At 52.6% G+C, this 57,267-nt stretch carries 55 protein-coding genes (1 of these 55 running past the window's edge); 21 read left to right on the forward strand and 34 right to left on the reverse strand.

Features of this window, described 5'->3' with window-relative positions; translation table 11 throughout:
- Both copD and yobA read right to left on the reverse strand, forming a co-directional pair.
- Nucleotides 1-315, reverse strand: partial view of a copper homeostasis membrane protein CopD gene (gene copD, locus PMPD1_RS12815; RefSeq protein WP_173634410.1) — the start only. 564 nt of this gene lie to the left of the window's left edge; the window shows 315 of its 879 coding nt (coding positions 1-315); it begins with the start codon at nt 313-315; its stop codon lies off the left edge, out of view.
- 1 nt (nt 316) lies between these two features.
- Complete coding sequence (yobA, locus tag PMPD1_RS12820; RefSeq protein ID WP_173634411.1) at nt 317-694, reverse strand: CopC domain-containing protein YobA; 378 nt, start codon at nt 692-694, stop codon at nt 317-319.
- 161 nt (nt 695-855) lie between these two features.
- Here yobA and PMPD1_RS12825 point away from each other — a divergent pair, with 161 nt between their 5' ends.
- Nucleotides 856-1,086, forward strand: a complete 231-nt coding sequence (locus tag PMPD1_RS12825) for a DNA polymerase III subunit theta (protein WP_173634412.1) — start codon at nt 856-858, stop codon at nt 1,084-1,086.
- 19 nt (nt 1,087-1,105) lie between these two features.
- Nucleotides 1,106-1,774 carry an exodeoxyribonuclease X gene (gene exoX / locus PMPD1_RS12830; protein WP_173634413.1) on the forward strand — a complete coding sequence of 223 codons (669 nt, stop codon included), beginning with the start codon at nt 1,106-1,108 and terminating at the stop codon, nt 1,772-1,774.
- On the opposite strand, the gene PMPD1_RS12835 is transcribed toward exoX, so the two are convergent.
- On the reverse strand, nt 1,771-3,834 hold the full coding sequence (locus tag PMPD1_RS12835) for a prolyl oligopeptidase family serine peptidase (protein WP_173634414.1): 2,064 nt from the start codon (nt 3,832-3,834) through the stop codon (nt 1,771-1,773). The two genes, exoX and PMPD1_RS12835, sit on opposite strands and share 4 nt — an antisense overlap.
- Nucleotides 3,835-3,936: 102 nt before the next feature.
- Entirely contained in the window at nt 3,937-4,260 is a 324-nt protein-coding gene (locus tag PMPD1_RS12840; RefSeq protein WP_173634415.1) for a YebG family protein, read from the reverse strand.
- Nucleotides 4,261-4,394: 134 nt separating this feature from the next.
- Here PMPD1_RS12840 and purT point away from each other — a divergent pair, with 134 nt between their 5' ends.
- On the forward strand, nt 4,395-5,573 hold the full coding sequence (gene purT, locus PMPD1_RS12845) for a formate-dependent phosphoribosylglycinamide formyltransferase (RefSeq protein ID WP_173634416.1): 1,179 nt from the start codon (nt 4,395-4,397) through the stop codon (nt 5,571-5,573).
- Nucleotides 5,574-5,609: 36 nt separating this feature from the next.
- Here the strand turns inward: purT and PMPD1_RS12850 are convergent, their stop codons facing one another.
- Both PMPD1_RS12850 and zwf read right to left on the reverse strand, forming a co-directional pair.
- Nucleotides 5,610-6,248, reverse strand: coding sequence for a bifunctional 4-hydroxy-2-oxoglutarate aldolase/2-dehydro-3-deoxy-phosphogluconate aldolase (locus PMPD1_RS12850; protein WP_173634417.1), 639 nt, complete (start codon nt 6,246-6,248; stop codon nt 5,610-5,612).
- Between the two features lie 221 nt (nt 6,249-6,469).
- Nucleotides 6,470-7,945 (reverse strand): glucose-6-phosphate dehydrogenase, encoded by a 1,476-nt coding sequence (gene zwf, locus PMPD1_RS12855; RefSeq protein WP_173634418.1) that lies wholly within the window; start codon nt 7,943-7,945, stop codon nt 6,470-6,472.
- A 377-nt stretch (nt 7,946-8,322) separates the two neighbouring features.
- Here zwf and PMPD1_RS12860 point away from each other — a divergent pair, with 377 nt between their 5' ends.
- The 6 genes from PMPD1_RS12860 (at nt 8,323) to PMPD1_RS12885 (ending at nt 17,729) form a co-directional block, all read left to right on the forward strand.
- Complete coding sequence (locus tag PMPD1_RS12860) at nt 8,323-9,192, forward strand: MurR/RpiR family transcriptional regulator (RefSeq protein ID WP_173636215.1); 870 nt, start codon at nt 8,323-8,325, stop codon at nt 9,190-9,192.
- A 127-nt stretch (nt 9,193-9,319) separates the two neighbouring features.
- Nucleotides 9,320-10,762 carry a pyruvate kinase gene (pyk, locus tag PMPD1_RS12865; protein ID WP_173634419.1) on the forward strand — a complete coding sequence of 481 codons (1,443 nt, stop codon included), beginning with the start codon at nt 9,320-9,322 and terminating at the stop codon, nt 10,760-10,762.
- 428 nt (nt 10,763-11,190) lie between these two features.
- Nucleotides 11,191-12,744: a pyridoxal phosphate-dependent decarboxylase family protein gene (locus PMPD1_RS12870; RefSeq protein WP_173634420.1), complete on the forward strand. Its 1,554-nt coding sequence runs from the start codon at nt 11,191-11,193 to the stop codon at nt 12,742-12,744.
- An 8-nt stretch (nt 12,745-12,752) separates the two neighbouring features.
- Complete coding sequence (locus PMPD1_RS12875) at nt 12,753-14,054, forward strand: lysine N(6)-hydroxylase/L-ornithine N(5)-oxygenase family protein (protein ID WP_173634421.1); 1,302 nt, start codon at nt 12,753-12,755, stop codon at nt 14,052-14,054.
- Nucleotides 14,047-16,407 (forward strand): GNAT family N-acetyltransferase, encoded by a 2,361-nt coding sequence (locus PMPD1_RS12880; RefSeq protein WP_173634422.1) that lies wholly within the window; start codon nt 14,047-14,049, stop codon nt 16,405-16,407. The genes PMPD1_RS12875 and PMPD1_RS12880 overlap by 8 nt, the downstream gene beginning before the upstream one ends.
- Before the next feature lie 83 nt (nt 16,408-16,490).
- Nucleotides 16,491-17,729, forward strand: coding sequence for an MFS transporter (locus PMPD1_RS12885; protein WP_173634423.1), 1,239 nt, complete (start codon nt 16,491-16,493; stop codon nt 17,727-17,729).
- 38 nt (nt 17,730-17,767) lie between these two features.
- Here the strand turns inward: PMPD1_RS12885 and lpxM are convergent, their stop codons facing one another.
- The 3 genes from lpxM to znuA form a co-directional block, all read right to left on the reverse strand.
- Nucleotides 17,768-18,742: a lauroyl-Kdo(2)-lipid IV(A) myristoyltransferase gene (lpxM, locus tag PMPD1_RS12890; RefSeq protein ID WP_173634424.1), complete on the reverse strand. Its 975-nt coding sequence runs from the start codon at nt 18,740-18,742 to the stop codon at nt 17,768-17,770.
- Nucleotides 18,743-18,893: 151 nt separating this feature from the next.
- Nucleotides 18,894-20,225 (reverse strand): murein DD-endopeptidase MepM, encoded by a 1,332-nt coding sequence (gene mepM / locus PMPD1_RS12895; RefSeq protein ID WP_173634425.1) that lies wholly within the window; start codon nt 20,223-20,225, stop codon nt 18,894-18,896.
- Between the two features lie 13 nt (nt 20,226-20,238).
- Nucleotides 20,239-21,186 carry a zinc ABC transporter substrate-binding protein ZnuA gene (gene znuA, locus PMPD1_RS12900; RefSeq protein WP_173634426.1) on the reverse strand — a complete coding sequence of 316 codons (948 nt, stop codon included), beginning with the start codon at nt 21,184-21,186 and terminating at the stop codon, nt 20,239-20,241.
- 77 nt (nt 21,187-21,263) lie between these two features.
- Here znuA and znuC point away from each other — a divergent pair, with 77 nt between their 5' ends.
- The gene (gene znuC / locus PMPD1_RS12905) at nt 21,264-22,016 is read left to right on the forward strand and encodes a zinc ABC transporter ATP-binding protein ZnuC (RefSeq protein ID WP_173634427.1); all 753 of its coding nucleotides are present in this window, start codon (nt 21,264-21,266) and stop codon (nt 22,014-22,016) included.
- On the forward strand, nt 22,016-22,801 hold the full coding sequence (znuB, locus tag PMPD1_RS12910) for a zinc ABC transporter permease subunit ZnuB (RefSeq protein ID WP_173634428.1): 786 nt from the start codon (nt 22,016-22,018) through the stop codon (nt 22,799-22,801). Before znuC ends, znuB begins: the two co-directional genes overlap by 1 nt.
- A 37-nt stretch (nt 22,802-22,838) precedes the next feature.
- Here the strand turns inward: znuB and ruvB are convergent, their stop codons facing one another.
- The 6 genes from ruvB to aspS all read right to left on the reverse strand — a co-directional run bounded on the left by ruvB (nt 22,839) and on the right by aspS (nt 28,322).
- A complete protein-coding gene (ruvB, locus tag PMPD1_RS12915) occupies nt 22,839-23,843 on the reverse strand; it encodes a Holliday junction branch migration DNA helicase RuvB (RefSeq protein WP_173636216.1) in 1,005 nt (334 codons plus the stop codon).
- An 8-nt stretch (nt 23,844-23,851) separates the two neighbouring features.
- Nucleotides 23,852-24,466, reverse strand: a complete 615-nt coding sequence (ruvA, locus tag PMPD1_RS12920) for a Holliday junction branch migration protein RuvA (protein ID WP_173634429.1) — start codon at nt 24,464-24,466, stop codon at nt 23,852-23,854.
- A 79-nt stretch (nt 24,467-24,545) separates the two neighbouring features.
- Entirely contained in the window at nt 24,546-25,070 is a 525-nt protein-coding gene (gene ruvC / locus PMPD1_RS12925; protein ID WP_173634430.1) for a crossover junction endodeoxyribonuclease RuvC, read from the reverse strand.
- A gap of 163 nt (nt 25,071-25,233) precedes the next feature.
- The gene (locus PMPD1_RS12930; RefSeq protein WP_173634431.1) at nt 25,234-25,977 is read right to left on the reverse strand and encodes a YebC/PmpR family DNA-binding transcriptional regulator; all 744 of its coding nucleotides are present in this window, start codon (nt 25,975-25,977) and stop codon (nt 25,234-25,236) included.
- Between the two features lie 130 nt (nt 25,978-26,107).
- Nucleotides 26,108-26,542, reverse strand: a complete 435-nt coding sequence (gene nudB, locus PMPD1_RS12935) for a dihydroneopterin triphosphate diphosphatase (protein ID WP_173634432.1) — start codon at nt 26,540-26,542, stop codon at nt 26,108-26,110.
- A 1-nt stretch (nt 26,543) separates the two neighbouring features.
- The gene (aspS, locus tag PMPD1_RS12940; protein WP_173634433.1) at nt 26,544-28,322 is read right to left on the reverse strand and encodes an aspartate--tRNA ligase; all 1,779 of its coding nucleotides are present in this window, start codon (nt 28,320-28,322) and stop codon (nt 26,544-26,546) included.
- A gap of 368 nt (nt 28,323-28,690) precedes the next feature.
- On the opposite strand from aspS, the gene PMPD1_RS12945 reads away from it, so the two are divergent.
- The 5 genes from PMPD1_RS12945 (at nt 28,691) to cmoB (ending at nt 32,411) form a co-directional block, all read left to right on the forward strand.
- Entirely contained in the window at nt 28,691-29,257 is a 567-nt protein-coding gene (locus PMPD1_RS12945) for a hydrolase (RefSeq protein ID WP_173636217.1), read from the forward strand.
- A 42-nt stretch (nt 29,258-29,299) separates the two neighbouring features.
- Entirely contained in the window at nt 29,300-30,124 is an 825-nt protein-coding gene (locus PMPD1_RS12950; protein ID WP_173634434.1) for a DUF72 domain-containing protein, read from the forward strand.
- A gap of 101 nt (nt 30,125-30,225) precedes the next feature.
- Nucleotides 30,226-30,621, forward strand: a complete 396-nt coding sequence (locus PMPD1_RS12955; protein ID WP_173634435.1) for an MAPEG family protein — start codon at nt 30,226-30,228, stop codon at nt 30,619-30,621.
- Between the two features lie 84 nt (nt 30,622-30,705).
- On the forward strand, nt 30,706-31,446 hold the full coding sequence (gene cmoA, locus PMPD1_RS12960) for a carboxy-S-adenosyl-L-methionine synthase CmoA (protein ID WP_173634436.1): 741 nt from the start codon (nt 30,706-30,708) through the stop codon (nt 31,444-31,446).
- The gene (cmoB, locus tag PMPD1_RS12965) at nt 31,443-32,411 is read left to right on the forward strand and encodes a tRNA 5-methoxyuridine(34)/uridine 5-oxyacetic acid(34) synthase CmoB (protein WP_173634437.1); all 969 of its coding nucleotides are present in this window, start codon (nt 31,443-31,445) and stop codon (nt 32,409-32,411) included. The genes cmoA and cmoB overlap by 4 nt, the downstream gene beginning before the upstream one ends.
- A 16-nt stretch (nt 32,412-32,427) precedes the next feature.
- Here the strand turns inward: cmoB and PMPD1_RS12970 are convergent, their stop codons facing one another.
- On the reverse strand, nt 32,428-33,288 hold the full coding sequence (locus PMPD1_RS12970; RefSeq protein WP_435529692.1) for a hypothetical protein: 861 nt from the start codon (nt 33,286-33,288) through the stop codon (nt 32,428-32,430).
- Nucleotides 33,289-33,454: 166 nt separating this feature from the next.
- Complete coding sequence (gene inaA, locus PMPD1_RS12975) at nt 33,455-34,105, reverse strand: lipopolysaccharide kinase InaA (protein WP_173634438.1); 651 nt, start codon at nt 34,103-34,105, stop codon at nt 33,455-33,457.
- A gap of 203 nt (nt 34,106-34,308) precedes the next feature.
- Here inaA and PMPD1_RS12980 point away from each other — a divergent pair, with 203 nt between their 5' ends.
- Together PMPD1_RS12980 and PMPD1_RS12985 are read left to right on the forward strand one after the other, a co-directional pair.
- Nucleotides 34,309-35,124: an RNase A-like domain-containing protein gene (locus tag PMPD1_RS12980; RefSeq protein WP_173634439.1), complete on the forward strand. Its 816-nt coding sequence runs from the start codon at nt 34,309-34,311 to the stop codon at nt 35,122-35,124.
- A 4-nt stretch (nt 35,125-35,128) separates the two neighbouring features.
- A complete protein-coding gene (locus PMPD1_RS12985) occupies nt 35,129-35,422 on the forward strand; it encodes a contact-dependent growth inhibition system immunity protein (RefSeq protein ID WP_173634440.1) in 294 nt (97 codons plus the stop codon).
- A gap of 203 nt (nt 35,423-35,625) precedes the next feature.
- Here the strand turns inward: PMPD1_RS12985 and cutC are convergent, their stop codons facing one another.
- Nucleotides 35,626-36,381, reverse strand: coding sequence for a copper homeostasis protein CutC (gene cutC, locus PMPD1_RS12990; RefSeq protein WP_173634441.1), 756 nt, complete (start codon nt 36,379-36,381; stop codon nt 35,626-35,628).
- Nucleotides 36,382-36,467: 86 nt separating this feature from the next.
- Here cutC and PMPD1_RS12995 point away from each other — a divergent pair, with 86 nt between their 5' ends.
- Entirely contained in the window at nt 36,468-37,613 is a 1,146-nt protein-coding gene (locus PMPD1_RS12995; RefSeq protein WP_173634442.1) for a MalY/PatB family protein, read from the forward strand.
- Nucleotides 37,614-37,657: 44 nt separating this feature from the next.
- Here the strand turns inward: PMPD1_RS12995 and PMPD1_RS13000 are convergent, their stop codons facing one another.
- On the reverse strand, nt 37,658-38,215 hold the full coding sequence (locus PMPD1_RS13000) for a VOC family protein (RefSeq protein ID WP_173634443.1): 558 nt from the start codon (nt 38,213-38,215) through the stop codon (nt 37,658-37,660).
- A 317-nt stretch (nt 38,216-38,532) separates the two neighbouring features.
- Between PMPD1_RS13000 and PMPD1_RS22745 the strand changes: the two genes are divergently transcribed.
- Nucleotides 38,533-38,655, forward strand: a complete 123-nt coding sequence (locus PMPD1_RS22745; RefSeq protein ID WP_354292610.1) for a hypothetical protein — start codon at nt 38,533-38,535, stop codon at nt 38,653-38,655.
- A 187-nt stretch (nt 38,656-38,842) separates the two neighbouring features.
- Nucleotides 38,843-40,573: an arginine--tRNA ligase gene (gene argS / locus PMPD1_RS13005; RefSeq protein ID WP_173634444.1), complete on the forward strand. Its 1,731-nt coding sequence runs from the start codon at nt 38,843-38,845 to the stop codon at nt 40,571-40,573.
- Nucleotides 40,574-40,628: 55 nt separating this feature from the next.
- Here the strand turns inward: argS and flhE are convergent, their stop codons facing one another.
- From flhE to flhD, 15 genes are all read right to left on the reverse strand, one after another.
- Nucleotides 40,629-41,024 (reverse strand): flagellar protein FlhE, encoded by a 396-nt coding sequence (gene flhE, locus PMPD1_RS13010; RefSeq protein WP_173634445.1) that lies wholly within the window; start codon nt 41,022-41,024, stop codon nt 40,629-40,631.
- The gene (gene flhA, locus PMPD1_RS13015; RefSeq protein ID WP_173634446.1) at nt 41,021-43,105 is read right to left on the reverse strand and encodes a flagellar biosynthesis protein FlhA; all 2,085 of its coding nucleotides are present in this window, start codon (nt 43,103-43,105) and stop codon (nt 41,021-41,023) included. Before flhA ends, flhE begins: the two co-directional genes overlap by 4 nt.
- Nucleotides 43,098-44,249, reverse strand: a complete 1,152-nt coding sequence (flhB, locus tag PMPD1_RS13020) for a flagellar biosynthesis protein FlhB (protein ID WP_173634447.1) — start codon at nt 44,247-44,249, stop codon at nt 43,098-43,100. The genes flhA and flhB overlap by 8 nt, the downstream gene beginning before the upstream one ends.
- 139 nt (nt 44,250-44,388) lie before the next feature.
- Entirely contained in the window at nt 44,389-45,033 is a 645-nt protein-coding gene (cheZ, locus tag PMPD1_RS13025) for a protein phosphatase CheZ (protein ID WP_173634448.1), read from the reverse strand.
- 9 nt (nt 45,034-45,042) lie between these two features.
- Nucleotides 45,043-45,432, reverse strand: a complete 390-nt coding sequence (gene cheY / locus PMPD1_RS13030; RefSeq protein ID WP_173634449.1) for a chemotaxis response regulator CheY — start codon at nt 45,430-45,432, stop codon at nt 45,043-45,045.
- A 43-nt stretch (nt 45,433-45,475) separates the two neighbouring features.
- Complete coding sequence (locus PMPD1_RS13035; protein WP_173634450.1) at nt 45,476-46,525, reverse strand: protein-glutamate methylesterase/protein-glutamine glutaminase; 1,050 nt, start codon at nt 46,523-46,525, stop codon at nt 45,476-45,478.
- Nucleotides 46,525-47,397 carry a protein-glutamate O-methyltransferase CheR gene (gene cheR, locus PMPD1_RS13040; protein WP_173634451.1) on the reverse strand — a complete coding sequence of 291 codons (873 nt, stop codon included), beginning with the start codon at nt 47,395-47,397 and terminating at the stop codon, nt 46,525-46,527. Before cheR ends, PMPD1_RS13035 begins: the two co-directional genes overlap by 1 nt.
- A gap of 25 nt (nt 47,398-47,422) precedes the next feature.
- Complete coding sequence (locus PMPD1_RS13045; RefSeq protein WP_173634452.1) at nt 47,423-49,039, reverse strand: methyl-accepting chemotaxis protein; 1,617 nt, start codon at nt 49,037-49,039, stop codon at nt 47,423-47,425.
- A 51-nt stretch (nt 49,040-49,090) separates the two neighbouring features.
- Nucleotides 49,091-50,770 (reverse strand): methyl-accepting chemotaxis protein, encoded by a 1,680-nt coding sequence (locus PMPD1_RS13050; protein WP_173634453.1) that lies wholly within the window; start codon nt 50,768-50,770, stop codon nt 49,091-49,093.
- A 152-nt stretch (nt 50,771-50,922) separates the two neighbouring features.
- On the reverse strand, nt 50,923-51,420 hold the full coding sequence (cheW, locus tag PMPD1_RS13055; RefSeq protein ID WP_173634454.1) for a chemotaxis protein CheW: 498 nt from the start codon (nt 51,418-51,420) through the stop codon (nt 50,923-50,925).
- Between the two features lie 23 nt (nt 51,421-51,443).
- Nucleotides 51,444-53,450 (reverse strand): chemotaxis protein CheA, encoded by a 2,007-nt coding sequence (cheA, locus tag PMPD1_RS13060; RefSeq protein WP_173636219.1) that lies wholly within the window; start codon nt 53,448-53,450, stop codon nt 51,444-51,446.
- 10 nt (nt 53,451-53,460) lie between these two features.
- A complete protein-coding gene (gene motB, locus PMPD1_RS13065) occupies nt 53,461-54,492 on the reverse strand; it encodes a flagellar motor protein MotB (protein WP_173634455.1) in 1,032 nt (343 codons plus the stop codon).
- Nucleotides 54,489-55,376, reverse strand: coding sequence for a flagellar motor stator protein MotA (motA, locus tag PMPD1_RS13070; RefSeq protein ID WP_173634456.1), 888 nt, complete (start codon nt 55,374-55,376; stop codon nt 54,489-54,491). The genes motB and motA overlap by 4 nt, the downstream gene beginning before the upstream one ends.
- Nucleotides 55,377-55,508: 132 nt before the next feature.
- On the reverse strand, nt 55,509-56,087 hold the full coding sequence (gene flhC / locus PMPD1_RS13075; RefSeq protein ID WP_173634457.1) for a flagellar transcriptional regulator FlhC: 579 nt from the start codon (nt 56,085-56,087) through the stop codon (nt 55,509-55,511).
- Nucleotides 56,088-56,438 carry a flagellar transcriptional regulator FlhD gene (flhD, locus tag PMPD1_RS13080; protein ID WP_173634458.1) on the reverse strand — a complete coding sequence of 117 codons (351 nt, stop codon included), beginning with the start codon at nt 56,436-56,438 and terminating at the stop codon, nt 56,088-56,090.
- Nucleotides 56,439-57,267: the final 829 nt, after the last annotated feature.

Raw genomic sequence — 57,267 nt, forward strand, 5'->3', positions numbered from 1 at the left:
CGCCACCAGCGGTAAGGCGATTTGCCACCGCCAGGCTGAACCAAACCCGGTATCCAGCACCGCTTGCCAGGTTTCCGCATCGCTAATGTTATGCCAATCGCCGCTCATCAGCCCGGTTTGCGCCGTCAGCAACAGCAGTGCGCTAAGCAGCGCCAGCCAACAGGTGACCAGCAACAGCCGATGTAACCGTGCTGAAAGCCAGGGCTTAAAACGTTTCGGTGATAACAGCGCGCTATAAAACGCGCTGCCGGTAAACAGCATCACTGCGGCGAAATGTAGCCAGCGGCAGATAATGTACAACGTACCCAGCGACATATTACTTCACGCTAAAGGTGTAGGTTCCTTGCGTTTTGTGGCCGTCAACGGACAACACATGCCAGTTCACTTGATAACTCCCGCTTTTTAGCGGTTGATTCAGCGGAACAATAAGCTGGTTATGTTGCTTGGGTGCGCGCTCTGCTTTCGCGGTCGAAACAGCCTGCTGACCTGCGCCGGTAATGGCAACGCCGCTGAATGCCGGTTCAATATCTTCCGTAAAGGTTAGCGTGAGCGCCTGCGGCGAAGCATCGACATTCGCATTAGCAGCAGGATATTGATTTTTTAAGTGGGCATGCGCCAATGCTTGCGCGGAGAAAATACAGGTTACCAACAGGGTTGCGGCGCTTAACATCGGGGAGCGTTTCAGGCTAAACATTGTTGCATCCTTTTAAAATGCAGCTCGCAAGGCTGCGAATGAGCGGAAAGAATACTCCGCAAGCCAAATCCTGTCGAGGCGCTAACGGCTATCATTGCATTCGCTGACTTGCCAATCTGCGCCATCTGCATTATTTTGGCCGCAGCTTACAGGAGGAGAAGATGAGCCATAATCTGGCGACGCTGTCGCAGGAAGAAAAAGATAAGGTTAACGTTGACTTAGCCGCTGCCGGCGTGGCGTTTAAAGAACGTTACAATATGCCGGTGGTCGCTGAAATCGTCGAGCGTGAACAGCCAGAAGCGCTGCGTGATTGGTTCCGTCAACGCCTGATGCATTACCGCCAGGCATCGCTGAACTTCTCTCGTCTGCCTTACGAACCGAAACAGAAATAAATGACAGTAAAGGTGGCCGATGCTGCGCGTTATTGATACAGAAACCTGCGGATTACAGGGCGGTATCGTCGAAGTGGCGTCCGTGGATGTGGTTGATGGGCAAATTGTAAACCCGATGAGTGATTTGGTCTGTCCTGACCGCCCGATTAGCCGCCAGGCGATGGCGATCCATCGCATCTCTGAAGCGATGGTAGTGGGCAAACCGCCAATTGAACAAGCGATTACGCGTTATCATGGCAGCCGGTACTACGTCGCGCATAACGCCAGTTTTGACCGGCGTGTCTTACCCGAAATGCACGGCGAGTGGATTTGCACCATGAAGCTATCACGCGCGTTATGGCCGGGGCTGAAATACAGTAACCAGGCATTACGTGAACATTTACGGTTGCAGGTCACTCCGCCACGCGATCTCCACGCGCACCGCGCATTGTATGACTGTTATGTCACCGCCGCTCTGTTGATTAGGATTATGGAAACCTCGGGGTGGGATGCCGGACAAATGTTGGCGCGTATACAGCAAACCAGCAGCATTGATACTTTTCCTTTCGGTAAATATCGCGGGCGCAAAATAGCCGATGTGGCGCAACGCGATCCGGGATACCTGCACTGGATGCTGAAAAATATCCCCGATCTTAAACCCGAATTACGCGACGCTATGCAACGCCAGTTGGCGAAGGCAGCGGATTAAGCCCCGCTGCCAGTGTGCAATGCCCCCTGCGCCAGTGCGACCAGGAAAGCAAACTCCAGCGCTACTCCCTGATAAGATTTGAAGCGCCCCGATTTTCCGCCATGCCCCGAATCCATATCGGTACATAACAGCAGCAAATTATCATCGGTTTTCAATTCACGCAGTTTCGCTACCCATTTGGCTGGCTCCCAATACTGCACCTGAGAATCGTGCAGGCCGGTGGTCACCAACAGATGAGGATATGCCTGTGCCGTCACATTATCGTACGGGCTATATTGCTTGATATAGTGGTAGAAAGCTTCTTCAGCCGGGTTGCCCCACTCATCATATTCTCCGGTGGTTAACGGGATAGACTCGTCAAGCATGGTGGTTACCACGTCGACAAACGGCACCTGCGCCACCACGCCGTGGAAACGTTGCGGCGCCATGTTAACTACCGTACCCATTAGCAAGCCCCCCGCACTGCCTCCCATGGCGTATAACAATTTTTCGTTACCGTATCCCTGAGCGACCAGCGCATCAGTCACGTCAATAAAGTCATGAAAGGTGTTTAACTTATTGAGTAAGCGACCGTCATCATACCATTGCTGGCCTAACTCACCGCCGCCGCGAATATGTGCCAGCGCGTAAACAAACCCCCGATCAAGCAAGCTCAAGCGGCTGGCGCTGAAATCCGCATCCATACTGCTGCCATACGCACCATAACCGTACACCAGTAGCGGATTTTTACCCGGTTGATAATGATCGCGGTGATAAACCAGCGAGACCGGTACTTCTACCCCGTCACGCGCTTTTATCCACAAATGCTCACTTTTATACTGGCTGGCGTCAAAACCATTCACCCGTGTTTGCTTAAGGATACGGCGCTCACCGCTATCCATATCCAGCTCAAACAGGGTGGCGGGTGTGGTCATTGAAGAGTAACCATAACGCAGTAAGCCGGTATCCGGCGAAGGGTTATAAGCCAGCCAAGTGACATAAGCCGGATCGTCAAACGCGATACCCATCTCCTCGCCATTTTGCCACGCGATCTGGCGCAGGCTGGTTAACCCACGCTGACGCTCCTCAACCACCAGCCAGTCACGGAATAACTGAAAGTCCTCCAACACCACATGATCGCGTGCGGCAATCAACGTTTCCCACCGCGCTTCATCCAGGTAATGGCTGCGATACAGTGCGAAATTTTTCCCGTCGCGATTAGAACGGATATAGAACTCATGCTGATAATGGTCGATCGAATACTCGTGATCCTTACGGCGTGGGCAAAAAACTTGGGGACACGCGTCGGCATACTCTGCATCCAGCACCATAATTTCGCTGGTAGTGCTACTGCTGAGCGCAATCAGAATAAAATGTTCAGAGGTGGTTTTATGCACGCTAACGTAGAAAGTATCATCTTGCTCTTCATACACTAGCTCATCTTCAGTTTGCGGCTTACCAATGGTATGACGCCAAACCTGCCACGGTAACAAGGTTTGCTTTGCTTTGCGGACGTAATAGAAAGTTTGGCTGTCATTAGCCCAGGCAAAGCTGGATGAGACGTTGGTCAACACCTCGGGATACCAGTTGCCATTGGTCAGATTACGAAAGCGGATGCCATATTGGCGGCGCGAAAGAAAATCCTCCGCCAGCGCCATAATGGTGTTATCCGGGCTGATCCCCAACCCGCCCATGGTATAGAACTCGCTGTGCGCCGCACGCTGATTGGCATCCAGCAAAATTTCCCACTCATCCGGCGTTGAGGTTCCCATCGGTTGACGCGTATAGACAGCGTACTCATTGCCCTGCTGATAACGGCTCTGGTAACGATACCCATTTTTTACATAAGGGACAGAGCTATCATCCTGCGGAACACGATCAACCATCTCCTTCAGCAAGCTATCCTGCAACGCCTGCTGTGAAGCCATGACATGGTGACCATACGCATTTTCCGCCTGCAAATAATCCAACACCGCCGGATCTTCGCGTTTATCGTCACGCAGCCAATAATAGTTATCAACCCGCGTATCGCCATGACACGTCATGGTCTTCGGAATCTTTTTTGCTTTAGGTGCCATCATAACCCATCAGAAGTGAAAGAAATCATTCTGTAAGGGTGGCACCCAACACTCTGATTGCCAAGCGCTAAACGGCAAAAACGCCCGGATTGTTAACCTGAAAGACTAAGCTGCCTGTATCGCCCGCACTTTTTTCGGGCTGACTTCCTTCTCCGCAGCATCAGCCGTTTGCTCCTGGTCTCCGCCGGTGATGTCCGGCAGTTTGCCACTGCGTAAAATGTGTTGTACCGCATCTTTCTGTTCCGCCAGATACAGCCCTAACGCCTCCCGCTGCTCCTCATTCAGCTCAACATCGCTCTGCGCCAGCCAGTCGGAGAAAACCTCTGCCATATCGAGCATTTTGTCCCAGGCTTCCGCCTCTTTTTTGCTGGCAAACGTCATTTTCTTCTCACCTTTTCTGACCACCACATAATTAATTTCAACCGCCATACCTCACCCCCATCAACTGTGTTTATATACAGTATATCAGTATATTTTTTTCATGCAACGCCGCAACGCAGATGTCTACGCAATCGTTTTCGTTTATACTGCGCGCGTTTTTTCTCTTACTTCAGGCAGGAATTATGACAACTTTCGGAACCGCGCTACGCCCCGCCGCCACGCGCGTGATGCTATTAGGCTCAGGTGAATTGGGTAAAGAAGTGGCCATTGAATGTCAGCGCCTTGGCGTTGAAGTGATTGCCGTTGATCGCTATCCCGATGCTCCTGCTATGCATGTCGCCCACCGCAGTCATGTAATTAATATGCTGGATGGCGAAGCGCTGCGCGCGCTGGTAGCGCAAGAGCGTCCGGATTTTATCGTGCCTGAAATTGAAGCCATTGCTACCGATACGTTAATTGAGCTGGAAAAACTGGGACAGCAGGTGGTGCCTACCGCACGCGCCGCACAATTAACCATGAACCGTGAGGGTATCCGCCGCCTGGCCGCGGAAGAACTGGCTCTGCCCACGTCAGATTATCGTTTTGCCGATAGTCAGCAAGCTTTTACTCAAGCGGCGCAAGAGATCGGCTTCCCCTGCATTATTAAACCGGTCATGAGTTCATCCGGCAAAGGACAAAGCTTTATTCGTGATGCCTCCCAGCTTGATGCCGCGTGGGAATACGCGCAACAAGGCGGACGGGCAGGCGCCGGGCGGGTCATTGTCGAAGGGGTGATAAAGTTTGATTTTGAAATTACTTTGCTAACCATTAGCGCAGTGGATGGCATCCATTTCTGTGCGCCGATCGGCCATCGGCAGGAAGATGGCGATTACCGTGAATCCTGGCAGCCGCAGCGCATGAGCGAAATCGCTTTAGCACGCGCGCAGGCGATCGCCGAAAAAGTGGTTCGCGCACTTGGCGGTCGGGGACTATTTGGTGTCGAATTATTTGTTTGTGGCGATGAAGTCATTTTTAGCGAAGTCTCGCCACGGCCGCATGATACCGGCATGGTGACCCTTATCTCGCAAGATCTTTCCGAGTTTGCCCTGCATGTACGCGCTCTGCTTGGGTTGCCAATTGGCGGCATACGTCAATATGGCCCGGCGGCGTCAGCGGTGATTTTACCGGAACTGGAGAGCGATGATGTGCAGTTCACCGGCCTCTCAGAAGCGCTCGGCGCAGGGTTACAGTTGCGCCTGTTCGGTAAGCCTGAAATTCGCGGTAAACGGCGGATGGGCGTGGCGCTGGCTAGCGGTGAGACCGTAGAAGATGCCGTTGCGCGTGCAATTCGCTGTGCGGCAAGCGTCGAGGTATCCGGCTAAGGCTAACCGGGGCCATTAATATGGCCCCGGTAACCGTTATTGCGCGCCCGCCACCGCTTCGCGCGCGAGTTCCGTAATCCTTGCATAGTCTCCGGCTTCCAGCGCATCCGCCGGCACCAGCCAAGAGCCGCCAATACACAGCACACTTTTCAACGCCAGATAATCGCGATAGTTAGCCAGCGAAATACCGCCGGTTGGGCAAAAGCGAACCTGTGGGAAGGGGCCGCCAATCGCCTGTAGCGCTTTGATCCCGCCATTTGCTTCTGCCGGGAAGAACTTAAATTCGCGCAACCCATACTCCATGCCGGTCATTAACTCAGAGACGGTGCTGATACCGGGGATCAGCGGGATAGGCCCGTCAACCGCCGCTTGCAGCAAGGATTCCGTGATCCCTGGGCTAATCATGAATTGGGCGCCGGCTTCGGTAACTTCCGCCAGTTGTTGCGTATTAATTACTGTCCCGGCGCCAACGATGGCTTCCGGAACCTCCTGAATAATCGCACGCAATGCATCCATCGCTACCGGCGTGCGCAGCGTGACTTCCAGTACGCGAACTCCGCCCGCCACCAACGCCTTAGCCATCGGTACCGCATGTTCGGCTTTGTTCACTACGATAACCGGGACCACCGGACCAGTGGTTAAAATTTTCTCGGCGCTCGTTTTCCAGTTCTTCATTTCTCATTTTCTCCAGTCAGGCCGGCTGTCCGTCCCCTTGACCACAGCGGGCACATCTCACGCTTTCAGCGTCAGGCAGTAATAATGCTCTCTACCATACATGATTTTTTTAGCCAACGTCCACGCACTATCACTATTTTTGAAACTGCGGTTCATTTTTAAAACTTAGTAAGTTTAAGGCGAAAAAAAGCCCGCTATTCGCGGGCTCATCTAAACATGGCTTATTCAAACTCGTTCCAGGAACGGCCATCGCGCGTAATCATCGCGACTGATGCTACCGGCCCCCAAGTACCGGCCTGATACGGCTTCGGCGCTTCGTTATCGGCGGCCCAGGCATCCATAATAGAGTCAACCCATTTCCAGGCTTCTTCGACTTCGTCACGACGCACAAACAGTGCCTGAATGCCGCGCATGGTTTCCAGCAACAGGCGTTCATACGCATCCGCCAGGTGTGACTGGTTAAAGGTTTCGGAATAGCTCAGATCGAGCTTAGTGGTTTGCAGATTATGCTTGTGATCCAGCCCCGGCACTTTGTTCAGAATCTGGATATCTACCCCTTCGTCCGGTTGCAGACGAATGGTCAGTTTATTCTGCGGCAACTCCTGCCAGGACTCTTTAAACAGATTTAAGGCTGGGTTCTTAAAGTACACCACCACTTCAGAGCACTTGGTCGGCAAACGCTTACCGGTACGTAGATAGAACGGCACGCCGGCCCAACGCCAATCGTCAATGTCGACGCGGATAGAAACAAAGCTTTCCGTATGGCTGGACTTATTCGCGCCCTCTTCTTCCAGATAACCCGGCACTTTTTTGCCCTGCACAAAACCAGAGGTATATTGCCCGCGTACCGTTTTGTCACGCACGTTGCTATGGTCAATACGGCGCAATGAACGCAGCACTTTCACTTTTTCATCGCGAATGCGGTCAGCGCTTAAATCCGCCGGCGGCGACATGGCAATCATGGTCAAAATTTGCAGTAAGTGATTCTGAATCATGTCACGCATCTGACCGGCCTGATCAAAGTAACCCCAACGGCCTTCGATCCCCACCTCTTCCGCCACGGTAATCTGCACGTGATCGATGGTGCGGTTATCCCAGTTAGAGGCGAACAGCGAGTTAGCGAAACGCAGCGCCAGCAGGTTCAGCACCGTCTCTTTACCCAGATAGTGGTCGATACGGAAGACCTGGCACTCTTCAAAATACTCACCGACCTGGTCATTGATCTCACGAGAGGTTTCCAGCGAGGTTCCCAGCGGCTTCTCCATCACCACGCGTGCCGGTTTTGCGTTGAGTTTCGCCTGCCCTAACCCTTTACAGATCGCGCCAAAAGTACTTGGCGGCATCGCAAAGTAGTTAATGGTGACGCGCTTTTTCTGATCGAGCAGTTTGCCCAGTTTCGGGAAATGGGATGTATCGTTGACATCAAGATTACAGAAATCAAGGCGGCTGCTCAGTTTATCCCACAGCGCTTCATCGATTTTTTCTTTCATGAAGGTTTCCAACGCTTCACGAATAACTTTGGTATATGCCGCTTTGTCCCAATCGGCGCGGCCTACGCCAATGATGCGCGTATCTTCATGAATCTGACCGGCCTTTTCCAACTGATACAGGGAAGGTAACAGTTTTCGGCGAGCAAGATCGCCTTTGGCACCGAAAATAACCAGATCGCATGCCTGGGCTGTTTGTGTTACCGCCATTTTACTCTCCTCGTTGCAGGATAAATCTGACCCGATGTTTCCGTTACCGGTCAGATTCTTATTGTAATTTTCTTTCAAGACACTGTACTGCTTTTGGCTATTGCGCGTAAACCTGCGCATAATCGTTCCGCCATCAATGTTCAATTCTCTGGCTATTCAGTCGAATGCGGAGAACCGTTTGTGCGTAATTTTTTCACTTTTTTGTTACGATTTTTACAATTATGAAAGTTAGACACAGTTCAAAGTCTGGCAAAAAAGAGTCCTAACTGCCGGATGGCCTCTGCCCCCGCCTCGGCTGGGCAGGTATATTCTCTACAAAATGACATCGGTTTCACCATTGAATGAAATCGTCAGAAGTGATGAGTGGTCATCAACTTATGAATATGTTGGAAAAAATTCAGGCTCATCTTGAGCTCCTTAGCAAATCCGAGCGTAAAGTCGCGGAGGTTATTTTAGCCTCACCGCAGACCGCTATTCATTCTAGCATCGCGTTACTGGCGCGCGCTGCCGAAGTCAGCGAACCTACCGTCAACCGCTTTTGCCACCGTCTGGGAACCCGTGGCTTTCCAGACTTTAAATTACTGTTGGCACAGAGCCTTGCGACCGGCACACCGTATGTCAGCCGCAATATCGACGAATCGGATAGCGTTGAGGCTTACAGTGCAAAAATTTTCGAATCAGCGATGGCCGGTCTCGATCGGGTGCGTTCGCAGCTTGATATGACCGCGGTCAACCGTGCCGTCGACCTGCTCACTCAGTCGAAAAAAATCGCCTTCTTTGGGCTCGGCGCGTCTGCCGCCGTCGCGCATGATGCAATGAATAAATTTTTTCGTTTCAATGTGCCGGTCATCTATTCCGATGATATTGTGATGCAACGAATGAGTTGCATGAATGGTTCGGAAGGCGACGTCATCGTGCTGATTTCCCATACTGGTCGCACCAAAAATTTAGTCGAACTGGCGCAATTTGCGCGAGAAAATGACGCAACCGTGCTGGCTATCACTTCTCCCGGCTCGCCGCTTTCCCGCGAGGCGACGCTGGCATTAACTCTGGATGTACCAGAAGATACCGATATTTATATGCCGATGGTGTCACGCTTAGCGCAACTGGCGCTGATTGATGTGCTGGCAACCGGTTTCACTTTACGACGCGGAGCAAAATTCAGAGATAACTTGAAGCGAGTCAAGGAAGCCTTGAAGGAATCGCGTTTTGATAAAGATGCGATGATTTCAACGCTGCCACGCTAGCTTCCTGGCGGCATCGCCCGCCACAACACAGCATTCAGAGCCAGTGTTACTGGCGCATTTATAAGACACAGAAAGCATAATCGTGATTGCCTTTGCAACACCACGTTTACAGTTAACGGAGTCATACATGTCAAGACGTCTCAGAAGAACCAAGATCGTAACGACCCTGGGCCCGGCCACCGATCGTGATAACAACCTTGAAAAAATCATTGCCGCCGGGGCCAACGTCGTTCGACTAAACTTCTCGCACGGCACGCCTGAAGACCACCAGTTACGTGCGGATAAGGTACGTGAAATTGCCGCGAAGCTGGGGCGTCACGTGGCGATCCTTGGTGATTTGCAAGGGCCGAAAATTCGTGTGTCGACCTTTAAAGAGGGCAAGGTGTTCCTCAATATTGGCGATCGTTTTCTGCTGGATGCCAGCCTTGGTAAAGGCGAAGGTGATAAAGAAAAAGTGGGGATCGATTATAAAGGTCTGCCCGCTGATGTGGTACCGGGCGATATTCTGTTACTGGATGATGGGCGCGTTCAGTTAAAGGTGCTGGAAGTTCAGGGCATGAAAGTCTTCACCGAGGTAACTGTCGGTGGCCCGCTTTCCAATAATAAAGGCATTAATAAACTCGGCGGTGGCTTATCTGCAGAAGCACTGACCGAGAAAGATAAGGCTGACATTATCACCGCCGCCAAAATTGGCGTGGATTACCTGGCCGTCTCTTTTCCACGCTGTGGCGAAGACCTGAATTATGCTCGTCGCCTCGCACGTGACGCAGGGTGTGATGCCAAAATCGTCTCCAAAGTAGAACGTGCCGAAGCTGTCGCCAGCCCGGAAGCTATGGATGATATTATCCTCGCTTCCGATGTCGTGATGGTCGCGCGTGGCGATCTGGGGGTCGAAATCGGCGATCCGGAATTGGTGGGGATTCAGAAGGCGTTAATTCGCCGCGCGCGTCAGCTCAACCGCGCGGTGATTACCGCAACACAGATGATGGAGTCGATGATCACTAACCCGATGCCGACTCGTGCGGAAGTCATGGATGTTGCGAACGCCGTGCTTGATGGTACCGATGCGGTGATGCTGTCGGCGGAAACCGCCGCCGGTCAGTACCCGGCTGAGACCGTCACCGCCATGGCGAAGGTTTGCCTTGGCGCGGAGAAAATCCCCAGCATTAATGTTTCCAAACACCGTCTCGACGTTCAGTTTGACAATATTGAAGAAGCGATTGCCATGTCGGCAATGTATGCTGCCAACCACCTGCAAGGGGTTACCGCGATTATTACCATGACCGAATCCGGTCGTACCGCGTTGATGACTTCACGTATCACCTCCGGCCTGCCGATTTTCGCCATGTCGCGCCATGAACGCACGCTGAACCTTACCGCGCTGTATCGTGGCGTCACGCCGGTCTACTTCGACAGTAACAATGAAGGTGTCGTCGCCGCCAACGATGCGATTAATCTGCTGCGTGATAAAGGTTTCCTTGTCTCAGGCGATTTGGTTATTGTCACCCAAGGTGACGTGATGAGCACGGTCGGTACCACCAACACCAGCCGCGTGATGCGCGTCGAATAACGCTGTTCCGGGCTGCCGCGCGCTGCGGCGGCCTCTCTTCTGCTTTCCGTTTTTTCCCCTTTCCATGAGCCTGAACTGACTGTCTACACCCCCTGCTGAATAATGTGATCTGTATCACACTTTAATGATTAAAAAATCTTATCTCAGGTTTGTTACAACAACACTATTGAATGATAATGATTTGCATTTATAATCGCATTATCGTTAACAATTGGTGAATAACCTCAATAAAATAGCGTATTAACCACTAAAAGTAGCCGAATAAATGAATGATTTTCTTTTGAGCGATAGTTGACGCTATCACTCCTGCAACGCGCACCTGTTTGAATAATTAGCAAAATTTAACTGGCATCACACCATGTCAGGTATTTAGAGCCTACATCACACGATGTTGGCAGGGTTTTCTACGTCCAAAAAAAGGTCAGAGTATGGTTTTCCATCCGCAATCCGTATCGTCGGTCACACCGTTCTCACCGCATCAACACGACGGAAGTGCCGACTTCCTGTTCAATCATGCGCAGCTTGATGCTTATGCCCGGCAAACCACCCAAGCGCTGGCGCTGATTCGCCGTACTCTTCAACAAGTAGAAAAACCATTCAGCGGTATTTTGCCGCATGAACTGGCTCCGGCATTTAACGCCGTTGATCTTAATCAACCCCTCGGCAACGATGAGGCTGCGTTAGAAGAGTTATCGCAACTCTATCTACGTGACGCGGTGTACTTCCATCATCCGAAATATGTGGCGCACCTTAACTGCCCGGTAGTGCTCCCTTCCCTGCTGGCGGAACAGGTAATGAGCGCGATTAACAGCTCGGTAGATACCTGGGATCAAAGCGCGGGCGGTACTCTGATTGAACAGAAAGTGATTGACTGGACATTGCAGCGCATTGGTTTACCGCACGACTCAGACGGAATTTTTACCAGCGGTGGCACCCAATCCAACCTAATGGCAATGTTACTGGCGCGCGATACGTGGTGTGCGCGTCACCATTCCGGCCACTTAATTAAACAGCATGGATTGCCGCCGGAAGCGCCTAAATGGCGCATTTTCACCTCCAAACTGAGCCACTTCAGTATTCAGAAATCTACCGCCATTTTAGGCTTGGGTTACGATGCGGTCGTCCCGGTTGATTATGATGAAAACTACCGTATGGACGCCAACAAGCTGGCGGAGGCGGTCGCACAATGCCGCGAGGATGGACTGATTCCGATTGCGGTGGTCGCCACCAGCGGCACCACCGATTTTGGCAGTATCGATCCGCTCAACGCGATTGCCGACCTTTGCCAACAGCAAGGGTTATGGCTACATGTTGATGCCGCCTACGGTTGTGGGTTGTTGGTTTCTCCCCAGCATCGCCAGCGGCTGGCGGGTATTGAACGGGCGGATTCAGTCACAGTTGATTATCACAAATCCTTCTTCCAGACCGTCAGTTGCGGCGCGTTTTTCGTGCGTGACAGCCACCATCTCAGCCACGTCACGGTGCATGCCGATTATCTCAATCCGCTGAGTGCTCAGCAGGAAGGCACCCCTAACCTGGTGAATAAAAGTATCCAAACCACACGCCGCTTTGACGCGCTAAAAATGTGGCTCACCTTACGTGTGATGGGCGCGGAAAAACTGGGCCAGGCTTTTGACAGTGTGCTGGCGCTGGCAGAGGCTACCCACCGCTTACTGGCCGCCCATCCGGCGATTGAAGTTCTCCACTCGCCCGAACTGACCACCCAGGTTTTCCGCTTCGTGCCGCGTGCAGGTTTCACCGAGGCGCGCGTCGATGAAATTAACGCGCAAATCCGTAAGGCGCTGTTCCGCTCCGGTAACGCGGTGGTAGCCGGCACCAAAGTTAACCAACGACAGTATCTGAAATTTACGCTGCTGAACCCGGCAACAACCCCCAACGACATGGAAGATGTGATTGCGCTGATCGTGCATTACGGGCGCTCCCTGTCACACGGCCCGGCACTCAGCGCCGCCAATCAGTGAGGTTTCCAATGAGTGAGACAATTTACGACTTTATTGGCATTGGCATCGGCCCCTTTAACCTTGGATTGGCCTGCTTAACCGATCCGATTGAGGAGATTAACGGCGTATTTCTCGATCAGAACCCGGGGTTTGACTGGCATACCGGCATGATGCTGGAAAGCGCGCATTTGCAAACGCCCTTTATGGCGGATTTAGTCACGCTGGCCGATCCGACCAACCGCTTTAGTCTGCTCAATTATATGAAGCAAAAGGGAAAGATTTATTCATTCTACATCCGTGAAGATTTCTTTCTCATGCGCAAAGAGTATAACCAGTATTGCCAATGGGCCTGTGCTCAACTGGACACCTTGCACTGGAATACCCGGGTTGAGGATGTCAGCTACGATAGCGACCGGCAATGTTATCGGGTGCGCAGTTGCTCAACGCGTAGTGGCGAATCCCGCTATTGGCTGGCGCGTAAACTGGTGCTCGGCACCGGCCCGGTCGCCTGGCTTCCGGCATGCAGCCGTGCGCTGCGCGACCAGGTTACGCACTCCAGCGAATATCTGGCGCACAAAGCAGAATTGCAGCAAAAGAACAGTATTACCGTGTTGGGAAGCGGCCAGAGCGCGGCGGAAATTTATTATGACTTGCTGAATGATATTGACCGGTTCGGTTATCAACTCAATTGGGTCACCCGCGCACCGCGTTTTTATCCGCTGGAATATACCAAGTTGACGCTGGAAATGACCTCTCCCGAGTGGATTGATTATTTCCATGCGCTGCCTCCCGCCAAACGGGATGCACTGAACGCCCGCCATAAGAATCTGTACAAAGGGATTAACAGTAGCCTGATTAACGACATCTATGACCTGATGTACGTGAAGCAACTGGATGGCGCACTCAAGGTTAGGCTATTTACCCACTGCGAGTTAACCGACCTACGTCGGTTACCCACCGGTCAACTGGAACTCTCGCTGCACCAGCAGGAGCAGGACCAGGCGTTTACACGCCGTACTGAAGGGCTGGTAATGGCGACCGGCTATCATTACCGCCCGCCGCTGTTTATTGAAGGTATCGCCAACCGCCTACGCTGGGATGACCAGGGGCGCTATGCGGTACAACGCAATTACAGTATCGACCACCATAACCAGATTTTTGTTCAGAACGCCGAATTGCATACTCACGGCTTTGTGACGCCTGACCTGGGAATGGCGTGCTATCGCAACTCGGTGTTAATCCGCGAAATCGCCGGACGCGAAATCTACCCGGTTGAACGCCAAATAGCCTTTCAAACCTTCCCCGCCGAATCGGAGGAAATCCATGTCTAACCCTGCTCTCTTTCGCACCACACGACCGGCGGGCGAATTTACCCTGCGCCCAATGCAGGCGGATGATGCGCCACAAGTTCACCGTTGGGTCACGCAAGAGTACGCACGCTTCTGGGGCATGCAGGATCACTCTCTGCAACAGGTCGCTGATTTCTATCAACGGCTCACCGCCGATAATCCAAACGCGGCGCTGATTGGCTGCTGTAACCAACAACCGGTTTTCCTCGTGGAGTGCTATCAGGCACAGCAGGACGAAGTCGGTAAACATTATCCGGCGCGGGCAGACGATTACGGCATGCATATCTTGATCGCCCCGGCGGAAAAACCGATTCGGCAATTTAGCTGGCAGGTATTCAGCACCGTGATGGATTACCTGTTCAGCCTGCCACAGGTGCAGCGTGTGGTGGTTGAGCCGGATGTGCGCAACGACAAAATTCACCGGCTGAATCAACGCGCCGGATTTCGCTATCAACACACCATCGATATGGGCCACAAAACTGCCTGGCTGGCATTTTGCCAGCGCGATGATTATCAACATGCTCTCTTGCAGGAAACGTTTTCTATGAATACCGCAACCGCACATCTCACCGGCCAACACTTGGTGGGTGATCACTGGCTACTGGCTAATCGCTTATTAATTCGCAAAGCGATTGCCGAATTCGCCCATGAAAAACTGATCGTACCGGTCGAGACTAACGGAGAGTACCGCGTAGCGGTACCCAGCGGCGAGGCGGAGTATCGGTTTTACGCTGAACGCCTGGCGCTCGACCACTGGGCCATCGATCTGGTTTCACTGCGTAAGCAGGAGAATGGCGCGCCGCTGGCACTTGATGCACTGCAATTTATTACCGAGTTCCATCAGCAGATTGGTATTCCTGCTACGCTGTTAGCCACCTATATGGAGGAGATCACCAGCACCCTCTGTAGCAGCGTCTATAAGCTGAATAAAAACCAACCCAATAGCGCAGCGCTGGCTCACGCCGATTTCCAGACCGTTGAAGCCTCCATGACCGAAGGCCATCCCTGCTTTGTCGCCAACAATGGGCGCATCGGGTTCGACGCGCAGGATTACCTTCGTTATGCGCCAGAAACCGCCGCGCCGGTTAAGTTGGTGTGGGTGGCGGTCCATACCCGAAATGCTCATTTCGCCAGTCTGGATGAGTTGTCCTACCAACAGTTGATGCACGAGGAGTTGGGTGAAAGCACGCTGGCAACCTTTAATGCCCGGCTTGATGAGTTGGGCGTTGCCCGCGATGAATATTTGTGGATGCCGGTTCATCCCTGGCAGTGGCATAACAAATTACTGACGGTGTTCGCCCCTGATATTGCTGCGCGCGACATTATTTATCTTGGCGAAAGCGAGGATTGTTACCAGGCGCAGCAATCGATTCGAACCTTCTTTAACCGCAGCCAACCGGGTAAACGCTATGTAAAAACCGCCCTTTCAGTGCTGAATATGGGCTTTATGCGCGGTTTATCGCCCTATTACATGGCGACGACGCCGGCGGTTAACCATTGGCTGGAAACACTGGTTAACCAAGATCGCTGGCTACAACAGTGCAATTTTCGCATTCTGCGCGAGGTTGCGGCGATCGGGTATCATAACCGTTATTATGAACGCGCAATCAGTGGTGATTCCGCATGGAAGAAGATGTTTGCCGTGTTATGGCGTGATAATCCGGTCGTCCACTTGCAGCCCGGCCAGCGGCTAATGACCATGGCCTCGCTGCTGCATGTGGATGCACAGCAAAAAGCGCTACTACCGGCGTTAATTGCCGATTCCGGTTTGGATGCGGAAAGCTGGATTAACGCCTATCTGCATTGTTACCTGAGCCCACTGCTACACTGCTTTTATCAGCATGATTTGGTGTTTATGCCACATGGCGAAAACCTCATCCTGCTGTTTGAAAACAATGTGCCGGTTAGCGCCTGGATGAAGGACATCGGCGAAGAAATCGCGGTACTCAACCCGGATGCGCAACTGCCGGAGAAAGCGCAGCGTCTGGCGGTAGATGTGCCGGATAACCTTAAATTACTGTCGCTATTCACCGACGTTTTCGACTGTATTTTCCGCTTTATTAACGCGATTTTAGTGCAGGAAAATACGTTATCGGAATCAACTTTCTGGCGTTGCGTAGCGGATTGTGTGAAGGCCTACCAGCAGGCGCATCCGCAGTTGGCGAGTAAATTCGCCCGTTATGATATGTTTACGCCGGAATTCCAACGTTCTTGCCTTAATCGGCTGCAACTGGCGAATAACCAGCAAATGATTAACTTGTCCGATCCGGCTGAAAATCTTAAATTCGCCGGAACGCTGGTGAACCCTATCGCCGCATTTGCGGATAAACGATAATTCATCAAAGCGTCGCCTTATCTTGCTATATTGGCGCGACCGCATCCGCGGTCGCGTTTTTACGTTTACCGGAGCATTGTTGCATGGCCGCATATACCCCGATCTCAACGCTTACGCTGAGACATCTACTTTTTCCCCTTTCTCTGGTGCTGTTTGAGTTTGCTACCTATATCGCGCATGACATGATTCAACCCGGTATGTTGCTGGTTACCGGCGAATTTAATGTCGGTCCTGAGTGGGTTTCCGCTTCGCTGACTGCCTATTTAATTGGCGGTATTGTGCTGCAATGGTTGCTGGGGCCGCTTTCAGATAAATATGGGCGTCGCCCCATTTTGCTGTTCGGCGTACTGTTTTTCATCCTTGCCTGCGCCATTACGCCGTTTGTTCAAAGCATTGAGCAATTCATTACGCTACGTTTTATGCAAGGCATTAGCTTGTGCTTTATTGGCGCGGTCGGTTATGCCGCTGTTCAGGAAGCCTTCGATGAAACGTTGAGTGTGCGCATCATGGCGCTGATGGCTAACGTTGCACTGCTGGCCCCGTTGGCCGGGCCATTAGCGGGCGCCGCGTTCCTTGATGTCAGCGGCTGGCGTAACATGTTCTGGTTATTTGCGCTCATTGCCGCGCTAGCATGGTTTGGCTTATGGCGCGCGATGCCGGAAACGGCGGGAGATCGTAGCGCATCGGTCTCCTTAGCCTCACTGGGGAAAGGCTATCTGGCGCTGGCGCGCGACCGTCAGGTAATGAGCGGCTCGCTGGCTATTGGCCTGGTGTTTATCCCTATCCTGGCGTGGGTTGCGTTATCGCCGGTCATTTTAATTCATGATGCGGGCCTGTCGCGCATGCAGTATGCGCTGCTGCAATTGCCAGTTTTTCTGGCGATGATTGCCGGTAACTTAACCTTAGGACGGCTTTCCGGGCGTTGGCCGATTGAGCAACCGCTCCGCTTTGGCGCGTGGCCGATTTTGCTCGGTCTTGGCTTAGCGCTGCTGTGTACGCTGGTAAATAATCAGAGCTATCTGTGGATGACCGCCGGGCTAAGTCTGTATGGTTTCGGCGCCGGGTTGGTGAACGCCGGGCTGTATCGTTTGACGTTGTTCGCCAGCAATGCCGGAAAAGGCAGCGTCGCGGCAATGCTGGGTATGGTGAGCATTCTGGCTTTTGCGCTGGGTATCGAATTAACTAAATATGGCTACTTTAACGGCGGCAATCGCCTCTTCAGCCTGATTAATTTTGCCTGTGGATTGGTTTGGTTTGCGCTGGTCACCGCCTTTCTACGCGAACGTCAACGGCGTTCAACGGTGATTACTCGCGTGAAATAATGCCATCATAAACTACGCCGGACATTGCCGGCGTAGTTTTATCGCTTAAAGAAAAGGTCTTTTCGCTTATAGGGTTGAATCTCACCGGGCCTGCGCGTTTTTAACAGTTTCAAAATCCAAGTGTACTGTTCAGGATGCGGTTGAACAAAAACCTCCACTTCCTGATTCATGCGACGCGCCAGCGTCGGTTCGTCGGCCTCCAGTAACCCTTCCATCGGCGGACGAACATACACTTCAAGCTGATGCGTTTTACTGTTATACACCGGAAAGAGCGGCACCACTTCGGCCCGGCAGACTTTCATCAGGCGCCCGATAGCCGGTAAGGTCGCTTTATAGGTGGCAAAAAAGTCCACAAACTCACTGTGCTCAGCGCCATGATCCTGATCGGGCAAATAGTAGCCCCAGTATCCCTGGCGCACCGAGCTAATAAAAGGTTTAATCCCGTCATTACGAGCATGCATCCGGCCACCAAAACGGCGGCGTACCGCATTCCAGACGTAGTCAATCAATGGATTGGTCTGGTTATGGAACATTGCGGCCATCTGTTGGCCTTCGGATGCCAGAACCATCGCCGGAATATCGACCGCCCAGCCGTGCGGCACCAGAAAAATAACTCTCTTTTGTTCAGCACGCAGCGTGTCAATAATCTCCCGCCCATGCCACTCAATGCGCTGACGTACTTTCTCCGCCGGGCGTATTGCCAACTCCGCCATCATCACCATCGACTGCGTCGCGGCCGCGAACATGCCATCAATAATCTCTTCACGCTGCGCCTCCGGCAGGTCCGGCATACAGTAGAGTAGATTGATCTGCGCGCGCCGACGGGCGCTTTTCGCCAGCTTTCCAGCCAACCGCCCCAGGCGCCCTAAAACAGGATCGCGCATGCGTGCAGGCAGCAATGCCATGCCCGCGCACGCGCCGATTCCCAGCCAGGCCCCCCAATATTTCGGCGCGAGGAAAGACTTCTGAAAGACAGGAATAAATTCGATAGGGCTTTTCTTGTTGTTTTCCATGCACTGGCCTCAAACAATAACCGGCTAATGATAGTGCCGGCAGGCAAATTTGCAATCATCCCGCCTTTGCGGCAAGAAAAAACCGGCATATTGCTATGTCGGTTTATACTTTTCATCCCACACGCGGCCACTCTAGCGCGGCCGGAGCGGATTAATTTAATTTCAGTTGCGGCAATACTTCTTTGACCTGCGCCAGATAGTTAGTGCGATCTTTACCGGTCAACCCTTCTGAACGCGGCAGTTTTGCCGTGAGCGGATTAACCGCCTGGTTATTGATCCAGATTTCGTAATGCAGGTGTGGCCCGGTCGACCGGCCGGTATTGCCCGAAAGCCCAATACGGTCACCGCGTTTCACTTTATCGCCCGCTTTAACCAGCAGCTTCTTCATATGCATATAACGCGTCATATATTGGCGACCATGACGGATTGCTACATAGTTACCCGCACCGCCGCTGCGTTTAGAAACGATCACTTCGCCATCGCCAACCGCCAGTACCGGCGTCCCCATCGGCAGTGCAAAATCCACCCCTTTATGCGGTGCAATGCGGCCGGTTACCGGATTTAGACGACGCGGATTGAAGTTGGAAGAAACACGATACTGTTTTACCGTTGGAAAACGCATAAAGCCGCGTGCCAGCCCGGAACCACTACGGTCATAGAATTTGCCGTCTTCCGCGCGGATCGCATAGTAATCTTTCCCGCCGCTCCGTAAGCGTACGCCCAGCAACTGACTCTGCTCTGCTTTCCCGTTAAGGACTTCACGCGACATCAGTACACTAAACTTGTCGCCAGCGTGCAGTTTACGAAAATCCATCTGCCACTGGAGCGCTTTAATCACACTGCTCGCTTCGCCGCTCGAGAGCCCGGCCTTTTGCGCACTGGCTACAAAACTGCCGTTGACCGACCCGGTCAGCACGCTGTTTTTCCAGTCACCCTTCTGCATTGCGCTCGACATTTTGAAGGCGTTCCCGGCGCGATCGTAAGTACGCGTTTCACGACGAGAGAGTTCCCAGGTCAGGCGCTGAAGCTGGCCGTCATCGGTCAACGTCCAGGAGAGCTGTTGCCCAACGCCGAGCGTACGCAGATCTTTATCGATCTTGACCAGTTGATTTATATCCCCCATATCAATGTCATATTGATTGAGGATACTGCTAAGGGTATCGCCGGACGAGACAACGTAATCATGCGTGCCGGTTTCATCCGGGACGTCTTTATCGATCTCATCTTTCGGAATATCGTCTTCCGGCGCTGGAGTTGACTGGTCGATAGGTTCACTGGCTTCCGGCAACAGTGTCCGCAGTTCGTTTTTATCCAGTTCGATATTTTTAACGATTGGCGACGTGTCGCCTTCTTCAGGGTGGTAAGCGTATGGCCGCCAAACGGCGACGGCCAAAGTAACAACAGTCAACGACCCCAACATGACACGGTGGGGACGCGGTAAACTATTAAACGCCAGGGCGACAGAGCGGGCTATCTGCTGCACGTAAACTTTTCCTCTATGCTCCTTTCAGGCAGCTCGCATACTGGCTTGACAACTGTGAGAGAAATTTCACATAGCTGTCTTTCGTTAAGCTGATGCCCATCCCCAACGGATCCAGCGTCCCCTTACGGACGTTTGTTCCGCGGGCCACGGCATCGATGACGGCTGGCCTGAATTGTGGCTCAGCAAAAACGCATACCGCTTTTTGCTCAACCAACTGTGTTCGTATTTGATGTAAACGCTGCGCACCAGGTTGAATTTCTGGGTTAACGGTAAAATGCCCTAAAGGCGACAAACCGAAATGTTTCTCAAAGTAGCTATAAGCATCGTGAAAAACGAAATACCCTTTCCCCTTTATGGGTGCCAGCTCGCTGCCAATGACCTGGTCTGATTGTGCCAGTCCCGCCTCGAATTGTTGCAGGTTAGCGTCAAGTTTGGCTTTGCTTTGCGGCATAAGTTCCAATAATTTTCCATGGATTGCAACCGCCGATTCCCGTGCTATTTCAGGGGATAACCAGAGATGCATATTATATTGCCCCTCATGGTGGTGTTGATGAGATTCATCTTGATGTTCGAAACCGCTTTCACCCGCCTCCTCATCTTCATCAGCGCCGGTAATCAATAGCGGTTTAACCGTCGGCAATTCGGCCAATTCAAGGTTTTTTTGCGCGGGGATTGCGGCAACCGATTTGGTCATAAACGCTTCCATTTCCGGGCCGACCCATACCACTAAATCCGCGCCCTGCAAGCGTTTAACGTCTGAAGGACGTAACGCATAGTCGTGCTCGGAAGCGCCATCAGGCAGCAGCACCTGAACTGGCGTAACGCCATCGGCAATCGCGGCGGCGATAAAACCAATCGGTTTCAAAGATGTGACCACCGTCGCATCGGCTGATTGTGTAAGCGAAACGGTTAAACCGGCGGCAAAAAGCGTAGAAAAAAACCATTTTTTATTATGTAACATAATGCTTCAATCCATCGTGATTCATTGATGGGGTGTGATATTATAACATCCGAAATCTTCTGCAACCCGTAATCGCTATGTCCTCATTGGTAAGTCTGGAAAAAATCGCGGTCAGCTTTGATCGACGCCGCGTATTGTCTGACATTTCACTGCGCCTGGAGCCAGGACGTATTTTGACGCTGCTTGGTCCTAACGGCGCCGGTAAATCAACGCTGGTGCGCGTGGTACTGGGCCTCATTACGCCGGACAGCGGCACGCTGTACCGCGCCACACGGTTACGTATTGGTTATGTGCCGCAAAAACTTCATCTGGATGCCACGCTGCCGCTTAGCGTTGAACGGTTTTTACGCCTGCGGCCCGGCGTAAAAAAAGCCGATATTCTCCCGGCTCTTAAACGGGTACAGGCCGGCCATCTACAACACTCTCCGCTGCAAAAGCTTTCTGGCGGAGAAACCCAGCGCGTGTTGCTGGCGCGGGCGCTGTTGAACCGTCCCCAACTTCTGGTGCTTGATGAACCCACGCAGGGCGTCGACGTTAATGGGCAAGTGGCGCTGTATGACCTGATTAATCAGCTTCGTCAGGAACTCAACTGTGGCGTGTTGATGGTTTCTCACGATTTGCATTTGGTGATGGCGAAAACCGATGAGGTGTTGTGTTTGAATCAGCATATCTGCTGTTCCGGCACGCCAGAGGTGGTTTCGCAACACCCTGAGTTTATTTCGATGTTCGGGCCACGCGGCGCAGAGCAGTTGGCAATCTATCGCCACCACCATAATCACCGTCACGATTTACAGGGACGCATTATTCTGCGTAAAGGACAGGGGCTCTAATGATTGAATTGTTACTTCCTGGCTGGCTGGCCGGCGTGATGCTGGCATTGGCCGCCGGGCCGCTAGGTTCGTTTGTCGTTTGGCGACGTATGTCCTACTTTGGCGATACCCTGGCACATGCTTCATTACTTGGCGTTGCCTTTGGTTTACTGCTGAATGTTAATCCGTTCTATGCGGTGATTGTCGTCACGCTGTTGTTGGCGCTGGGCTTAGTGTGGCTGGAGCGCCGACCGCATCTGGCGATCGATACGTTACTTGGTATTATGGCGCACAGCGCCCTGTCGCTGGGTTTAGTGGTGGTGAGCCTGATGTCGAACGTGCGTGTCGATTTAATGGCCTACCTGTTTGGCGACTTGTTGGCGGTGACGCCGCAAGATCTGCTGTTGATTGCCATTGGCGTCATCACCGTGCTGGCGCTAATGGCCTGGCAGTGGCGCGCGCTGTTATCAATGACCATTAGCCCTGAATTAGCGCAAGTTGATGGGGTTAATATTCAGCGGACGCGTTTAGTCTTGATGCTGGTTACCGCGCTCACCATTGGTGTGGCGATGAAGTTTGTTGGCGCTTTGATTATCACCTCGTTGCTGATTATTCCGGCTGCCGCCGCACGCCGTTTTTCCCGCTCACCTGAGCAGATGGCGGCCTTAGCAGTGATGGTGGGGATAGTTGCGGTGAGCGGCGGACTGACATTCTCCGCCTTTTATGATACGCCAGCCGGGCCTTCGGTGGTGCTCAGCGCCGCACTGTTATTTATTGTTAGTATGGTAAAAAAACCGGCTAACTAACTGCCAGCGGGTAAGTTATTACTCGCCCGCTACGGCGTTACTCTTCGCGTGTAATGCCAAAATGTTTATACGCATGTTGGGTGGCGATACGGCCACGCGGCGTGCGCTGAATAAACCCCTGTTGAATCAGATAGGGCTCCAGTACATCCTCAATGGTCTCTCGCTCTTCGCCAATCGCGGCCGCCAGGTTATCCAACCCGACCGGCCCGCCGGTAAATTTATCGATAATCGCCAGCAATAGCTTACGATCCATGTAATCAAAACCTTCGGTATCTACATTCAACATATCAAGTGCCTGAGCGGCAACCTCACCGCTCATATTCCCCTCGGCCCGCACCTCGGAGAAATCCCGCACCCGGCGCAGCAAGCGGTTAGCAATACGCGGCGTACCCCGCGCGCGTCGCGCAATCTCCAGTGCGCCTTCATCACTCAACGGCAAACCGAGGCAGGCCGCGCTGCGGCCCACAATATATTTAAGATCTTCGACCCGATAAAATTCAAGGCGCTGCACAATACCGAAACGGTCACGCAGTGGAGAGGTCAGCGAACCGGCTCGGGTGGTGGCGCCAATCAGGGTAAACGGCGGCAAATCCAATTTGATTGAACGCGCCGCCGGGCCTTCGCCAATCATAATATCAAGCTGGTAATCCTCCATCGCCGGATAGAGCACTTCTTCCACCACCGGCGACAGACGATGAATTTCATCAATAAACAGCACGTCATGCGGTTCGAGATTGGTTAGCATTGCTGCCAGATCGCCAGCTTTTTCCAGCACCGGACCAGAAGTCGTGCGCAAGTTGACGCCCATTTCGTTAGCGACGATATTCGCCAGCGTGGTTTTACCCAGACCCGGCGGCCCGAAAATCAATAAATGATCGAGCGCGTCGCCACGCATTTTCGCCGCCTGGATAAAGATCTCCATCTGCTCACGCACCTGCGGCTGCCCGATATACTCTTCCAGCAGTTTAGGGCGGATCGCACGGTCTATGACCTCTTCTTCACTGATAGCGCCAGGTGAGACCAGGCGGTCGGCTTCAATCATCATTTACCTCAAAGTGCGGCACGCAACGCTTCACGGATCAATGTTTCACAATCTGCATCCGGGCGACCCACTTTCCCGATCATCCGACTGGCTTCTTGTGGTTTATAGCCCAGCGCAATCAGGGCGGAAACCGCTTCGGCCTCGGCATCATTGGCCGCCGGCGCCGGAGACTGGCTAGTCAACGCAAAGCTGGAATCAGCGGCAAACAGATCGCCATGCATGCCTTTAAAGCGATCCTTCATCTCAACCACCAAACGCTCGGCGGTTTTCTTGCCAACGCCGGGCAATTTAACCAGCGCGGCAATCTCTTCACGCTCTACCGCGGTGACAAATTGCTGCGCCGACATGCCGGACAGGATCGCTAACGCCAACTTGGGCCCAACGCCATTCACTTTAATCAACTCGCGAAACAGCGCACGCTCTTGTTTGCTATTAAAACCAAATAATAGCTGCGCATCTTCGCGCACCACAAAGTGGGTAAAAATCACCGCTTCGTGGTTTAACTCCGGTAGCTCATAGAAACAGGTCATCGGCATATGCACCTCATACCCCACCCCGTTGGCTTCAAGCAACACCTGCGGCGGCTGTTTTTCCAGGATAATGCCTCTTAAACGACCTATCACGTTGGCTTCCTTTAGTTTTGATTAGAGAAGAAGAATGACAGTTTATAACATAAAAAAAGCTGGATGAATATCCAGCTTGTCAGGAGCGTAACCGCCCGCGGGCAAGCGTAAGAGGCTTGTCGCTCAGCTTAGTAATGTTTTGACTCATATGACAATGCGTGATGGCGATCGCCAACGCATCGGCGGCGTCAGACTGTGGGTTTTCCGCCAGCTTTAACAAGGTGCGCACCATATGCTGCACCTGGCTTTTTTCCGCACTACCAATACCAACTACGGTTTGCTTCACCTGACGCGCGGCGTATTCAAACACCGGTAAATCATGATTGACCGCCGCCACAATCGCCGCGCCACGCGCCTGGCCCAGCTTTAACGCCGAGTCGGCATTCTTCGCCATAAACACTTGTTCAATCGCGAAATAATCCGGCTGAAACTGTGCGATAATTTCGCTCACGCCGGCATAAATAAGTTTTAAGCGTGCAGGAAGTGAATCCACGCCGGTGCGGATGCAGCCGCTACCTAACCAGGAAAGCTGCCGCCCGACTTGACGTATCACACCGTAACCGGTGACGCGTGAGCCGGGGTCAATCCCAAGGATAATGCTCATCGCGCCGCTCCTGTGGTGGTTAATGAGGGAGGGTTTTCCAACGCTTTCAATGCGCAATAAAGTGACTGCGTAATGTTAACATCTTCCTGCCCACGAAAATTAACCTCGCGGGCCAGGAAAGTGAACAACGCCAAGCCACCAGCGGACTGAAAGCGAATAGCTATCACAGCGTCGCCGCCACCTCATCGGAAATCTCACCGTTATGGTAGACTTCTTGCACGTCGTCGCAATCTTCCAACATATCGATCAAGCGTAGCAATTTAGGCGCGGTTTCCGCATCCATATCGGCCTTGGTCGACGGGATCATTGATACTTCCGCCGCTTCCGCCTGCAAACCTGCCGCGTCCAGCGCATCTTTCACCGTGCCGAAAGTTTCCGGGGTGGTAAAGACATCAATCGCGCCATCATCATAGGTCACCACGTCTTCCGCTCCGGCTTCCAGCGCCGCATCCATCACCGTGTCTTCATCAAGGCCGGGCGCGTAGGAAATCACCCCTTTTTTGGTGAACAGGTAAGCAACTGAGCCATCGGTACCGAGGTTACCGCCGGTTTTGGTAAAGGCATGACGTACTTCAGAAACGGTACGGTTACGGTTGTCGCTCAGGCATTCCACCATTACCGCGGTGCCGCCAGGACCGTAACCTTCATAAATGATAGTTTCCATATTGCTATCATCTTCACCGCCCACACCACGCGCGATCGCGCGATTCATGGTGTCTCGCGTCATATTATTGGACAGCGCTTTATCCATCGCCGCGCGTAAACGCGGGTTGGAAGCCGCATCGCCGCCGCCCAGTTTCGCTGCGGTGACCAGCTCACGAATAATTTTAGTAAAGATCTTCCCGCGTTTCGCATCCTGTGCCGCTTTGCGGTGCTTGGTGTTGGCCCATTTACTATGACCTGCCATCTCTCTATCTCCAGAATAAATCCGTCCGATGAACCCAAAATACTGCTCGGAAACGACGGACGTTAATTAAGATTCCAATATTGTCGGCGGGAACCGCTTCAACGCGCCATGCGCGCAGTGACACCCGCCATCAAGCCACAAATTCTTCAATTGCCTGGCGATTACTCCAGGACTTCGTCAATTGCGCCGCGTCGGCGACGTTTAGCCAGCGCCAGGCGAGATGCTCGCTCAGTGCCACCTCGCGTTCATGCGGCAGCGCCAGCGTAAACCAATGTTCGGTATTATGCGTGACGCCGGGCGCATAGCGATGGCGAAAGTGGGTAAAGATTTCAAATTCTATCTGACGTTGGCAATCCACCACTGTGAGCCGCTCGGCATTCACATCAATCGCCAGCTCTTCCCACACTTCACGCAACGCGGCCTGATGCAGCGTTTCACCCGCTTCGAGGCTGCCGGTAACCGATTGCCAAAACTGCGGATCATCACGCCGTTGCAGCATCAGCACCCGCCGGGTATCGCGCGCGTAAATCACCACCAATACCGAGACGGGTTGCTTCCAGGCCATATTACTTACTCTCAGGTTGATCCTTTTTCACCACCTGAATCGCCAATTCCGCCAGCGAGGCCGGGTTCGCGAAGCTCGGTGCCTCTGTCATCAGACAGGCCGCTGCGGTGGTTTTCGGGAACGCAATAACATCGCGGATATTATCCGTGCCCGTCAGCAACATCACCAGACGGTCAAGACCAAAGGCCAGCCCGGCATGCGGCGGAGTGCCGTATTTTAATGCATCTAACAGGAAGCCGAATTTCTCACGCTGTTCCTGCTCGGTAATGCCGAGAATACCAAATACCGCTTGCTGCATCTGGCCGTTATGGATACGTACCGAGCCACCGCCCACTTCGTAACCGTTAATCACCATGTCGTAAGCGTTGGCGATAGCGGTTTCCGGTGCCGCGTTCAGTTGCTGCGGTGTCATATCGAGCGGTGCGGTAAAGGGATGGTGCATCGCCGTCAGGCCGCCCTCGCCGTCCTCTTCAAACATCGGGAAATCAACGACCCACAGCGGTGCCCATGCAGCTTCATCAGTGATATTCAGATCGCGCCCTACTTTCAGACGCAGCGCGCCCAGCGCATCAGCCACCACTTTTGCCGAATCGGCCCCAAAGAACAGCAGATCGCCATCCTGCGCCTGGGTACGTGTCAGAATCGCCTCAATAATCTCTTCGCTCAGGAACTTCGCTACCGGACTTTGTACGCCAGCCGCGCCCTGATCGCGCGCGTTGACCTTCATCCAGGCCAGCCCTTTCGCGCCATAGATTTCGATAAACTTGGTGTAATCATCAATCTGTTTACGCGTCAGTTGCGCACCGCCCGGCACGCGCAGCGCTGCAACGCGGCCTTTGGCGTCATTCGCCGGGCCGGAGAAGACTTTAAACTCTACCGTTTGCAGCAGATCGGCAACATCCACTAACTCCATGGGGTTGCGCAGATCCGGCTTATCTGAACCATAGCGGCGCATGGCTTCGGCAAAGGTCATTTGTGGGAAATCCCCCAAATCGACACCTTTTACCTCTTGCCATAAGTCACGCACCAGACGTTCCATAACCTCACGCACTTGCGGCGCGGTCATAAACGAGGTTTCTACATCGATCTGGGTAAACTCCGGCTGACGATCGGCTCGTAAGTCCTCGTCACGGAAGCATTTAACAATTTGGTAGTAACGGTCAAACCCGGACATCATCAGCAACTGTTTGAACAGTTGTGGCGACTGCGGCAGCGCATAAAACTTACCTTTATGTACCCGGCTCGGCACCAAATAGTCACGCGCCCCTTCCGGCGTGGCTTTGGTCAGCATCGGCGTTTCAATATCCAGAAAGCCGTGGTCATCCATAAAGCGGCGAACAAAGCTGGTAATTTTTGCGCGCGCTTTCAGGCGAGAAGCCATTTCAGGGCGACGCAGGTCAAGATAGCGATACTTGAGACGCGCCTCTTCGCTATTGTTCTGATTCGCGTCCAGCGGCAGCGGTTCCGCGCGGTTAATAATGGTTAATTCAGTGGCGAAAACTTCCACTTCACCGGTTGCCATCTCTGCATTTTTATTTTTACCTTCACGCGCACGCACCGTGCCAGTAACCTGAATGCAAAATTCATTACGCAGTTCAGAAGCCAGGCGGAATGCCTCCTGCCGGTCCGGATCGAAGAACACCTGGACGATACCTTCGCGATCGCGCATATCAATAAAGATCAGGCTACCGAGGTCACGGCGGCGATTAACCCAGCCGCAAAGTGTCACTTGCTGGCCTTCATGAGACCGATTGAGCCGCCCACAATATTCAGTACGCATTACGCTATCCTTTTAACTTCGCCGCTGCTATACCCGTCATACTTGTTGCCGCCTTGATGCAACGTAAAGAATGTAGGGCATATACGGGCAGCTTGATGAGTTCGTTTCCGCTCGTGCCTGGCAGCCCAGGACGCGATAACGGACGAGACGATGCCCGAAAAAAGGCAGGCATTATAATGTAAAAAACAAGGCGCGATAAGAGCCGCAGGTGGATTGTCCCGCCTTGCGCAATGAATCCTTGATCGTACGCAGAACCGGCCGGCGTTTAAACACAAAAACTAACAATATTCGCCACTTCCGGACACTCTTCTCGTCGCCTAAGCCTCACTTTTTCTCGTACTCTGCTTCTTTTCTGTTTTTCGGAGCGAATAATGAAACTGAATTCCGCGACAACTGCCCTGGTATTAATCGATTTACAAGACGGTATTCTGCCTTTTGCCGGCGGCCCTCATGCCGCAAACGATGTGGTTGCGCGTGCGGCCAAACTGGCCGGTAAATTCCGCGCGCTTAACGCCCCGGTGGTGCTGGTACAGGTCGGCTGGTCGCCAGATTTCGCCGAAGCGTTAAAACAACCAGTCGATGCGCCTTCTACTCACACATCACTGCCGGAAAATTGGTGGAGCTGGCCATCCGCGCTGGGCGTGCAAGAGAGTGATATCGTGGTAACCAAACGCCAGTGGGGCGCTTTCTACGGTACCGACCTTGAGCTTCAACTGCGCCGTCGTGGGATTGATACGCTGGTGCTTGGCGGCATTTCCACCAATATTGGTGTGGAGTCCACCGCGCGTAACGCGTGGGAATTAGGTTTTAATTTAGTGATTGCCGAAGATGCATGCAGCGCCGGTAGTACCGAGCAGCATAATGGTAGTTTACAATGGATTTTCCCACGTATCGCTAAAGTGCGTCAGTCCGCAGAAATTATCGACGCACTCTAAATACCGACAGGGCGGAAGGTTCCGCCCTGATTCAGGAGACTCATGTCGGTTATTCGCCTTGGTTTACCACAGTGGCAACATGCCCAGTGGAAGAAGTATGGTCTGGAAACGCTGGCCGATTACGCACGTTATTTTAACTGCGTAGAAGGCAACACCACGTTGTATGCGCTACCTAAGCCCGAGGTGGTATTACGCTGGCGCGATATGACCGATGATAATTTTCGCTTCTGCTTTAAATTTCCCGCCACCATTAGCCACCAAGCCGCGCTACGCCAGTGCGATGATCTGACCGAAAACTTTTTCCGTACGCTGGACCCGCTGGCCGACCGTATTGGTCAATATTGGTTACAGCTTCCGGCTGCCTTTGGCCCGGGCAATTTACCGGCGTTATGGGCCTTTCTGGATGGGCTGCCTAAACGCTTTGAATATGGCGTTGAAGTACGGCATGCGGCGTTTTTCACCAAGGGTGACGCGGAACAGGCACTCAATCGCGGGCTGCATCAACGTGGGGTTAACCGGGTGATTCTGGATAGCCGCCCGGTTCACGCCTCGCCGTCTCAAACCCCGGCAGCCATTGAAGCACGTCGTAAAAAACCGCGTGTTCCGGCCCATGCGGTGATGACCGCCAACAACCCAATGATTCGGTTTATCGGCGGCGACGATGCTCAGGCCAATGCGCCCTTTTTTGCTGCCTGGCTCAAAAAACTGCCTGAGTGGCGGCAAACCGGTAATCCCTGGCTTTTTATTCATACGCCAGATATTGGCAACGCGCTGGATTTGGTGCAGTTCCTCTGGCCAGCATTACAACAAGCCATGCCGCAATTAGGCGAGGCGCCGGACTGGCCACAGCAATCTACCCTATTTTGAAAAGCGTTTAAAAAACAATCGCCCACTCAGCTCGACCAGCGACACTGTCGCTTTTCCCGGCTATGATAATCAGTGACTACTTTTCATTTCCGAGGTTACCCATGGTTAGCGCGCTATATGTCGTGCTTGGTGCTCTGTTTTTACTGAAATTTACTGCCGATGTGGTGAAATTACGTCGCCAATTCCGTGTTGCGCATGGCGACGGCGGGTTTGACGAATTACGTACCGCGATTCGGATTCATGGCAATGCCACGGAAAATATTCCCGTTGCGGCGCTGTTATTAGTGATGATGGAAATGAACGGCGCGGAAGTATGGATGCTTCATCTTACCGGGCTGGCGTTCTTTTTGGGGCGCGCCATGCACTTCTATGGCATGCGGCATAGCATCATTATATGGCGTCGCAATGGCATGATTTTCACTCTGCTGGCATTAGTCGGGATGGTGGTGCTAAATCTAATCTATCTCCCCTGGGATCTTATTTTTACCCTGCATTAGCGATTAACCCCGGCAGAACAGGTGCAGCATGGCGCGCTTTCTGCCAAAATAACGTCCTTTCCGTTGTTCACCGGACTTACCGTTATGTCTAATCGCGATACGCTTTTCTCCGCCCCGATAGCCAAACTGGGTGACTGGACTTTTGATGAGCGCGTAGCCGAAGTCTTTCCCGATATGATCCAGCGCTCAGTGCCGGGTTATTCCAATATTATTTCCATGATTGGCATGCTGGCCGAACGTTTTGTTCAGCCGAATACCCAAGTATATGACTTAGGTTGTTCGCTTGGCGCCGCCACGCTGTCGATTCGGCGTAATATTCATGTCGAAGGTTGCCAGATCATTGCCGTCGATAACTCACCGGCGATGATTGAGCGCTGCCGCCGCCATATTGACGCTTTCCGCGCCGATACGCCGGTGCGGGTAACAGAAGCGGATATTCGTGACATTCCGATCGAAAATGCCTCACTGGTGGTACTAAATTTCACCGTGCAATTTCTTGAGCCGGAAGAGCGGCAGCAACTGCTCAATACCGTCTACCAAGGCCTTAATCCCGGCGGCGCGCTGGTATTGTCGGAGAAATTCTCTTTTGAAGATAACAAGGTCGGCGACCTGTTGTTCAATATGCATCATGATTTCAAACGCGCTAATGGCTATAGCGAACTGGAAATTAGCCAAAAGCGTAGCATGTTGGAAAATGTGATGCTGACCGATAGTGTGGAAACTCACAAAGCGCGGTTACATCAGGCAGGCTTTGAGCATGCCGAACTGTGGTTCCAGTGTTTCAACTTTGGTTCACTGGTTGCATTAAAAGCGAGTGCTGAATGATCGATTTTGGCAATTTTTATCGGCATATCGCGCAAGGGCCGCTTGCTGCCTGGCTGGAAGTCTTACCGGCGCAACTTGCCGCCTGGCAACGTGAAAACTTGCACGGTCACTTCAAAAACTGGGAAAAGGCGGTAGAACATTTGCCGACGCTGGTACCGGAGCGCCTTGATCTGTTGCATAGCGTTACGGCGGATAGCCAAACGCTTACCGAACGTCAGCGCGACGGTATTGAGAAATTACTCCGCAACCTAATGCCGTGGCGCAAAGGGCCGTACACGCTGTATGGCACCCATATTGATACCGAATGGCGTTCCGACTGGAAGTGGCAGCGTGTTTTGCCACACATTTCACCGCTGGCCGGGCGTACGGTGCTGGATGTCGGCTGCGGGAGTGGCTACCACTTGTGGCGAATGATCGGCGCCGGTGCGCATTTCGTGGTGGGTATCGACCCGATGCAGCTCTTTTTGTGCCAGTTTGAAGCGGTACGCAAATTGCTTGGCGACGATCAGCGCGCGCATCTGCTGCCGATCGGCATTGAGCAATTGCCGGAGCTAAAGGCCTTCGATACGGTTTTTTCGATGGGCGTGCTCTACCATCGTCGTTCGCCGTTAGACCATCTTTTCCAGTTGAAAAATCAGTTGGTCAGCGGCGGTGAGCTGGTGTTAGAAACGCTGGTCATTGAAGGAGATGAGAACGCGGTTTTGGTGCCAGGCGAACGCTATGCGCAGATGCGCAATGTCTACTTTATCCCTTCAGCCGCCGCATTAAAAAGCTGGCTGGAGAAGTGTGGTTTTGAGGATGTTCGGGTAGTGGATTATTCAATTACCAGCACCGATGAGCAACGTCGCACCGCCTGGATGACCAGCGAGTCGTTAGCTGAATTCCTCGATCCGCAGGATACGAGTAAAACGGTTGAAGGTTATCCGGCTCCGCTCCGCGCGGTGCTGGTAGCACGCAAGCCATAAACCCGCTCCGCCAGGCCTACTTAGCGCTGGCGGAGGTTTCCTTATCCCAATACTCGAAGCGGTACGCCGCGCTGATATTGCGTTGTAGGGTATTTTTGTCGGAAACTTCCATTTCCCGCGAATAACTCAGCGTACAGTTTCCGGTGTCATCCCAGGATTGGCACTCATCAACGGCGGTTAGCGTGCTACTCGGTAGATGGCTGACCGAATCCATGCGGAGCTCACGGTGGTGTTTATCGTAGGTATAATGCTCTTTGCTATTGTTTGAGGTGGTGCTCAATACCTGCCCTTTTGCGTTCCAGCGATAGTGATATTCACCATTGGTTAAAGCATCGGAGCCGCGCGCGACACTGCTGGTTAAACGCAGGTGCCGGTTATAACGGTAGGTCGTCTCGGTAAAACCCTTTTTCCCCATCAAAACAAAACTGTCGCTAGCGCTGGTAATATTGCCGCGTTTTCCTGAGGAATAATTAATGGTGCCTTGCTTATTATTGACCTCGACCTGCTGGTCGCCACGCTGTACTTTCACCGAAATTTGATACTCGGCCAACCAACCGCCTTGTACGCGGGTGAGGTGCTGCGCCATTGATAAGGTAACGCCGCCTTCACTTTTGTCATACGAAATATCCGCAACGCTCAGTACGCCGCAGCGATCAAATTGCCCCAGCATCCGTTTTTGCAAATTGACGTCTTTACCAAACTCCCCCAGAACAAATTGTTTAATCGGCCCTTTCGCGGTGCCTCCCAGCATGATAACGCTATTACTGTCATTCACCGCCTGACTCACGCCCGCACACGGTGTTGCGGCACGCGCCTGAAAAGTAAAGGGAAGCACAACAGACAGCAAAAGCGGGTAAAACCATTGAGTCATATTCATTATGCTCTCGCCAGGAAGAGGAACAGAGTGATGTCCGAACCTACTAAAGCTTATCGCATTTCACACAGCAGGCGCGTTATCAGGCATAAAAAAACCGCACGAGCGCCCTTTATCAGGTCATTCATGCGGCGCGTGCACAGTATGCTGAAACATCGCCAGCAGCGGGTTATAGCGCCCGGTAGTAATCTTTGACGCGCTGCCAGTCTTCACGCGGGATCGGCGCAAGGTATTTTTCTAGCTGTTTAAAATCATGGCGCACCGCTTTTTCCCGCACCCAGCGGCGACGGCTTTTTTCTAAATCAAGAAAGCCCGCTTCCACTTTTCCTTCGGTTTTGACAAAAATATGGCGTACATAGCAACAACCATGTTGGCGGTTCACGCTGTGCATACCTTTGAAGGCGGTGGCAACCTGCTTCAATACCTCTTCATAGGTTTCGGCATCAACTTTGCGGTGCTCTTCTTCATCATACCAATGGTCGATGCTGCTAAAACCGGTCATATCCTCGGTGACCAGCAGCGCTCGCCATTCACCGTCGATCTTTAACGCTTTACCGTAAACGATTTTCGGCACATTAACCCCAGCGCGTGCCAAATCATTAATCGCCTGGATCTCGCGAATGATGGTGGGCCGCCCGAAAGGGTAGCGCAAAGAGTGAAACAGGTGATGCGTCATACGCTTAACATAAAGCGTTTTACCGTCGCGAACGATGCGCTGTACGCCGCTCATTCCGTTACGACGCTGATTGGGTTCTTCGACCCAGTCTCCTTGTGTGTCCCACCACTGCCGGAATTCTTCTAAAGTCTGTTGAGAAGGCATGACGTCCCCATTTATCGTTATAAAAATACGCGCGTCTTCGACCGAAGGTGTAACACGCATTAATAAGCAGTGTAATAATTATGTAACTATAAAGTTTAACGAAAAATGAGAATTGTGCGGAGGTGGGATCTAAATCAATACGCTTTGCGTGGCACACCATAATTATTTACCATCAGGACGCGTTTTTTGGAGGAATAAACGTTATGGATAACGGTCTTCAAGTTGTAATGTCTCCCGTTCAATTGGCGGCAGTGTTATCAGATAAGTCCGTCACTGGAGGAGAAACACTGAGTAACCGCTTGTTAGGCGGTCTTGAACTGCTGATGGGAAGCCTTGAATTGGCTGGTGCAACAGCGTTATGTATGGCGCCAGAACCAACCACATTAACTAAGGCTGCATGCGTTGTTATTGGTACACACAGTATGGATAGCATTAACGCAGCAGCAAATAGGGTGCTATCAGGTACTGACACCAGATCAGCCACTTACCGCGCAGCGGAGTCGCTAGCCAGGCAATTTGGCGCTGATGATAAAACAGCATGGAAAATTGGACTCACTGTTGACATAGCTGTACCACTTGGATTTGCCCTTGCGGTGGGAGCAGCAAGAGTTGCGGCTGTTCGCATGGGACGCATTCAGCTAACACTCCATGAGTCAGCAACCGGGGCAAAGCCTGGCGGTCACACGATTGAAAAACATATCGGTAAATCAAGAGATGAATTGCTGCAACGTCTGGAGTTAAGACCTGACTTAAGTGGGTCAAGCACTTTCACTAATATTGACACGGCAGAACGGGCAATAACTAATGCTATAAGAGCGAATACCTCACAAATAAAAATGTGGGGGCACTATCCGCAACGGCCTCTGGCGTTTGATCATCATGCCAGTTCTCCGATTGGCTCCTATATCAAAAAAGGAAGTACTGAAATGGTCTCTACCTCAAAATTCCGTGTGGTTCTTGAGTACAAAGCGTATAACGGCCAGCCGTATTACATTCTTACTGCGTATCCTACATGGTGACAAGATGGAAAATGACTATCCCCTGCTGACTAACTTGATGGATGCCTGGCTTAACCAGGATTACGATTATATTTGTGAGTCAGAAACAATAGAGGGTGCAATCGACTATTACATCTATCACTCCTCACCCAACATTCTGAAAGAGTTACTGCTCGAATTTGAAAACTTCTTGGCTATGCATCCTGACGACGCGGATAAGGCATTTGAAGAAAATTTTCATCCTGAGGTGATAATTCCCAGCATAGAGAAATTTACCATCCTCTTTAAAGAAAAGGTCACGGCATGCGGAAAGATTTAACAATAGCCCGCGGATAGAAAACACATCTTATCGGTTATCCTCAGCGTAGAGGTTATTTTCTTATCCACTCAGTTTCCAATTGCATCTCTGACCACATCAACATCTTGATTTGAATAAAAAAAACCCCAACAACATGCTGGGGTCTGGTACTTGCAAACATCACGTCTGAGGAACGGCGTGCTGCGCGGCAAAATCAGTAGACGTTAGGCAACGCGAACACTGTTGTTCATCTGCATAACGCCTTTCATCGCTTCTACCACATCACTATCAACGCAGTAGCGACTAAACTCATCCGTCTCATTACCGGAACACATTGATACGCCCGCTTTGCGGTAACGCATCGGCGACGGAACCATACGCCCTGCCGAACTGTGCAGTTCCTGAATACCGTTATCAAGGAACTTCTGCAGATTGCTCAAACGTACGCCTGCCCCGGCCATAATGATTGGACCTTCACTCAGTTGAGTTAGTTCCTTAAGCAACGCAATTCCACTCTCCGCACTTTGCTGTTGCCCGGAAGTCAGAATGCGCGCCACGCCGAGCTCGGTCAACTCCTCCAGCGCGCGTTTAGGACTATGACTGAGGTCAAAAGCACGATGGAACGTTACCGCCATATCACCACATAACGCCATAATTTCACGCATTTTGACCCTATCAATATGCGCATCCTCATCCAGCATGCCAATCACGACGCCCGGGAAACCCAAATCGCGAATAAAAGCGACATCGGACTTCATCGACGCGAATTCAGCCGCGCTATAACAAAAGTCACCCGCGCGTGGCCGCACAATCGGATGTACCGGAATGGAAACGCGCTCAAGAGCGGCTTTCAGCGTGCCCGCAGATGGCGTTAATCCCCCTTCGCTCGGTGCCGAACAGAGTTCAACGCGATCGGCTCCGGCCTGCTGCGCCGTCACTGCGCAGTCCACTCCATAGCAGGATACTTCCAGTTTTGTCATCTCATCCTCCTGTCTAATGACTGCTGGTTGGTTATTAATTTCTCGGGTAGGCTTCATTGAAGGTTATTTTAACGGGAATATTTATCATGGCATTCAATTTTGACCAACGGATAGACCGACGTCACAGTGATAGCGTTAAATGGCACAAATATGGCGATCGCGATGTACTTCCGCTGTGGGTAGCCGATACCGATTTTCTCTCACCGCCGTGCGTAATTGATGCGTTGCATGAACGGGTGAGCCATGGCGTATTCGGCTATGGCGACACGCCCACCGAACTGATTGATGTCATCATTGCGCGCATGGCAACCCGTTACCAATGGCAGATAGAGGCAGACTGGCTGGTGTTTTTACCCGGTGTGGTTTCGGGGCTAAATATTTGCGTGCGCGCCTTTACCGCCGCGCATGAAGGCACACTGGCTCCTACGCCAATCTATCCGCCCTTCCGGACTGCGGCGCAATTAGCGCAACGGGCACAATTAAATGTCCAAATGCGTCCGCAACAAGGGCGTTGGGTGCCGGATTTTGAAGCCGCTGAAACCCAGCTAAATGGGCAAGAGCGGCTATTAATGCTGTGTAACCCGCATAATCCGGGCGGCACCGTTTATCGTCGTGACGAACTCGAAGCACAGTTAGCCTTTGCCCAACGTCATGATCTGGTGGTGTGTTCCGACGAAATCCACTGCGATTTACTGCTGGAACCCGGTGTGCAACATATTCCCTTTGCCAGCCTAAGCGAAGATGCGGCACAGCGTTCGGTGACACTGCTGGCACCGTCCAAAACGTTTAATATTGCCGGGCTGGGCGCCTCGCTGGCCATTATTCCTAACCCTGAGTTACGGCAGCGCTTCCGGGCCATCGCCAAAGGGATTGTGCCCTCAGTAGATGTGCTGGCTTTCGTCGCCGCCACCGCCGCCTGGCGTGATGGGCAACCGTGGTTAGACGCGCAACTGGATTATTTACGCGCCAACCGCGATGAACTGGTGCAACGCGTCAACCAAATGGGCGGGTTAAGCGTCTATTCACCTGAAGCGACCTATCTGGCATGGATCGATGCTCATCAACTACCGGTTGCCAGCCCGGCCCTATTTTTTGAAAAACAGGGCCTTGGCTTTTCGCCAGGGCGTGATTTTGGTGACGATGGTTTTGTGCGCTTCAACTTTGGCTGTACGCGCGCCACGCTAACAGAAGCCATTAAGAGAATGGAAACGGCGATAAACAGTTTAGGCTAATGTCCGGCACGCGCTGGCTGAGCATGTCAGCACGTGTCCGGCGGTTATGCGGCTTCGCTGGCAACAATTTCTTTTAGCGTCCAGGGGTGAAACTTAATCGTTACCACCCCATTGGTTACCGCCAGCGTCGGATTAGGTAAGCGCTCCTTATCTCCTTTCGGCGAGCTGGTTTTGAACGAAATGCCCGGACGTAACAGCCCTTCATCGGATAACAGCGCCATCGCTCTGGCACCAAGCGTTTCCGGCTCGCCGCGCAACACAATTTCGACATGCTCCCAGCCTTCATGGCGGTAGAGTTTGTTTCCTGGCCACGGCAGTTCAATGACGTCAATTGCCCACGGCCCCACCTGCAGCGGCTGCCGCAAGGCGAACAGACAAATAGGTCGGCCGTTAATCTGGTTTTCTGAAAATAATGTGCCCAGTTGCGAAAGACCACGTTTCCAACGTTCCGCCGTCGCTACCTGATGGCAACGCACGGAAATATGATCTGCTGTAAGGCCGGTAAGCTCTAATCCCACCAAACCGGCAAGCTCGGTTAGCGCCTGTTCGAAACGCGGTAAGTCAGTGACTAAATCGGTTAATTCTTCTGGATGATTTTTCATCACCACGGGTTTTCCTCTTTTTTAAGGTAGCGTTCTTAAACTTTATTCAGCGCATATATCGCTATTAAGGACCAGATGAAGCTTATAATTTTCAAGCTATTGAGAATTTTCCATATGGATATGCGTCATTTACCTACCTTCACTCTGTTTAAAACTGGTATTAATACCATCAATTGCTTTATAAAGATAATTTTAACCTTATGTTTTTATTTATCTTTATTATAAAAATAAGTAAATTCCTAATTCTGGGGTTAACAATTGCAGCCTAACAGCCTTTCTTATAAATTTACCGCCACCACCACACAAGGAATAGTTCTATGAGTACGCTGATTATTATCGCGGTGCTGATCGCGCTGATTGTGTTTTCCATAGCACGCCACTGGAAGGCACGTAACGCGAAAATGGTGATCAAACCCTCTCGTCACCCTCGCCGCCGCTAAGTCGTCCGTTGTGGAAACACTCCCCCCGTGTTTCCACCCCTCAAGGCTGCTGACGCCTGAACACAAATAACGTATACTTTTCCCCTTCATTTTTCCGCGGCGCTATTGTACAGCATTCTGTCTGGCGTCGTGACTGTAATAGCCGGGCCGTTTCTCGACCCGGTTTTTAGCATAGTAAGGTAACCCGGTGAATATTCAGGCTCTTCTTTCAGAAAAAGTCAGTCAGGCGATGATTGCGTGCGGCGCCCCGGCCGATTGCGAACCTATGGTCCGTCAGTCGGCTAAAGTCCAGTTTGGTGATTACCAGGCCAATGGCATGATGGCCGTGGCAAAAAAACTGGGGCAGCAACCACGACAACTGGCAGAACAGGTGCTGCAACGCCTCGACCTGGAAGGAATTGCCGAAAAAATTGAGATCGCCGGCCCCGGTTTCATTAATATCTTTCTCGATAAGCAGTGGCTGGCGCAACAGATTGACGCTACCTTGCACGCCCCACGGTTAGGTGTCGCCTCCGTTGAGCCACAAACCATTGTGATTGATTACTCCGCGCCCAATGTGGCAAAAGAGATGCATGTCGGTCATCTGCGCTCCACGATCATTGGCGATGCGGCGGCCCGTACACAGGAGTTCCTCGGTCATCGGGTGATCCGTGCCAACCACGTGGGCGATTGGGGTACCCAGTTCGGTATGCTGATTGCTTTTCTGGAAAAACAGCAGAATGAAAACCACGCCGACATCGCGCTGGCCGACCTTGAGGCATTCTACCGGGAAGCGAAAAAAACCTACGATGAAGATCCGGACTTTGCCGAGCGCGCGCGCGGTTACGTAGTCAAACTGCAGGGGGGCGATGAGTATTGTCGGGTAATGTGGAAAAAGCTGGTCGACATTACTATGACACATAACCAAAAGGTTTATGACCGTCTGAACGTGACGCTGACGCGTAAAGATGTCATGGGTGAAAGCCTGTATAACGATATGCTGCCGGGTATTGTAGCCGATCTGAAAGCCAAAGGGCTGGCGGTGGAGAGCGAGGGCGCAACAGTGGTTTTCCTTGATGAGTTTAAAAACAAGGAAGGCGAACCGATGGGCGTTATCATCCAGAAAAAGGATGGCGGCTACCTGTATACCACGACCGATATCGCCTGCGCGAAATATCGCTACCAACATCTTCATGCCAACCGTGTGCTCTACTATATCGATTCGCGGCAGCATCAGCACCTGATGCAAGCCTGGACGATTGTCCGCAAAGCTGGTTATGTTCCGGACTCTGTACCGTTGGAGCATCATATGTTCGGTATGATGTTAGGCAAAGATGGGCGTCCGTTTAAGACCCGAGCCGGCGGGACGATTAAACTTATCGACCTCTTGGACGAGGCGGTTGATCGCGCTACCCGTCTAATCGCCGAAAAAAATCCTGATATGCCAAGTGAAGAGCTGCACAAGCTGGCGAATATCGTTGGGATCGGCGCGGTTAAATACGCCGACCTGTCAAAAAGCCGCACCACCGACTATATCTTCGACTGGGATAATATGTTGGCCTTTGAAGGCAACACCGCCCCTTATATGCAATATGCCTATACCCGCGTGTTATCGATCTTCCGCAAAGCGGGTATTGATGAAAATACGCTAACCGGCAGCGTTGTGCTGGCGGAGGAGCGCGAGGCGGCGCTGGCTGCCCGTTTGCTGCAGTTTGATGAGACCATCACCCAAGTTGCCCGCGAGGGGACCCCGCATGTGATGTGTGCTTATTTATATGACTTAGCCGGTCTGTTTTCTGGCTTCTACGAGCATTGTCCGATTTTGTCGGCGCAAGATGACACAACGCGCCAGAGCCGCCTCAAACTGGCGTTGCTAACCGCGAAGACGCTGAAACAAGGGCTTGATACCCTCGGTATTGAAACCGTAGAACGGATGTAAAAAAACGGCGTCGCGGGTTATCGACACGCGACGCCGTTCTTCCTGCCTGGTTTTCTTATTGATAATTCACCATCACCTCATTACGCCCCACCCGCAGTGGCGGAAATAATCCTCCCTGCCCCGGCACCGTATAGATAAAGCGTAACGCTTCGCTGGCGGAAACGTTAGCAAGCCCGCGCGTCGCGCCACTGCCGCCCTCAATGGCGGTACAACGCGACCCGGCGCAAAGCTGAACCTGTAATCCAGCCGGTATCGGCTCGCTTATCGTATAACGCCAGTAAACCAGCGTGATATGGCCGTTGATGGTTTCGGCGGCGCGTAACGGCGCAGAAGACGCCGCGACGCCACGATGGCTTAAAGCCACACCGCGCCCGCTCGCCTGCCAGGCGCCGGTTGCCGCCGGGGTTGCCAGAGGGAACAGCAAAGATAGCGTGAAAATGAATTGCCTCATCCCTGCCCGCCAATGGTCGAAGTCATACGAATCTGTCGGTTTTCGGTCAATTCCATATTGGAAAGTACCGCCAGTTGCGGCAAGTTACGGCGCAGAAAACGCGCCAGTAACGCTCTCAGCGGATGATTAACCAACAAGACCGGCGGCGCGCCTACCATCTCCTGGTGTTGAAGCGCCTGTTGCGCCTGGTCCAGTAGCCGATCGGCCAATCCCGGTTCCAGCCCGCCACCGCCCTGTAATGCCTGCAATAACAAGCGTTCAAGCGCGGTATCAAGGCCAATCACCTGCACTTCACCCTGCCCCGGGAACCACTGCTGCGTAATTGCGCGTCCCAACGCAACGCGCACCACCGTGGTTAGCTCATGCGGATCGCTTTGCAATGGCGCATGTTCCGCCAGCGTTTCGATAATGGTACGCATATCGCGGATTGACACGCGCTCTGCCAGCAGATTTTGTAGCACCTTATGCAAGGTAGTCAGCGTCACCACGCCTGGCACCAAATCTTCGGTCAACTTCGGCATCTCCTGGCTCACACGGTCCAGCAGTTGCTGCGCTTCCTGGCGACCAAATAGCTCGCTGGAGTATTGCCCAATCAGATGATTGAGATGTGTGGCGACGACGGTACTGGCTTCCACCACCGTATAGCCCTGAATTTGCGCCTGCTCTTTTAACGCGCTTTCAATCCAAATTGCGGTTAGGCCAAATGCCGGATCGACGGTCGCTTCGCCGGGTAGCGTACCCACCGCCGTGCCGGGGTTAATCGCCATCCAACGCCCGGGCCACGCATCACCGCTGCCAATCTCAACCCCTTTCATTAAAATACGATAACGGGCGGGCGGCAGATCCATATTGTCGCGAATGTGCACCACCGGCGGCAGAAAGCCAACTTCCTGGGCGAATTTTTTACGGATACTGCGGATCCGCCCTAATAATTCGCCATCCTGCTGGAAATCCACCATCGGAATCAAACGATAGCCCACTTCCATTCCCAGTGAGTCTTCAAGCTGAACATCGGTCCATGACGCTTCAATTGGCGCCGCGCTTTCCTGGGGCTTCAGGTTTACCGGCGTAACGTTTTTCGGTTGTAATTGTTTACCGCGCATCCACCAAGCCAGGCCTAATAACCCGGCAGTGAACAGTAAGAAAACGAAGTTTGGCATGCCGGGAACCAGCCCCAGCAACCCCAATACCCCGGCACTTAACATCATCACGCGTGGGTTATTAAACAGTTGGCTGACCATCTGCTCGCCAACATCCTGGTCGGTACTCACCCGCGTTACGATCACCCCAGCCGCAGTAGAGATGACCAACGCCGGGATCTGTGCGACTAATCCATCACCAATGGTTAACAGCGTATAGCTGGCCGCCGCATCGCCGAGTGATAAGCCATGCTGCGCCACCCCGACCAGCAGGCCACCCACCACGTTAATCACCATAATCATGATGCCGGCGATGGCGTCGCCGCGGACAAATTTACTGGCACCGTCCATCGAACCGTAAAAGTCGGCCTCTTGCGTAACATCGGCGCGGCGCTTTTTCGCTTCATCTTCACCGATCAAACCGGCATTTAAATCGGCGTCAATCGCCATCTGTTTACCCGGCATACCATCCAGCACAAAGCGCGCGCCCACTTCAGCGATACGCCCGGCACCTTTGGTGATCACCATAAAGTTGATGATCACCAAAATGATGAACACCACGATACCAATGGCGAAATTGCCTCCGACGAGGAAATGTCCAAACGCCTCAACAACACGACCGGCAGCGGCGGCGCCGGTGTGCCCTTCCAGTAAAATGATACGGGTCGAGGCAACGTTAAGTGCCAGTCGCAGCAAGGTGGAAAACAGCAGAATGGTTGGGAAAGCGGCAAAATCTAACGTGCGCTGGGTAAACATCGCAACCAGCAATACCATGATCGATAAGGCGATATTGAAAGTGAACAACAGGTCGAGAATAAACGGCGGCAGGGGCAACACCATCATCGACAGGATCAGCAAAATGAGCACCGGCCCGGCGAGCACTTGCCATTGTGTATCCTTGATATTGCCCGGTAAGCGAAGTAAAGCGGCCAAATTAGCCATCGATTTTGTTCTCTCCAGCAAAGTCTAGTTCTGCCGGTACCGGCAGTTGTTCAGGTTGTTTCGGGATCAGGCCGCCTTCCACTTTCCAGCGCCGCAATTGCCAGACCCAGGCCAGCACTTCCGCCACCGCCGCATACAGCGTGCCGGGAATGTTCTGACCAATTTCACTATGCCGCCAGAGCGCACGCGCCAGCGGCGGGGCTTCCAGCAGCGGAATACGGTGTGTTTGCCCTAATTCGCGAATTTTTAATGCCACCTCGCCAGCGCCTTTCGCCAGCACTTTGGGCGCGCTCATTTTTTTCTCGTCATACTGTAGCGCTACCGCATAGTGCGTTGGGTTAGTGACAATCACATCTGCTTTTGGCACATCGGCCATCATCCGTCGCCGCGCTGCCGCGCGCATCGCCTGGCGGATCCGTCCTTTCACATGCGGGTCGCCCTCACTCTCTTTAAATTCATCGCGGATTTCCTGGCGCGTCATGCGCAACTGCTTGAAATAGCTGAACAGTTGCCAAAACACATCAAATCCCACCATTGGCAACAGGCCAAGCACCACCAAAAAGCAGCACACGGCAACGATATTCAATCCGTGCGCCAGCGCTTCTACCGGTGATTCGGTGATCAGGCGTAACATCTCCGGCCACGTGCTGGAGAGATACCAGCCGGTGACGCAACCGACTAACACCGCTTTCAGCACCGCCTTAAGTAATTCGGCCCATGCCTGCGCGGCGATCATGCGTTTAAGCCCTTTTAAGGGGTTCAGCTTGCCGAAATCGACTTTGATCGCTTTTCCACTCAGCACCACACCACCCAATAACATTGGCGCGGCGATCGCTACCAGAACCAACCCACACATTATCGGCAATAATGACCAAATGGCTTGCCCAAGCAAGCTGCTGATATGTCTAACAATCTGCTTATCATCGCTGATGATGCCGTGATCAAAATGCAGACCAGAAGCGACCATTAAACCCAGTTGCCGCGCCATCGGTTCGCCGCCGAACCAGAGAATCAGCAAACCGGTTGCCAACATCAGTAAAGAAGTCAGTTCGCGCGAACGCGGAATTTGCCCCTCTTTACGCGCCTTCTCAATTCGCTGGGGGGTGGGGGATTCGGTTTTTTCCTCGTCGCTATCTTGCGCCACGGCGAATACTCTTTCGACAGACAAGTCCAGCGGCTAGCATGCCAAAAACCTCGCCCGCTGATTGCGCGAGTAACCGCTGAAAATGGGGGTTATTTCAGGGATGATAATCAAGCGGGCGGCTGCCCGCTTGCAGGAGAGATTAGAAACCGAGACTATCCAGTAAGTCGTCAACCTGATCTTGATTAGCCAATACGCCAGGCGCTGCGGCATTGACCTGCGGACCATTTAGCAAACTGGCGCTCTCATTTTTCTGACGGGCGTTGGCTTCCGGCATATTTTCCAGTAGCACCATGAGCAACTGGCGTTCTATTTCCTGGATCACATCCATCATGCGCTTAATGACCTGGCCGGTGAGGTCCTGGAAATCTTGAGCCATCATAATTTCAAGCAGTTGCGTATTGGTAAACGCGGTATGCTGTGGCACCGCCGCCAGATAGCCACGCGTATCCGAAACCAACTGCCGGGCATCCGACAACTCGACCGGCTGTTCAAACCACGCGTCCCAACGCGACTGGAGTGCTTTCGCCCCGTTCTCTAACTGCGCCTGACGCGGCTGCGCAGCTTCGACGCAATTTAGCGCTCGTTCCGCCGCTTGCGCCGTCATTTGTACCACATAGTCCAGGCGGTCCCGCGCGTCAGGAATCGCTTCCGCCGCTTCGGCAATCGCCCGATCCAGCCCCAACTCACGCAGGCTGTCTCGCAACATCCGGGTTAATGACCCGATGCGAGAAATGATGTCGTGTGCCGAGGCCGCATCCAGATCTGGTTTCGGAAGTTCGCTCATCACGTCTCCTTACATACCCAGTTTTTCGAAGATTTTACCCAGCTTCTCTTCGAGGGTTGCCGCAGTAAAAGGTTTCACCACATAGCCGCTAGCGCCCGCTTGCGCTGCCGCAATAATGTTCTCTTTCTTCGCTTCCGCCGTGACCATCAAGACCGGCAATTTGCCTAATGCCCCATCGGCGCGAATGGTTTGCAGCAATTGCAACCCATCCATATTCGGCATGTTCCAATCTGAAATCACGAAGTCAAAGTCGCCAGCGCGCAGTTTATTCAACGCATCTGCGCCATCTTCGGCTTCTTCCACATTGTTAAATCCCAGCTCTTTTAGCAGGTTACGTACAATACGACGCATCGTATTGAAGTCGTCCACCACTAAAAAACGCATATTCTTGTCTGCCATATCCACTCCTGTTTCTTCTCGCGCCTCTTGGGACGAGCCTGCGTTAAATTCGTAATGCCTGTCCGGCGCTGATTTTTGCCAGCATATGCTGGCTAATTTGGTGAAGGTCCACCACTTCACTGGCCGCCCCGTGCGCAATCGCTTCACGCGGCATGCCGAAAACCACACAACTCGCTTCGTTCTGCGCGATTGTCCACGCGCCAGCACGATACATTTCCAGCAACCCGGCTGCGCCGTCATTCCCCATGCCAGTTAAGATCACGCCAACCGCATTGCGCCCCGCATATTGCGCCACCGATCTGAACAACACATCGACCGACGGTTTGTGCCGGTTAACCGGCGGCCCATCATTGAGCCTGACTTGGTAGTTAGCGCCGCTTCGCGCCAGTTCCAGATGCATCGCGCCGGGGGCGATATAGGCATGTCCGGGCAAAATACGCTCGCCGTCTTCCGCTTCTTTCACCGTGATTTGACACAATTTGTTGAGCCGCTCAGCGAATGAGCGGGTGAAGCCTGGCGGCATATGCTGCGTAATTAACAGCGCCGGACTGGTCGCCGGTAGCGGCTGCAATACATGGCGTATCGCCTCCGTTCCGCCGGTTGATGCGCCAATCGCAATCAGTTTTTCACTACTCAACAGCGGCCCGGCTTTCAGCAGTGGTGGAGGCGTTTTGAGATCACGCACGTGCAGCTTGGCGCGTGCCGCCGCGCGAACTTTATCGGCAATCATCTGGCTATAAGCCAGCATGCCTTCACGGATCCCCAACTGCGGTTTGGTCACAAAATCTACCGCGCCCAACTCCAGCGCACGCAGCGTGACCTCCGATCCCTTGCCGGTCAGTGATGACACCATTACTACCGGCATTGGACGCAGACGCATCAACTTTTCCAGGAAATCGAGGCCATCCATACGCGGCATTTCTACATCCAGCGTCAACACCTGTGGATTGAACTGTTTGATCAGATCACGCGCCACCAGCGGGTCTGGCGCGGTCGCCACCATTTCCATATCCGGATGACTATTGATAATTTCCGTCATCAGTTGTCGCATCAGCGCCGAATCATCAACGCACATCACGGTGATTTTGCTCATTATCTTTCCTTCGTCAGTCCATAGACCGTTTGACCGCGCAGCCAAAACTCTTTACTTATCTGGCTGAAGTTCTCCGAATGACCGGCAAATAACAATCCGCCGGGTTTGAGCAGCGGAACGAAACGACGTAAGATCTTTTCTTGGGTTTCTTTATCGAAATAGATCATTACGTTACGGCAAAAAATTGCGTCGAATGGGCCAGGTAATGGCCACTCATGCGCCAATAAATTCAACCGGGCAAAACTGACCGTTTGCGCCAGTTCGGAGCGTACTCTCACCATGCCGGTATGCGGCCCGGTCCCGCGTAAAAAGAAACGCTGCAACTGCTGTTGCGACAGGGTGCGTAACTCCTCCTGGCGATAGACACCCGCCTGCGCTTTTTCCAGCACTTGTGTATCAATATCGCTGGCGTGCACCTGAAAACGCCCCGGCGAGGCGCCAAGCGTTTCGGCTAATGTCATCGCAATGGACCACGGCTCTTCGCCGGTTGACGCCGCCGTACTCCATACGCTGTACCCTCCGCCGCGACGCTTTGCATGTTCCGCCAAAATCGGAAAGTGATGCGCCTCGCGGAAAAAAGCCGTCAAATTGGTGGTTAGCGCATTAATAAAGGCCTGCCACTCCGGGCTGGTCGGGTCATTTTCCAGCAATGCCAGATAGCGACCAAAATCATCAATATTGAGTGTCCGTAACCGCCGGACCAGGCGGTTGTACACCATTTCACGTTTGTGATCGGCGAGCACAATACCGGCTCGCTGGTAAATTAACTGGCTGATACGACGAAAATGCGTATCCGACAAAGGCAGCCGCTGCACCATTTGCGAGAGCAGCGTTGCGTTCCCGGCTGCAACCGGCAACGTCGATTTTTTCATGGATGGCCACCTGGTAAAGCGCTGATTAAGGGGTTAAAACCATGTCACTTTCTGGCGAACCCGCTAGGGTTGCTGAGGGAGTAACGACTTCTGGCGCTGCGTGCAGCGAAAAACGCATCACGACCCCATTTAAATTATCGGCCTGCGACTCTAGCGCTTCAGTGGCTGCCGCCGCCTGTTCAACCAGCGCGGCGTTCTGTTGTGTCACCTGATCCATCTGGCTCACTGCCTGCGCCACTTGCTCAATACCGCGCCGTTGCTCTTCCGAGGCCGAAGCGATTTCACCCATAATGTCGGTGACCCGCGTGACCGATTGCACGATCTCCTCCATGGTTTGACCGGCAGACGCCACCAACACCGCGCCCTGATCAACCCGGCTAACCGACTCTTCAATTAACCCTTTAATTTCTTTCGCCGCCTGGGCGCTACGCTGCGCCAGGTTGCGCACTTCTCCCGCCACGACGGCGAACCCGCGGCCCTGCTCACCGGCCCGCGCCGCTTCAACTGCCGCATTAAGCGCGAGAATATTGGTCTGGAAAGCGATGCCATCAATCACGCTGGTAATGTCGCCAATCTTTTGCGAACTGGCGGCAATATCATTCATGGTGACCACCACGTTACCGGTCAGGGTGCCGCCTTTGTGCGCCGTGTTTGACGCCTCACGCGCAAGCTGCGCCGCCTGCCGGGCATTGTCGGCATTACCGGTGACCGTTGCGGTTAGCTGTTCCATGCTGGCGGCGGTTTCCGCCAATGAGGCCGCTTGCTGCTCGGTACGCGCCGAGAGATCATTATTACCGGCACTGATTTCACGAATGCCGACCTGCATGCTTTGGCTACCTTCACGTACCAGCGTGACGGTTTCCGCTAGCTTGTGTTGCATATCCCGTAAGCCGATAAACAGTTGCGTAATCTCATTGCGCCCGTGTGCGACAATCTCACCGCCGAGATTCCCGGAGGCAATGCGTTCAAAATGCGTACGCATCAGCGCCAGCGGTTTGATCAACGCCTGTTTCAACCACCACAACGCCAGAACCGTCATCAGTACCGAAAGCGCGACCGCCAAGACAAAAATCCACTTGGATTGCAGATAGAATCCGCTGCTGGCCTGCTTCGCATGGCTGATAATTCCGGCGATATGCTGGTTCCACAGGTCATACTCTTTCTCGAAATCGTTTTGCGCCTGTTCGGTTGGCGCATCAAGAAAATCCTGTAATTGATAATTCTGCAAATAGACAATTAACTGCGCTAACGCGTGGTGATATTCGTCGTAGCGCACCTTCATGTCTTTGGTCATCGCCACGCCAACCTTTGTCAGACGCGGAACTGCCATAAAGGCGCGGAAAGCGACATCTGCGCTGTCGAGGTCTTTTTGCGCCATCGACATCAGGCCAACCACCTGATCGCGCGGTAAACTGAGTGCGGCGCGCGTACCGGCGCGGCTTAAGGTGACGCGCGCGCTGAGTAACGCCGCCCACGTCTGACTTAGCGCATCGCGCTGCTGTCCGCCGAGTTCGACCTGACGAAAATTATCCGCATCCAAACGGAATGCGTTAAACGAAAAGCCACTGCCGATAATTTGCATCACACAAAAGATCGCTAAAATAACCACCAAGGTGACGGACACGCGGATACGACTCAACATCAGAACCTCCTGACCGTATGGTCGCTGCCTGAGCGCGACCATCATTGCCAATTAAAATGTTTCCCAATTATCGTCGGAGACCGTCGTTGCGACTTTACGCGCCGGTACCGCGGGCCTGCTTTCGAGCGTTGTTTTACTGCCGATAGTTTGATTAACGGCGGACGCCGCCATTTCTTTACTCATTCTGAATACCGCGACCGCTTGCGTCAGTTTGCTCGCCTGCTCTTCCAGCGCGCCGGCAGCGGCGGCAGATTGTTCTACCAGGGCGGCGTTTTGTTGCGTAACGCGATCCATTTCCGTTACCGCCTGCCCAACCTGGTCAATACCGCGGCTCTGCTCATCGGAAGCAGAAGCGATTTCGCCCATAATGTCGGTAACACGCGTGACTGCGTTGACAATATCCATCATGGTTTCACCAGCGCTCTCCACCAGTACCGATCCGGTATCAACGCGATTGACCGAGTCCTCGATCAGCGTTTTGATCTCTTTCGCCGCCTGCGCGCTGCGTTGCGCCAGGTTACGCACCTCACCCGCCACCACCGCAAATCCACGGCCCTGCTCGCCGGCTCGCGCCGCTTCAACCGCCGCATTTAACGCCAGAATATTGGTTTGAAAGGCAATGCCATCAATCACACCGGTAATATCGGCAATCTTTTTCGAGCTGCCGGCAATCTCGCTCATGGTTTTCACCACGCCATCGACCACCTTCCCGCCTTTCTGCGCGGTTTCAGAGGCGCTCAGCGCCAGTTGTGATGCCTGACGGGCGTTTTCCGCATTCTGTTTTACCGTGGCCGTCAGTTGCTCCATGCTGGCGGCAGTCTCCTCTAGCGAAGCCGCCTGCTGTTCGGTACGCGATGAGAGGTCGTTATTACCGGCGGAGATTTCGCTGGCGCCGGTATAGATCGCATCAGAACCTGCACGTACATTGCTCACGGTACGGATCAGGGCTTGCTGCATATGTAACAGGCTGGCGGCTAACTGACTCATTTCATTGCGGCCATGCACCGTAATGGTCTGGGTCAAATCGCCGCTGGCGATATGCCGGATATGAGCGATGGTGGCGGCTAACGGACGCAGTAACAGTTGATGCATTCCGCTCCAGATCAACGCAATCACCACCAGTACCACCGCAAAGACGATGCCCAGCAACCACATTGCGTGATGATAGGCGGTGGCATTTTGCTGTGCGCCCGCAGCCAGTAAAGCGTTGGCGTTTTGCAGCCAGTTATTCCAGGCATGCTCAAAATTATCCTGGTAATGCTGCGTTGGCTGCTCGACAAAGCCTTTTAAATTGCCAGCGCCTAACATCTGGATCAGATCGCTCAACGCGCCATGGAGAATGGTGTATTGCTGATTAATCGCCTGTACATGCGGCAACGCTTTAACCGCGCCCGGTAATTCGGCGTTGTAGTCAGCAAACTGTTTTTCGGCGACGCTTAACTGCGCTTTCGCGCTGGCGACCAACTCAGCAACCGTGTTACCGGTTCCCATATTATCGGCGTCCAGCATGTAACGAATGCCCGCGCGATTTAAGGTATTGCGCGTTTGAAGTAACGCAATCCACGCGGCGTTTAAATTACTTTGCTCATGTCGAATTTGCTGTGTGAGGGTAAAATTCTCCCGATCGCCTTTTAAAGCATTAAAAAATAACCCGCCTGAAACTAACTGAAGTGCGCCAAACACCACTAATACCGCCACCAAGGCGGTAACCACTTTGATATGCCTGAACATAGTTTCCCTTGAAACACGATGAACTGATTTGGTTATCGGCAGCGGCGTGGCGATCTTTATGGGGATGAGTCTGAAAGAAGCGTGGAAAGCACTAAAACGCGGGGGACAATCAGCCGGAGTCAAGAATACCTCTCCTGCTCCGGCGACAGAGGTTAGGCGCTACGCAAATTATCGACCAACGCCATTTCATCGCTACTCAATAGCTTCTCAATATCCACCAGGATCAGCATTCGATCGCCCAACGCGCCCAAACCGGTGAGGTACTCAGTTGACATGGTGACGGCGAATTCCGGCGCTGGTCGAATCTGTTCATGGGTTAACGACAACACATCAGAAACGCCATCAACGACAATGCCCACCACCCGATGCTGCAAATTCAGCACAATCACCACGGTATTGTCGTTATAGACAACGTCCGGCTGCGCAAACTTAATGCGTAGATCAATAATCGGCACGATAACTCCGCGCAGATTCGTCACGCCTTTGATAAAGGTTGGCGTGTTAGCAATACGGGTTACCTGATCGTAGCCACGAATTTCCTGCACTTTTAAAATATCAATGCCGTACTCTTCTTCGCCCAACGTAAATACCAGAAACTCCTGTCCCACGGTTTCGCCCGCCAGTTTTGTCACAGTTGCCATTCCAGTCATAGCCTTACCCTTAATGGTTCATTTTACGCGGCAGCGCCGGCCACACGTTTTTCACGGTTCAACGATTGCAGTGCGGAAACATCGACAATCAACGCCACGCTGCCATCGCCGAGGATGGTCGCGGCGGAAATGCCCGGCACTTTGCGGTAATTACTTTCGAGATTTTTTACCACCACCTGGTGCTGACCAATTAATTGATCAACCAACAGCGCGTAGCGTTTTCCGGCGCTTTGCAGAATCACCACAATGCCCTGTGTCGCTTCGGTTTTCGCTCCCTCAACATCGAACACATTCCACAACTCCACCAGCGGCAAGTATTCTCCACGCACTTCCAGCACCCGCTCACCGCCCGCCAACGGTTTCAAATCATCCGCCAGCGGCTGTAGCGACTCCATTACGGCGTTGAGTGGCAGAATAAAGACCTCATCCGCCACCCGTACCGACATTCCATCAAGGATAGCCAGCGTCAGCGGCAGCAGAATACGAATGGTGGTACCGGCGCCCTGCTTCGAGGCGATTTCGACGTGGCCGCCCATCTCCTGGATATTACGTTTCACTACATCCATACCCACACCGCGTCCGGAAACATCGGTAACCTGCTCGGCGGTAGAGAAGCCCGGCGCGAAGATCAACATGCCGACCTCTTCGTCGCTCATCGTTTCGCTAACCGGCAAGCCGGACGAGAGTGCTTTCGCCAGGATACGTTCGCGATTCAGACCGGCGCCATCGTCGGTGACTTCAATACAGATATTGCCACCCTGATGTTCTGCGGAAAGCGTTAGGTTCCCGACCGCCGGTTTACCTGCCGCCTCGCGTTTTTCCGGTGACTCAATGCCGTGATCGAGGCTGTTACGCACCAGGTGCGTCAGCGGGTCGATAATCCGCTCAATCAAACTCTTATCCAGCTCGGTGGAGCTGCCTAATAAGGTCAGTTCCACTTCTTTGTTCAATTTGCTGGCAAGGTCACGAACGAGCCGAGGGAAACGGCTGAACACATACTCCATCGGCATCATACGAATCGACATGACCGACTCCTGGAGATCACGCGCATTGCGCTCCAGTTGCCCCATGCTGTTCAGCAAGTCACCATGAATGACCGGGTCAAGCGCGCCAGATCGCTGGGCTAACATCGATTGGGTGATGACCAATTCACCGACCAGGTTAATCAGTTGGTCGACTTTTTCGACCGCAACGCGAATACTGCCTGCCTCACTGGTGCGGGCTGGTGCCGTTGGCGTTTTTTTCACGTCACGTTTTGCCGCCGGAGTGATGTCGCTAACCGTGGCGAGTACTGGCGGCGCCGGTGCGACGCGCTCTGCTACGGGTTCCGGAGACGATGCGCTCTCGGCCTCGGATGCCGCAGGGAAATGAATCTGCGATTCATCAAGTACAAAGCACAGCACCGCGACAATATCGTCTTTGCCGACCGCCGTATCCAGCACCGCCTCGAGTGAGGTCGCGCTTTTTTTCGCCTCCACCACTGAGCCGAGGTTACCCAGCTCTTCCAGCATTAAATCCACTTCGCCGGCTTTCAGATCGGTTAACACCAGCCGCAGCCCGCTCTGCACTGAAGCCGTTGGCGTTGGCGAGGGCGCCATTTCGATCACGGCGGCTGACGCAGGCTCGGCCGTTAACGTTTCGCCCTTCGCTTCCAGCGCTAACTGGCGCAGCGCTTCACAAATATATTTAAAGCTTTCAGCGTTCGGCTCCTGCGCGGCTTTATACGCATCTAACTGTTCCTGCATAATATCTTTGGTTTCCAAAAACAGGTTGATGAGATCGGTACTCAACGGCATCTCTCCACGTCGGGCATCATCCAGAATGTTTTCCAGAATATGCGTGGTTTCCTGTAACACCGAGAAGCCGAACGTTCCCGCGCCGCCTTTGATGGAGTGCGCCGCCCGAAAAATGGCGTTAAGCTGCTCCGCGTCTGGCGCCTGCGGATCGAGTACCAGCAGGTGTTGCTCCATATCCGCCAACAATTCATCGGCTTCATCGAAAAAGGTCTGGTAAAAATCGCTGATATCCATGCTCACGGTATCACCTCTGCTGTGAGTCGCGATTAGGCTGCGGCGCGCGCATCGGCGCAGCCGGTAGTGAGGCTACCGGCGTCACCGTCTGCGTATTCGCAGCCTGTGAGGGTTGAAGGTCAGGGTTAAGCGTGCTCGCAGAAGGCTGTGCGGGCGCGGTAATCTGTTTAATATTTTCCGGATCGGTGATTTGCACCGCATCGCTTTCGGCGTTCTCTTTTTCTATCTGCGCTTCGGTGTCATGATTCAGTACCAGCAAACTGATACGCCGGTTAACCGCGTCATCGCCGCCGCGATTTTTTAATTTCATGGTATCGGCCATGCCAACGACCCGCAGCATCTTGTTGCCATCCAACCCGCCCATGACCAATTCACGGCGCGATGCGTTCGCCCGATCGGCAGACAACTCCCAGTTGCTATAGCCGCGGTCGCCGCTGGCGTATTGGAAATCATCGGTATGACCTGCCAGGCTAATTTTGTTCGGAATATCATTCAGTATTGGCGCAATAGCGCGCAAAATATCGCGCATATAGGGCTCGACTTCTGCGCTGCCGGTTTTAAACATTGGCCGGTTTTGGCTATCAATAATTTGGATGCGCAGCCCCTCTTCCACCATATTGATGATGAGGTGCGGCCGTAATGCCCGGAGCCGCGGGTCAGACTCAATCAATTGATCCAGCCGCTCGCGCAGGCGATTAAGGCGAATCTCGTCCAGCTTGCGTTTTTGCGCATCCATATCGACCACTTTTTTCACTTCACCGGCTTTCTGAGTGGGATCATCGCCGCCACCCGGGATCGGGCTTTCGCTCTCACTACTACGATGACCACCGGTTAATGCCACTTTTAACGGCGTTTTAAAATATTCCGCAATCTGTACTAACTGCTGGGGATCGGCGATGGAAATCAGCCACATCACCAAGAAAAACGCCATCATCGCGGTCATAAAATCGGCATAAGCGATTTTCCATGAGCCGTGTCCGCCCTCGCGCTTTTTAACTCTGCGCCGTTTGACCAGCACTATTGGGCGGTTGTTGTGTTTCATGCGTCCTGATCCGCTGTCTGTTTAGCCGGTGATTTCGCATTCCGTACATGCTCTTCCAGTTCGGTAAATGAGGGGCGCTCGGTGGAATACAGCGTCTTACGCCCGAACTCTACCGCAATCTGCGGCGCATAGCCGTTTAGGCTAGAGAGCAACGTCACCTTAATGCACTGCATCATTTTGGTGGTTTCGGCGCATTTTTGGCGCAGAACCGAAGAGAGCGGTGAAACGAAGCCATAGGCCAACAAAATACCCAGGAAGGTGCCAACCATTGCGTGGGCAATCAAAGCGCCCAACTCAGCCGCCGGGCGATCGGCGGAGGCCAAGGCATGCACCACGCCCATCACCGCAGCCACAATCCCAAACGCCGGTAACGAATCGCCGACCGTTGCCAGACTTTGCGCCGGCACCTCGCATTCGTTCTCGTAGGTTTCTATTTCTTCGTCCATTAAGGCTTCAATTTCAAATGCATTCATATTGCCGCTAACCATTAATCGCAGATAGTCGGTGATAAAATCGACTAACCGGTTATCGGCAAGAATTCGCGGGTAATTAGCGAAAATTTCACTTTCCCGTGCATTTTCTATATCTCTTTCTAACGACAGCATGCCCTGCTGGCGCGATTTCGCCATTAGCCGGTAGAGCAATGCCATCAGATCCATATACACCGCTTTGTTATATTTTGAGCCGCGCATCAAACGCGGCAGCGCGTGTAAGGTCGCTTTAATGGATTTGCCGTTATTACCGACCACAAACGCGCCAATACCGGCCCCGCCGATAATCAGCAATTCCGCAGGCTGATAAAGCGCACCGAGATGACCGCCTACCAAGACGTAGCCGCCCAACACTGATGCCATTACAAGGATATAACCCAAGATAACCAGCACAATAAATCCTTACGTCAGTAACGGGTGGGTAGAAGTTAAGCCAGAGAGTCAACGGTGTTATTCAGCAACGCGGGCAAAAAAAAAGCAGCGGTAATAACCGCTGCTGGATGTCATTCCACGTTGCGAACAAACTTAAACGGCGAGTTTAACCTGTTCATCCAGCAGTTGTGGAAGGTTATCGGCAGAATCGACGGAAAGTTTACGTCTTTTTACCGCGCGTGATGGCGGTTGGCACAGGCTGCAAACAAAGCTCCCAATAGGCTGATGCGCATGGGTAATAAAACTGCCGTTGCAACATTTACAGGCGGAGAGCTCCAGCATGCCGCTTTCAACAAAACGCACCAATGTCCAGGCACGCGTCAGCGCCAGTAGCGGCCCTTCATCACCCTGCGGACACTGCTCAAGGTACAGGCGATAAGCTTTGATTACCGCGTCAACGCCCTGACTCAATCCACTCTTCAGCATAAATTGCCAGGCGTTACAGAACATGGAAGCATGAATATTCTGCTCCCAAGTCATAAACCAATCGGTTGAAAATGGCAGCATTCCTTTTGGCGGAGGACTACCGCGTAACTCTTTATATAATTTAATAAGACGACCGCGGCTGAGCTGAGTTTCGCTTTCCAGCATTTGCAAACGTGCACCCAGCGTAATTAACTCCATCGCTAGTTGTATATCACGCGCTTCCTGGACAATGCTTTTTTCGCTCATTTACATAGCCCTCTTTTTCGGCGTCTCTTCTTTGGCGGAGACATCGCGTAATAACCGGCTGGATAACAGGATGCCAGTATGAATTTGTTGAAGGTCATCAACGCGAGATTCTTGCGTTAAGCGACTGATTGTATTGTGATCGGTAAAACGGAACTGGCAAACTAACTGATTGGTTTCCGCCAGCTTTACCATTTCCGGCAAAGTTAATTGCGATAATGCGTTAGCCATTGATTCATCAATGCCCAAACGAAACATTGCGGAGGCTTTTTCCTGATTAATTAAACGTTGCGCAAGCAATAAATATGACAGATTAATGTCGTAAATATGTTTGAGTAGTTCTGATGTACCCATTATTTTTCCCATCCTGACTGACACTACTTTTAACGTTTGCGGAATGACTACCGCTTTCTTGGTTGCTGGCTAGTAAATCAAAACTCTAAATAATTCGCGGTGCAAAAAGGTGACAATAACGTGAACCTTCAGCCATATAGCGGGCTATATTGGCTAGATTCATGCGTGCTACCCACATGCATGCAACGTAAAGTATGGCGAGTATAAAGATGGCAAAAAATTACAGGCATAAGCCAAACGTTCTTCGGAAGCTGTTTCATTGCCCACAGGGGTATTGATTCAGTCATAGTCGTAATCCCAGGCCATTCTTCTTTCGAGTCGTAACCTCTTCCATGACGTTCTCTTACAAATTTTTAAGATTAATCCGAAAACAGCGCAACTCTATCCCCTCTGATTTCGACATACAACGAGCCAAAAGCGAAATTTTAGATAAAGTGTGACGCACATCACACTTTTAAGCCAAATTTTCACTAAAAACTCATCAGTGACACTGTTGAATAGCTCACTTTTTAATCAAAAAGGCCATTTTTTAACAAAAATACTTCAACCAGGGGCTAAAAAAATGAAAACGATTATCTTTCCGAAAATTGTGACTAAGCACACAATAAAAATCTGAACACGCGAAATTAACATTCAATAATTCCAGAAAAGATAGCATTAAAAGCTATTTCCTAATCGCGACAGTCCCTGACTTTTTAATTAGTTAGCGAAATCATCCCGAATGAAAAATGTCATCGACCGCCAACGACCTGACGCTTTTACGCGCTTTTTAGCAACGATACGTTAACAATGCGATCCTTACGTTTAGCGAATGACAGGAGATGTAACC

It is taken from the genome of Paramixta manurensis (assembly GCF_013285385.1).
Taxonomy (GTDB): Bacteria; Pseudomonadota; Gammaproteobacteria; order Enterobacterales; family Enterobacteriaceae; genus Paramixta; species Paramixta manurensis.

Excerpts from the sequence above, each read along its gene's own strand:
- nudB (WP_173634432.1), bottom strand. The coding sequence starts at position 26,542 with ATGGCCTGGAAGCAACCCGTCTCGGTATTGGTGGTGATTTACGCGCGC.
- inaA (WP_173634438.1), bottom strand. The coding sequence starts at position 34,105 with ATGCCTTCTCAACAGACTTTAGAAGAATTCCGGCAGTGGTGGGACACA.
- zwf (WP_173634418.1), bottom strand. The coding sequence starts at position 7,945 with ATGGCGGTAACACAAACAGCCCAGGCATGCGATCTGGTTATTTTCGGT.
- flhA (WP_173634446.1), bottom strand. The coding sequence starts at position 43,105 with ATGGCTAATTTGGCCGCTTTACTTCGCTTACCGGGCAATATCAAGGAT.
- PMPD1_RS12840 (WP_173634415.1), bottom strand. The coding sequence starts at position 4,260 with ATGGCGGTTGAAATTAATTATGTGGTGGTCAGAAAAGGTGAGAAGAAA.
- PMPD1_RS12970 (WP_435529692.1), bottom strand. The coding sequence starts at position 33,288 with ATGAATATGACTCAATGGTTTTACCCGCTTTTGCTGTCTGTTGTGCTT.
- PMPD1_RS12860 (WP_173636215.1), top strand. The coding sequence starts at position 8,323 with ATGAATATGTTGGAAAAAATTCAGGCTCATCTTGAGCTCCTTAGCAAA.
- PMPD1_RS12955 (WP_173634435.1), top strand. The coding sequence starts at position 30,226 with ATGGTTAGCGCGCTATATGTCGTGCTTGGTGCTCTGTTTTTACTGAAA.
- PMPD1_RS12930 (WP_173634431.1), bottom strand. The coding sequence starts at position 25,977 with ATGGCAGGTCATAGTAAATGGGCCAACACCAAGCACCGCAAAGCGGCA.
- cutC (WP_173634441.1), bottom strand. The coding sequence starts at position 36,381 with ATGACAAAACTGGAAGTATCCTGCTATGGAGTGGACTGCGCAGTGACG.
- ruvB (WP_173636216.1), bottom strand. The coding sequence starts at position 23,843 with ATGATTGAAGCCGACCGCCTGGTCTCACCTGGCGCTATCAGTGAAGAA.
- cheZ (WP_173634448.1), bottom strand. The coding sequence starts at position 45,033 with ATGAGCGAACTTCCGAAACCAGATCTGGATGCGGCCTCGGCACACGAC.
- znuC (WP_173634427.1), top strand. The coding sequence starts at position 21,264 with ATGTCCTCATTGGTAAGTCTGGAAAAAATCGCGGTCAGCTTTGATCGA.
- cheR (WP_173634451.1), bottom strand. The coding sequence starts at position 47,397 with ATGAAAAAATCGACGTTGCCGGTTGCAGCCGGGAACGCAACGCTGCTC.
- PMPD1_RS12870 (WP_173634420.1), top strand. The coding sequence starts at position 11,191 with ATGGTTTTCCATCCGCAATCCGTATCGTCGGTCACACCGTTCTCACCG.
- flhC (WP_173634457.1), bottom strand. The coding sequence starts at position 56,087 with ATGAGCGAAAAAAGCATTGTCCAGGAAGCGCGTGATATACAACTAGCG.
- PMPD1_RS13000 (WP_173634443.1), bottom strand. The coding sequence starts at position 38,215 with ATGAAAAATCATCCAGAAGAATTAACCGATTTAGTCACTGACTTACCG.
- PMPD1_RS12885 (WP_173634423.1), top strand. The coding sequence starts at position 16,491 with ATGGCCGCATATACCCCGATCTCAACGCTTACGCTGAGACATCTACTT.
- flhD (WP_173634458.1), bottom strand. The coding sequence starts at position 56,438 with ATGGGTACATCAGAACTACTCAAACATATTTACGACATTAATCTGTCA.
- cmoB (WP_173634437.1), top strand. The coding sequence starts at position 31,443 with ATGATCGATTTTGGCAATTTTTATCGGCATATCGCGCAAGGGCCGCTT.
- znuA (WP_173634426.1), bottom strand. The coding sequence starts at position 21,186 with ATGTTACATAATAAAAAATGGTTTTTTTCTACGCTTTTTGCCGCCGGT.
- yobA (WP_173634411.1), bottom strand. The coding sequence starts at position 694 with ATGTTTAGCCTGAAACGCTCCCCGATGTTAAGCGCCGCAACCCTGTTG.
- PMPD1_RS12985 (WP_173634440.1), top strand. The coding sequence starts at position 35,129 with ATGGAAAATGACTATCCCCTGCTGACTAACTTGATGGATGCCTGGCTT.
- PMPD1_RS13050 (WP_173634453.1), bottom strand. The coding sequence starts at position 50,770 with ATGTTCAGGCATATCAAAGTGGTTACCGCCTTGGTGGCGGTATTAGTG.
- PMPD1_RS12825 (WP_173634412.1), top strand. The coding sequence starts at position 856 with ATGAGCCATAATCTGGCGACGCTGTCGCAGGAAGAAAAAGATAAGGTT.
- PMPD1_RS12875 (WP_173634421.1), top strand. The coding sequence starts at position 12,753 with ATGAGTGAGACAATTTACGACTTTATTGGCATTGGCATCGGCCCCTTT.
- PMPD1_RS12950 (WP_173634434.1), top strand. The coding sequence starts at position 29,300 with ATGTCGGTTATTCGCCTTGGTTTACCACAGTGGCAACATGCCCAGTGG.
- PMPD1_RS13035 (WP_173634450.1), bottom strand. The coding sequence starts at position 46,525 with ATGAGCAAAATCACCGTGATGTGCGTTGATGATTCGGCGCTGATGCGA.
- flhE (WP_173634445.1), bottom strand. The coding sequence starts at position 41,024 with ATGAGGCAATTCATTTTCACGCTATCTTTGCTGTTCCCTCTGGCAACC.
- PMPD1_RS12850 (WP_173634417.1), bottom strand. The coding sequence starts at position 6,248 with ATGAAGAACTGGAAAACGAGCGCCGAGAAAATTTTAACCACTGGTCCG.
- purT (WP_173634416.1), top strand. The coding sequence starts at position 4,395 with ATGACAACTTTCGGAACCGCGCTACGCCCCGCCGCCACGCGCGTGATG.
- motB (WP_173634455.1), bottom strand. The coding sequence starts at position 54,492 with ATGAAACACAACAACCGCCCAATAGTGCTGGTCAAACGGCGCAGAGTT.
- PMPD1_RS12835 (WP_173634414.1), bottom strand. The coding sequence starts at position 3,834 with ATGATGGCACCTAAAGCAAAAAAGATTCCGAAGACCATGACGTGTCAT.
- PMPD1_RS12995 (WP_173634442.1), top strand. The coding sequence starts at position 36,468 with ATGGCATTCAATTTTGACCAACGGATAGACCGACGTCACAGTGATAGC.
- cheA (WP_173636219.1), bottom strand. The coding sequence starts at position 53,450 with ATGGATATCAGCGATTTTTACCAGACCTTTTTCGATGAAGCCGATGAA.
- PMPD1_RS22745 (WP_354292610.1), top strand. The coding sequence starts at position 38,533 with ATGAGTACGCTGATTATTATCGCGGTGCTGATCGCGCTGATTGTGTTT.
- znuB (WP_173634428.1), top strand. The coding sequence starts at position 22,016 with ATGATTGAATTGTTACTTCCTGGCTGGCTGGCCGGCGTGATGCTGGCA.
- PMPD1_RS13045 (WP_173634452.1), bottom strand. The coding sequence starts at position 49,039 with ATGTTGAGTCGTATCCGCGTGTCCGTCACCTTGGTGGTTATTTTAGCG.
- aspS (WP_173634433.1), bottom strand. The coding sequence starts at position 28,322 with ATGCGTACTGAATATTGTGGGCGGCTCAATCGGTCTCATGAAGGCCAG.
- cheW (WP_173634454.1), bottom strand. The coding sequence starts at position 51,420 with ATGACTGGAATGGCAACTGTGACAAAACTGGCGGGCGAAACCGTGGGA.
- ruvC (WP_173634430.1), bottom strand. The coding sequence starts at position 25,070 with ATGAGCATTATCCTTGGGATTGACCCCGGCTCACGCGTCACCGGTTAC.
- PMPD1_RS12980 (WP_173634439.1), top strand. The coding sequence starts at position 34,309 with ATGGATAACGGTCTTCAAGTTGTAATGTCTCCCGTTCAATTGGCGGCA.
- pyk (WP_173634419.1), top strand. The coding sequence starts at position 9,320 with ATGTCAAGACGTCTCAGAAGAACCAAGATCGTAACGACCCTGGGCCCG.
- lpxM (WP_173634424.1), bottom strand. The coding sequence starts at position 18,742 with ATGGAAAACAACAAGAAAAGCCCTATCGAATTTATTCCTGTCTTTCAG.
- cmoA (WP_173634436.1), top strand. The coding sequence starts at position 30,706 with ATGTCTAATCGCGATACGCTTTTCTCCGCCCCGATAGCCAAACTGGGT.
- PMPD1_RS12880 (WP_173634422.1), top strand. The coding sequence starts at position 14,047 with ATGTCTAACCCTGCTCTCTTTCGCACCACACGACCGGCGGGCGAATTT.
- cheY (WP_173634449.1), bottom strand. The coding sequence starts at position 45,432 with ATGGCAGACAAGAATATGCGTTTTTTAGTGGTGGACGACTTCAATACG.
- exoX (WP_173634413.1), top strand. The coding sequence starts at position 1,106 with ATGCTGCGCGTTATTGATACAGAAACCTGCGGATTACAGGGCGGTATC.